This window comes from Rickettsia endosymbiont of Oedothorax gibbosus (assembly GCF_936269705.1).
GTDB lineage: Bacteria > Pseudomonadota > Alphaproteobacteria > Rickettsiales > Rickettsiaceae > Tisiphia.
Map to the genome: position 1 here is coordinate 2569433 of NZ_OW370493.1, position 54535 is coordinate 2623967.

Below are 54535 nucleotides of genomic sequence, written 5' to 3' on the forward strand. Positions count from 1 at the left end.
CGAAACGTCTCCTCTATTTGCATACGTTTGCTATATAACCTCACTATTTCCGCTCCCTTATATTCATCAGAACTTAAGTTAGTTACCAATATCCAAGGTTCTTTTGCAGCTTTGTTATATGAACCATTTGCTGTTTTACTGCTAGTACGATTCCTGCTAACCTTCTGCACTCGACCCTTAGGGACTTTGCAAGTTGTAACCATTTTGCAGGAATATTTATGAGCTTTGGTTAGCAGAATCGTACCACATTCCATCGTTTTTGAACCAATTGATGGCATGAAATTTTCAACTGATATCCAATCCTCATTCTTAGCTAATTTTAAATCTTTTCCTTGTCGTACCCGACACACCCAACTCCACCCTTGTTTTTCTATTTCCTTAAACCATTCAATATGAAAGCCAGCGTCCATAATCACAATAACCCTTTTTCCATCAGGTATTATACTCTTTAATTTATTTAGAAATTCTACCGTTCTGCCCTTTAATTCACCTTCTTCAAACACATCTTGATACAAAGGTAAACTCATCCCTCTTGTACAAAATTGAGCACTTAGCATTTGTACCATGCGATCATCTTTAAGATAACATAAATCAATCACAACACTGTCATCATTAGAATGCTTGATAAACTCAAATATGAAATATGATAAAGCACTATAGAGATTATCAACCTCGTTATATAAATGTTTGTTACCTATACATCTATCAACTTTTTTTATTTTATGTTTTACTTTACTATCACCACTCAAGTTCCTGCCAATTGCACTCAAAGACAAATTCTGACTATATCGCAAACCTTCTGCAACATCAAGTAACGCATTTAAACGATTATTATGTATAAAAGGACAATGTTCTTTTATTACTTCATTTAATACTGTTTTTACATCCATAACCTACTATCTCCATCATCATTAAATAATGAAGATATTCTATCAATTCTTGCTATTTTGCAACAATTTCGTGGGGATACATCAGATTGCGAGGAGGTGCGAAGCACAAACGAAGCAATCCATCCAGATATATCATATATCATCGCTAATCTCATCATTACTTTCTGATTCTTCATTTTTTTCAGCTCTATCATCCTCTTCTTGGGCTGAACCAAGAGCATACACACATAATTCTTCAAGTAATACATTATTCTTATTAGCCAGTTCTTGTAGTTTAGTGATTGCATCCATGACCTCTGCTGGTATTTTTCCACCACGTTGCTTTGATAACCAGTCATCCTGAAAATGCAAAGGATGATGTCCCGGCTCAGGTTGCCCTACATATATGGTAAACGGTGCCATTTGCCCACCAAAATCACAATTAACAGTAAATTTCTTCATAACATAATATCAAATTATTAAAAATTCCACTATGTGGTCTCGCAATGACGTTGGGTTAGCTATTTTTCTGCTAATAAATGTTCAAATTTCTTAGAAAGTTCATAATTAGTAGCAACAAACATTTCATCATTATTTATTATTGCTCCACCTGCTTCTCGGACGATTAGATCAAAGCCAGCTTTCAAAGTATAATTTAATGATGAACAATAAACAACATCAATCTTACCAGCTGCCAGTAGTAGCATTCCATAACAATGACAACCAAAAACCCTAGCATTTTTCAAAAAAACTGGGTTGATATTAAGATCATCGGTAGCGATTAGAAAATTATCAACACTACTACAACCAGAAACCCTTAATCTACTATTGTTACTAGTATTATTTTCTGACCATACCCCTCTTCCTTTTTCAACATAATAAATCTCATCAAAAGCTGGAAAATTTATCACCGTACATATCGTAGTTAAAATTTGATTAATCTTCTTTAAACACGTTATAGATACAGCAAAAAATGGTAGGCTCTTTTCTAAATTACTAAAACCATCCAGCGGATTTATTAGTAAAACCATCTCTTCGCTATTATCTAGTTTAAACTTATCCTCTGGAAAGAATAACGCACTTGTATATTTTTGCAACTCATTACGTAATAAATCTTGTGCTTTAACATAAGCTTTATTACAAAAATCATAATTTCCTTTACTAGACCTTTGAAGCATTCCTAGCTCCAAAAAATCTCTATGCAAAAATTTAACAGCTTTACGTGAAGCAGTAATAAGTAAACTGGTTATCGGTTGTTGCATAAGATATTACTTAGCTCTTTCAACAAAGCTAATATCTTCAATTTTCACCACTATTTTCTCACCTACCACTAAGTAAGGTGGAACCATTACCTTTACTCCATTAGTTAAAATTGCCGGTTTGTAAGAAGATGTGACCATAGCCCCTTTAATTACGGGATCAGTTTGCATAATTTCAGCAATAACGGTTTGTGGTAATTCAGCACTTAAAGCTTTTTCCTCATAAAACTGTACCTTTAATACCATATTATCTTCAAGAAATGGCAAACTTTCGCCAAGAATTGACTTATTAATTAAAATTTGCTCAAAGGTCTCATTATCCATTAATACTAGATTATCTTCCTCAAAATATAGGAATTGTAAATCTTTGGTATCAAGTTGTGCTTTTTCAACATAATCAGATGAATTAAACCGCTCATTAAGCTTTGTACCAGTTTTAAAATTTTTCATCTCTACTTGTACATAAGCCCCACCTTTACCTGGTTTAGTATGTTCAGGCGTCTTATGCACAACCCATAGCTCATTATTATACACTATAATGTTGCCAGCTCTAATAGCATTTGCTGAAATTTTCATATTATTATTACTTTATTATTATCACTTATCTAAAATCTAATCCCAAATTAACTATTAAGGACATGAATTTATTAGGAAGAATATACAATAACTGCTATAAAAACAAGTATATTTAAGTAATATAATTTCAGAGTAGTTTAGAAATCGTAGAAAAAAAAACAACCGGCGTCATTGCGAGACCACGTAGTGGTCGTGGCAATCTATTTCTAATCAATGTCTTGAATTATTTCGTCACTAATATACGATGTAATGCTAACCAGGTTAGTTATAATTGCAATTTCTCCTTTAATAAAACATTCACTAGGTTAGGATTTGCCTTTCCTTCAGTTTTTTTCATTACCTGTCCAACGAAAAAACCAAATAATTTATCTTTACCGCTTCTATAAGAATCAACAGAGTCAGGGTTTTCCAACAATATTCCGTCAATTATAGCAGTTAGTATACCACTATCTGACACTTGCACTAAGTCTTTTTCTTCAATAATTTTTTCCGGTTCTTGTCCAGTTTCAAACATAGTTTCAAAAACTACTTTGGCAATTTTGCCGGAAATCACCCCCTCTTCTATTAGCTTCACCATTTGAGCAAGCATTTTTGGGGTAATTTTACAGTCACTTAAGCTAATGGAATTTTTATTAAGCTGACCAAATAACTCACTAATAATCCAATTAGCAAGTATCTTTGGATTACATAAGCTAACTGCTGCTTCAAAATAACCTGCCACCTGTTCATCAATTACCAAAACTTCAGCATCATAAGCATTTAAACTATACTCTGTCATATATCTTTGAATTTTTGCATCCGGTAATTCTGGTAGTTCTTGAGCTAATTGTTCTATTAGCTCCTCAGATATAACTATTGGCAATAAATCTGGGTCATGGAAATATCGATAATCATGAGCTTCTTCTTTTAGACGCATCGTTCTAGTCTCCCCAGTATCTCCATCAAATAATCTAGTTTCCTGTATTATTGTCTGCCCATCTTCAATTAAATTTACTTGCCTATTTGCTTCAAACTCTATTGCTCGCATGATATTACGAATCGAATTGATATTCTTGATCTCACATCTTGTACCAAGTGGAGTCCCAGGAAGCCTAACCGAAATATTAGCATCACAACGTAATGAGCCTTTTTCCATATCACCATCACAACTTCCTATATATCTTAACAAAGTTCTGAGTTTACGAACAAATGCTGCTGCATCTTCCGGCGAATCAAGGTCTGGCTCAGTAACAATCTCTATTAATCCTACACCAGAACGGTTTAAATCAATGAAGCTATAATGAGCTGATTGATCATGAATGGACTTACCAGCATCTTGTTCTAAATGCAAACGATTAATTCTAATTCTTTTGGTTGTTCTCTGTTCAGTTACTATATCCAAATAGCCCTCTTGGACAATTGGATGATAAAATTGGGAAATTTGATAACCCTGCGGTAGATCAGGATAAAAGTAATTTTTACGATCAAATCTTGAATTAAGATTAATTTTCGCATTAAGTCCAAGACCAGTTTTAATTGCCTGATGAACACAATATTCATTTAACATTGGTAACATTCCAGGCATTGCTGCATCAATCAAAGATACTTGTGAATTAGGGGGAGCGGCAAATTCGTTAGAACTACCAGAGAAAAGTTTGGATTTTGAAGAAATTTGGGCATGTATCTCAACGCCTATCACATATTGCCATTTACCTGTATTACCAATAATATAAGCCATTTAAAATCTCTTTAAGTTTACTAATTAATATAACTTTTATGTAAGTTGTTACTCCCGCTTTCCATTGTCATTCTTAGCAACGGCGGGAATCTAAGTTCCCTGCCTTCGTAGGGATGACATTAAGGCAAGCAGGATGACAAAACAATTGCTTCGTCGCTACTATAATTGCCACAATGCTAATCGGATTAACTGCACATAAGTGTTTATCATATTTTCAATAAAAATTGTAGTTTTTTATAATTTTTTATTTTCTAAAGGATAATTAAGCAATACACGTCAGTTCGGGATAAGATATAGATGAAATAGTAATAGATAAAAGGATTGTCAAAAAGGAGTGCCTGCAGTATTTATATTTTTAAACAAAAAAACAAACTACAGGCATGAAAAAAGATATCACAGAATTATATAGTTTTATAGATGATTTTTGTAAAATTTATTTGGAGTATGAACAGAGAAAGTTATTACCATCAAATAAGCAAAGAAATCGCTGTTGTAGCATGAGTCTAAGTGAAATGTTAACAATAATAATTATGTTTCATACATCCTATGCTAAGAATTTTAAATTTTTCTATAAAAGTTATATAGAGTGCATGCATAAGGATGATTTTCCCAAAGCCTTGAATTATAATAGATTTGTTGAATTAATGGCACGATTATTCATACCGCTAAATATGTTGATTCATTTGTTGTTTGGTGAGGAAACAGGTATTTATTTTATTGACTCTACAACGATTAAAGCTTGTCACAATAAAAGGCGTTATAGCAATAAAGTTTTTAAAGGATTAGCCAAACATAGTAAATCCTCTATGGGGTATTTTTATGGTTTTAAATTACATGTAATAATCAATAATAAAGGGGAGTTTATGGCATTAAAAGTGACCAAAGGCAATGTAGATGATAGGGTTCCAGTACCGGAGTTAACAAAAAGATTAACTGGAATTATAGCAGCTGATAAAGGTTATATTAAGCAAAATTTGTTCTTAAATTTATATGAAAGAGGCTTAAAAATGATTCATGGAATTAAGAAGAATATGGAAAATAAATTAATGGATTTGAAAGAAAAAATCTTACTTCGAAAGCGTAACTTAATTGAAACAGTTTTTGATTATCTAAAAAATAAAATGAACCTTGAACATACTAGACATAGATCACCAATAAATGCCTTTGTCCATATATTATCTACTCTTGTTGCTTACTCATTAAAGAAAAATAAACCTTCAACAAAATTTGATTTTAATCTACATGTTCACAATATCCTTATCCCGAATTGACGTAATTCACAAAAATATTGAAAATTAATTACTTTTTTACTTAGTGAAAAAAAATTTTGATGTACACTATAGAAATATTAAGAAATTTTATAGTCAATTGATAAGAAGTTGGTAACGTTGTCGCTCAATGCTTGCCTATTACTTATAGGGGTTGCTCCATCGCTCCTAGCCTGGATATTGCATGAAGGTGGTATTTATAAAAATAAAATGGCAATATCGCTTATAAGTGGTAATGGATATGTTAATTTTCACTTAAATTATGTCTAGATATGCAATTCTTCCTGATTTAAGATAGAATCCCCCCTTACCCCCATTTTTTATTGTACCGGGGACAGTACCATATTAGCTTATTCTATAGCTAATTTTTTCATAACACTATCCCATATATGTTGGTAAGGATAAGATGAAGACAACAAGAATTTAATGCTCCTAGTATTTCTAATAATTACTGCTCCAATTTTGAACAATTTTAAACGCACCGTTCCTACCAAGGCTTTAGCTAATTCAGTACCTTGTAAAAACTTATCATACCAAGTGCAATAATTAACGCAGTGGTGTAAAATGGGTTTTTAACTGATAAAGGTACTCAAATGGCTAGGTTAATATTACCACAAGGTTTTCATGGTCATGATTTTATAAAAATGATGAAACATGAGCCGCATGGTCGAAATCGTATACGTTTATTGGCGATGTATCGTATACTTGCAGCAAAACTGCGTAACACTATCTAATTTTTTTGCTAGTACGAATTTATTGTATAAATTTGGGTTTCTACTATGCAAATATCACCGATTAATAAAAACTAGTTGAAAAAGTACCAGTTATATTATAACATTTGAAATATTAATAATAATGATAATTAATCAAATGAAAAAACCAAAAGTAGCGACCTTAAGTGCTGAAGAACGAGAAGAACTAATACAACACGTCAAGGAAAGTTCATTAACGGGAGATGAACAGCAAACGATAGTAGAACTTGTGAAATTTTGTAATGAGCTAATAGACAAGCTAGCATCATCAAATATCAGTATAAATAAGCTTAAGGAAATGCTGATTGGTTTTAAGGCAGATAACAAAAAAAAGATAGTTCAGATTCATTAAAAGAACCGCCAAGTGAATCTGATAACGGGAATGGTGGTAATGAAGAAGAGTGCGATAAGCCCAAAAAGATAGATCGTAGTAATTGGCAAGGTAAATATGGGTTTGATGATTATAAGGATGCGAATACCAGCTATTTAACTCCTGAGAATTTTTGTAGTGGTGATAGCTGTCCTCACTGTTGTAATGGCAAACTATATAATAGTGAAGCTAGAAAATTGCTACAATTTACAGGTAATGCTCCAATTACAGTCAACAGATATGTAAAGAAAACGCTACGTTGTAATGCTTGTGATTATATAGTTATGAACAATAAAAATATCAACAAATGGACAAATAGTAGCAGAAGTGCAATAGTGTTACAAAAGACCTATGGCACTCCTTTCTACCGTTTATCTAGGCTGCAAAGTTTAAGTGGTGTTCCTGTGGCATATAGCTCGCTCTGGCAACAATATTTAGATGTTTGGCAAGAAGGTGGTGGAGCTGAAATTTACGGGGTATTATTGGAAATGGCTGCTGAATGTAGTTCACTGAACCTTGATGATACTAGAGCTAGGATTTTAGAAATTACTATAGCCAATAAGAAATTACGTACTCAAAATAAGAAAGGACGCAGCTGTTATACTACTACAATATGTGCTAAGACTGCAAATAATGAGGTGATAGTTTTATATTTTACCGGTAATAGGCATGGTGGAGAAAATATAGGTAACGTACTAAAGAATCGTAAGAATAGAACAGATTCTATCCAATTAATGACTGACGCAAGTAACAATAATAACCCGGTATTATCAGAAGCAGATCAAGAATTACTGGCAATAATAGTGATGATCAATTGTTTGTCACATGGTCAGAGAAAATTTACAGAGAATGAACTATATTACCCTGAAGAATGCGGATATTTTCTCAAACAAACACGAGGGATTTACCACAATGAACATCAATGTAAAGAGATGAGTCCTGAAGAAAAACTTTGGTATCATCAGGAACATAGCGGTAAATATATAGAAAACATATATAACAAAATAGACGAATTATTTAACGACAAGAAAGTTGAGCCTAATAGTAGGCTTGGACAAGCTATGAAATATTGGATAAATAATAAAGAAGGTTTGACTCAAAATGCCAGTTAGCAATCTTGATAATAATTGGGCTGAGAGATCACTGCGTACCATTATTTTACAAAGGAAGAATTCATTATTCTTTAAAACAATCAATAGTGCTGAGATACATAGTGGTCTGTATAGTATAGTAAAGACTTGTAGTGAGAACGAGATCAATGCCTTTAAATATTTAAATTGGCTACAAGAGCAGAGTAGCAAAGCAAAGAAGAGTCCTGCGAATTATACGCCTTTTGCCTATGCAAGATATATGAATAATACGGAATTAATCGAGACAGCAGCTTAAACGACAGGAAGCCAATCATTAGAGAATTTGGCAGAACTAGGATTACCATTATGAATAAGAATGTGTAAGGTTCTATAACAAATTTGATAAGATGAATTATCAGATGGGAAAAGTTTTGCGGTAAATTTACCTTTGGATAGGCGTTTAGAGCATAGCCAAAAGCCTTGACCGTCAAAGGACAAAATTTTAATGGCAGTTCTGTTTTTATTATAGAATAAAAACAAGGAACCATTAAGAGGGTCAGAAGAAAGTTTTTGTCTACAAACAGCGATTAAGCCATCGATACCCTTGCGAAAATCGATGGCAATAGTGGTAACAAAAATAACTGACGCCGGGGTTAGTTGCAACATAAAAATGTCTGAATTATGGTTTTTGGTTCTAGTGTTTGGATAATAAGTTTGGTACCATTTGGTTTAATAATGTGACAAGTATAGTGATTTTGTTTGGGGGCAGCTACAGGATCGGTATCTATAGAATATAATAGTTGAAATGGGAGAAAATTAATATTTTGTTGTAGAGCTTGATTTGAAGTTGAGACAGGAGAAGTTTTGAGGGTAGGCTCATGGGCTTTTTTAATTGAACTGATTGTTGCTTTATTAATATTAAGATGTTTAGCTATCTCTTGGTAAGAATAATGATGGAGTAATTGGTAAACTAATTCCTTTAGATGGTTTGGTATAGGATCAAACTTATTAGTTTTAGTTTGACGCCAGGCTTTAAATTGCTGAGCTACTTGCTCAATAGTAATTGATGGTATTTGCATAGTATGGAATCCAAATGTATAAAAAATTCATACTAGCAAAAACATATAATGGTTCCAATATTTTGGACAGAAAAATAAGAAAAATGAGATAGAATTCTTTAGCAAACAAGGAGAGCTAGAGATGAAAAAACAAGTAAGGCAATATAGTGCTGAGGAGAAAGCCAAAATTGTCATAGAAGCAATTAAGGGAGAGCTAACAATAGCCCAGATAACCAGTAAGTATGGTGTTCATGCAACACAGATAAGTAACTGGAAAAAACAAGGTCTTGAGTTGTTAGTACAAGGTTTTAAGAATAAAACACAGAGTGCTGATCCAAATCAGCAGGGGTTAATCAAGAATCTATATGAGCAAATTGGTCAGTTAAGCGTTGAGTGTGACTGGCTCAAAAAAAAATCTGCATTGTTTGGAATTAAAGGTTAGGTGTAATATGATAGAGCCTAATCATAATAAGTTAACAATTGTACAACAGTGTAAGTTATTGGATATTAGCAGGTCAACCTATTACTATCAACCTACTGGTATTAGTGAACAAGATATCAAGATTATGGCAATAATTGATGAGACCTATACTATGCATCCATATTATGGTATGCGGCGGATGGCTAAATATTTACAAGCCCAAGGTTTTTCGGTAGGTCGTAAAGCTGTTAGACGTTACTACAAGATAATGGGTCTTGAAGCTGTTTATCCTAAAATAAATTTAAGCAAGAGGAATCAAGTGCATAAAATATATCCTTATTTACTAAAAGGATTAGAAATAGTATTGCCAAACCAGGTTTGGAGTGCAGATATAACGTATATAAGACTGAGCCAAGGGTTCGTATATTTAGTAGCTATTATTGACTGGTATAGTCGTTATATTCTAAGTTGGCGAATCTCCATTAGTTTGGAAAGTGAATTTTGTGTAACAGCCCTTGAAGACGCTATAGAAAAATATGGTATGCCAAAAATATTTAATACTGATCAAGGAGTACAATTTACCTCGGAGAATTTTATTAGTATGCTAAAGCTACATAATATCTTGATTAGTATGGATGGTAAGGGACGAGCCTTAGATAATATTTTTATTGAACGTTTTTGGCGATCATTAAAACAGGAAAAAATTTATCGGATTATTTTAACAACAGTAAAGGAGGCAAAGACAGCAATTAACGAATATATGGACTTTTATAATAGACAAAGGATGCATCAAGCTTTGGATTATAAAACTCCAGAATGTGTATATTTTGAAAAAAATATTGTATAAAAACAACAATTTAATTTTTGTGAATTATATCTCTATTTATCTAAATTTTTGTCTAGACAAAGGGGACCACCTTAGTTTGCCTATGTTTTTAAGCCTAATAAAATTTCTGTAGCTTTTGGAAAATTAAACAATCTCAACCTTCCTCTTACACCAAACTGAGGTTATCTAAGGCAGCACCTTTGCTATTATAAGCATCAGCAAAATCAGGCTTATGTTTAATTGCTAAATCAAAGGAGTCAATTGCCTCCTGCCATTTACCTAACTTTTCTAAAGCAAAACCTTTGTTATAATAAGCATTAGCAAAATCAGGCTTATGTTTGATTGCCAAATCATAAGCAACAATTTCTTCCTGTAATTTACCTAACTTGCCTAAAACTATACCTTTGCTATAATAAGCATTAGCAAAATCAGGCTTATATTTAATTGCTAAATTATAGGAGTCAATTGCCTCTTGCCATTTGCCTAACTCACCCAAAACAACACCTTTATTGTTGTAAGCATTAGCATAATCAGGCTTATATTTGATTGCTAAATCATATGAGTTAATTGCTTCCTGTAGTTTACCTAACTTACCTAAAGCTATACCTTTGTTATAGTAAGTTGAGGCATAATCAGGCTTATGTTTAATTGCCAAATCATAGGAGTCAATTGCTTCTTGCCATTTGCCCTCCATTGTTAAAGTATTTGCTTTCTCAAAATGTTGTTGACTATTGGCAACCACTTTGCTAAAGGGGAGTAACATTAAAGCCAGCAGAATCGTTAGTTGTTTTATGTTAATTATTTTCATAAACTACTTCTTTATTAACTATAGATTGTTATATTCCCAGATGGTCAAAAGCATTTTTGGTAATAACTCTGCCTCTCGGGGTACGTTGTAATAACCCTATTTGTATTAGATAGGGTTCGATAGTTTCTTCCACAGCATCGCGTTGTTCTGATAGAGCTGCGGCAATTGTTTCTATACCGACCGGACCCCCACCATAATTATCAGCGATAAACTTTAAATATCTATAATCATTACTGTCTAAACCTATTTTGTCAACTTCTAATCGATTCAGAGAGATATTGGCAATATTCCTATCAATTTCTAGCTGTTCATCGACAGAAGCGAAGTCTCTAACCCGTCTAATTAGCCTAAGGGCAATTCTTGGAGTTCCTCTACTACGCTTTGCTATTTCTTCTAACGCCTCATCGGTTACATTAATTGCCAGAAATTTACTAGCTCTACTCAAAACAAGTTTTAATTCAGCCACATTATAAAAATGTAAACGTAGTGGTATACCAAATCTATCTCTCAAAGGGTTACTCAATAGACCTAGTCTAGTAGTTGCTCCAACTAAAGTAAAATTGGGTAAATTGATTTTTACTGACCTTGCGGCTGGCCCTTCTCCAATAACTATGTCCAAAGCAAAATCTTCCATTGCTTGGTACAATACTTCTTCAATATTGGTGCTAAGACGGTGAATTTCATCAATAAATAACACATCATTATCTTGCAAATTGGTAAGTATAGCAGCTAGGTCAGCCGCTTTTGATATAGCAGGTCCTGAAGTGGATTTAAAATTTACTCCCATCTCCTTAGAAATAATTTGGGCAAGAGTGGTTTTACCAAGTCCAGGCGGCCCATAAAATAAGGTATGATCCAAATGTTCAGACCTATTTTTAGCTGCCTGGATAAAAATAGATAAATTCTCTTTGATCTGTTGTTGCCCAACAAATTCTTTTAAATAGCTAGGTCGTAGAGAGAATTCTTGATCGTTTGGCAGTATATCAGCTGATAAAACATTTTTAGAAACTGGGTTTTTAGACATTGGAACTACGTGCCTTTAGTGCGAGTTTAATTAGCTCATTAATAGAGAGATCAGGATCCTTTGCAATAATTTCCTGTACCAAATTATGGGCTTCAGTTCTATTAACCCCAAGTGAGGTTAAAACTAATGTAGCATCAGATGATATCTTAGATAAATCACTATCATTCTTATCGATGGGAAGATTGGTAGTAAGGTTAGTTAAGGCTTTATCCTTTAACTCTATGATAATTCGTTCAGCTAATTTTAGTCCAACACCGGAAACGGCTTTAAAAGCTTCTTTATCCCGCCTAGCTATCGCTGATTGAATTTGTTCAGGTGATAAATTTGATAAAATAGCTAAAGCCATCCTTGTCCCAATACCGTTTACTGATTGTAATAAATTAAAAACAAACTTTTCTTCGAGTGATAAAAAGCCGTAAAGATTAATATGATCTTCTCTTACATGCGTTTCGATAAATAATTGACAAAACTCATTAACGACTAATTTATTTAGAGTTTTACTACTACAATACACTAAATATCCAACACCATTAACATCAATAATAACATAATCATTAAAACATGCATCTATTGTGCCTTTCAGTTTACCAATCATAATTTTTTAGTATCAGATTTTGTTTTCAGCTTACAATTTTTCGTGCATATATACGTTATCACTGGTGCTGTAGTTACTATCAAAGCCAAAATATAATGCAATAATGTTGGAGTTTCGGAACAATGACATTGACCATCATCCGGGAATGTTGATATAAGTATAATTTTTGCGATAATCCAAGTGACCACCCCATATATAAGCAAGTATACTATATATTTAACTTTTTTACAGATATCTTTCATTATGGCGTCCTCTTCTATTTAATATAATAACAATAATAGAATATTTGAATAAATGATAGAGAAAGTAAACTCTAACCCAGCAATTCTAATTATTCAATTATAATGGTCCCAATATTTTGGACAGAAAAATAAGAAAAATGAGATAGAATTCTTTAGCAAACAAGGAGAGCTAGAGATGAAAAAACAAGTAAGGCAATATAGTGCTGAGGAGAAAGCCAAAATTGTCATAGAAGCAATTAAGGGAGAGCTAACAATAGCCCAGATAACTAGTAAGTATGGTGTTCATGCAACACAGATCAGTAACTGGAAAAAACAAGGTCTTGAGTTGTTAGTACAAGGTTTTAAGAATAAAACACAGAGTGCTGATCCAAATCAGCAGGGGTTAATCAAGAATCTATATGAGCAAATTGGTCAGTTAAGCGTTGAGTGTGACTGGCTCAAAAAAAAAATCTGCATTGTTTGGAATTAAAGGTTAGGTGTAATATGATAGAGCCTAATCATAATAAGTTAACAATTGTACAACAGTGTAAGTTATTGGATATTAGCAGGTCAACCTATTACTATCAACCTACTGGTATTAGTGAACAAGATATCAAGATTATGGCAATAATTGATGAGACCTATACTATGCATCCATATTATGGTATGCGGCGGATGGCTAAATATTTACAAGCCCAAGGTTTTTCGGTAGGTCGTAAAGCTGTTAGACGTTACTACAAGATAATGGGTCTTGAAGCTGTTTATCCTAAAATAAATTTAAGCAAGAGGAATCAAGTGCATAAAATATATCCTTATTTACTAAAAGGATTAGAAATAGTATTGCCAAACCAGGTTTGGAGTGCAGATATAACGTATATAAGACTGAGCCAAGGGTTCGTATATTTAGTAGCTATTATTGACTGGTATAGTCGTTATATTCTAAGTTGGCGAATCTCCATTAGTTTGGAAAGTGAATTTTGTGTAACAGCCCTTGAAGACGCTATAGAAAAATATGGTATGCCAAAAATATTTAATACTGATCAAGGAGTACAATTTACCTCGGAGAATTTTATTAGTATGCTAAAGCTACATAATATCTTGATTAGTATGGATGGTAAGGGACGAGCCTTAGATAATATTTTTATTGAACGTTTTTGGCGATCATTAAAACAGGAAAAAATTTATCGGATTATTTTAACAACAGTAAAGGAGGCAAAGACAGCAATTAACGAATATATGGACTTTTATAATAGACAAAGGATGCATCAAGCTTTGGATTATAAAACTCCAGAATGTGTATATTTTGAAAAAAATATTGTATAAAAACAACAATTTAATTTTTGTGAATTATATCTCTATTTATCTAAATTTTTGTCTAGACAAAGGGGACCACCTTAAATTGATGGGGATGGTCGTAAGCTGACAGTAGAAGTACCAAGAGATCGGGAAGGAGAGTATAATCCTCAATTAATACCAAAAGGGCTGAGGAGATTTAATGGATTTGATGAGAAAGTGATATCCCTTTATGGTCGCGGTATGACAGTCAGCGAGATCCGAGGGCATTTAGAAGAAATATATCAAACTGATGTATCTGGTGACTTGATATCCACCATAACAGATGGGGTAATAGAAGAAGTAACTAGGTGGCAAAATCGTTGTTTAGATAGGGTGTATCCAATATTATACTTGGACTGTATCTATGTAAAATCTAGAGACAATCACATAGTAATAAATAAAGCAGTATATTTAGCACTTGCTGTAAATATAGAAGGGAAAAAGGAGTTACTTGGCATTTGGATAGGCAAAAATGAAGGTGCTAAATTTTGGATGCAAGTAGTTACTGAGTTAAAGAATCGAGGAATTGAACAAATTTATGTTGCTTGTGTGGGGTTTAAAGGGCTTTCCAGAAGCTATAAGCAGTGTATTCCCGAGTACTATAGTACAATTATGTATTGTACATATGGTTCGCAATTCAGTAAAGTATGTGTCATATAAAGATTTAAAAGAGGTCACATCAGATCTAAAACAAATTTATACAGCTAATAATGACGAAATGGCACGTTTAAAACTTCAGCAATTTGGTGTAAAATGGGATAAAAAATATCCGGTAATTTCTGATATTTGGCAACGTAATTGGTCTGGGATAATACCGTTTTTTGCCTTTCCTGAAGAGAACAGAAAGGTAATTTATACTACTAACACTATAGAATCTGTAAATCGTCAAATTAGAAAAATTATCAAAAATAAGGGGGTGTTTCCAGATGATAAGTCAATTCAAAAAATAATATTTTTATCCCTACAAAATGCAGCCAAAAAATGGACCATGCCTATTAAAGATTGGTCTTTAGCTTTAAATCAATTTGAAATACTTTGTGGAGATTTTAAATATGATTTATTGGAAAATAAAAAATGAACTTTGTGAGTAGACCTAACCAATTGCTTGGTTAAGCCCCTCCTCAGAACCGGACATGCAGAGCTACCGCATCCGGCTCCCGAAAGGTAAGATAGGCTTGTACCCTATTTTTTTTTGTTGGTTTTAGAACATTGAAATGGTCTTCCACTTATTTGGAAAGTCGACCCTTTTGAGTATTTCAGCTAATCTTTGCCAATTCATCTTACGCTTCCCACCCATTCTATTAAACCACCCATATATTGCTCGCCTAGTTTGGTGAATAAATGAACTTACTCGTCTTTGATTATCTGATATACCATGATAATTGATCCACCCCTTTGTAGCTCTAATGACTTGCAATAATATCTGTTCTTTGCCCCTCTCATTAAGGTGACTTCGTAGATATTCTCTTAGCCCTTTAAGCTTCTCGGTAAATCGATCTTTCCTTGTGGTATATTTTAATCTCCATATGTTACCAAACCTTGATTTACCCCAATAGCAAGTAAAGCCAAGAAAATTATAACTCTTGATCTTCTTACCTTGCTTAGCTAAGTCCTCAGCATGGTATCTACCGGACTGAATCATCTGCGATTTAGCTTCATTGATGTTCAAGCCATACTTGTTTAATCTTTTGGGCAAAACCTCATAAAACTTCCTCGCGTCTTCTTCATTCTCAAAGACGAACACCATATCGTCACAATACCTCACCATTCCAGTTTGCCCTCTTATGTTTTCCTTGCTGATTTTAGCAAACCAACAGTCAATAACATAATGTAGGAAGACATTTGCCAAAATTGGTGATGTTTTAGACCCTTGGCGGCATCCTTCCTTGTTAGTAACTGTAATGCCGTTTTCTATAATTGGTGTTTCCATCAGTTTCATAACTAGTCTTAGGAATCTTTTGTCAGATATTCTCTTTCTTAGGAATCCCATCAACTCAGAATGTTTGATTGAATTGAAGCACTTAGTTATATCAATTTCAACTACAGCTCCTTTATTGAAGTTATACGTAAGTCTATTCAACTCCTTAAGTGCATCATGGGCGTTTAATTTAGGTCGAAACCCGTAAGAACATTTTAAGAATATTGGCTCGAACACTGAGTTTAATATCTTGCTTACTGCCGACTCGATTATCTTGTCTTCAAAGCATGATATTACCAAAGGTCTTTTGCCTCCATCTTCTTTTGGAATCAATGTAATTCGTGCAGGTTTAGCTTGATATTGCCCCTTGCGAATTTTAGTAAGGAGCGAGAGCAAATTTGCTTCCAACTTCTTACCATAAACCGCTTTGGTTATACCATCTATTCCTACAGCTTTCTTGCTATCAAGTTCCTTATATTGTTCTTCTAACATCTTTAAATCAATAATATGTCCAAGATTATTAAACTTTATGTCTTGATTTTGTGATGATAGCAACTTTATACGCTCAAGTTTCGTTGACCATGTATTTCCGTCTATGCTGTGTACGGTCATTGTTTCCCTCTTACGTTCTTACCTTTCTGTCAGCCCTTCGCTCCACTCCCATTACGAAGCTTCATCACTACTACAACTGACTCAGCCATCCTTAACACCATCTCCAAAGCCTTATGTTTCGGCACTTGTACTTTGAATACTTACTTAACTCAGTAAGAGTTATAAGGACTTCTCAAGTTGTGTCATTAATCTCTACAAACTCGCTGACGCCTGAGACCCCGATGGTTGAAAACTTTCGGATTTTCGCTAGTTTGACCTCTAGTTTTCTCTTGTCTACTGCGTTGTGTAGCACATCGACTTCCACTACCAATATCATTTCAGGGCTATCACGTTCACCATTTGGTTTCGGCTCGGATGTTTCGCTGTCTACGCTTTACTACTGTCGTTACCTTCAGCAGCACAAGACTCGCTATATGGTGGAGCTAGCTACTCCTTCCATAACAGGACTTTCACCCGTAAGATTAATGCACCTTATCTTGACGCACACACAAATTAAATGATTGACTCTTAGTTTGACTTGCAAACCAAGCTTAGCAATTTCCCGTGACCAATAATTAGCTCCTCCACATGCTTCCATAGCTACCAATGAACTTTTATCGAGATTGCTTAAATAGGCTATTAACTCATCTCTTGTAACTTTTTAATAACCTATTTTTTTGCCATTTTGATCGACTTACGTTAATTCGGGATAAGGATTAGTAAAAATAGCAGACATATATACACTACGAAGAGCAATTAATGTATGAATTCACAGAAATGCAATTTATACATATCCAAAATCTTGTATTAGTTATAGCTAAAGCATTTTTACTAATCCTTATCCCGAATTAACGTGACTTGCACCAAGTGCATACTATTTTTTGCTAAATCTATTCCTATTATAGTATTTTTTATGCTATTATTTATCATGGTATGGACCTATTAATTAAATTATTATTTAATTAATAGGTCCATACCAACATATATGGGATAGTGTTATGAAAAAATTAGCTATAGAATAAGCTAATATGGTACTGTCCCCGGTACAATAAAAAATGGGGGTAAGAGGGGATTCTATCTTAAATCAGGAAGAATTGCATATCCAGACATAATTTAAGTGAAAATTAACATATCCATGACCACTTATAAGCGATATTGCCATTTTATTTTTATAAATACCACCTTCATGCAATATCCAGGTTAGCACTCGAAATCTGAAATATATGCAACAATTTGCTAAGGAATATCCTGATCCTACATTTGTGCAAGAGGTGCTTGCACAATTAACATGGTATCATAATCTAACTCTTTTGGATAAGATTGCAGATAGCTAACCCAAAAAAGTTATATAGTCAATTGATGAACAATCGGCTTAGCTATAACTCCAAGGTGGAACAGCCAAAGAAACTGGTAAGTTTTTTACAGTAATAACTGTATCTGCTAATGAATAATAATCATCCACCCTAATTAAAGCTATTGCCATGTTCTGATAAGCTGAACATACTACGCCAATTTTTGTATTATTGGCGATAATTTCATCGTCTTTCGCGATATCTAAACTACCAGTATTACCGGAATCTATGTTAACGGATAATTTAAATATTTTTTTTCTTACAACTCCTTGGTATTTTGTTCTGGAAACAACTTCCTGCCCAATATAACACCCCTTACTGTAACTTATAGCATTTAACTCCTCAGCCCCATATTCGATGGGAATAGACCTATTGGCAATTAAATCATCATAGCCATCAACTATGGCAAAATTATATTTATCCTGCTGATATAAGCCTTCTATTCTGGTGGTTGTTAAAAAATCATCTTTATTAATAATTGAACGAAAACCAAGTTGGTTATAACGAGGGTCTTGGTAGCTATTAAGTGGCAATTGCTGCTTTGAGTAAATAACCTGATAGGCGGTAGTTAAGTCATTCACTTCAATTTTAGCACGTAACTTGTACTGCACTAAGTGATTTTTAAATAAATCTGATTGATTAATATTTATATCAATAAAAAACCTCGTTGCCGATAGTTTCAATACGAAAAAATCAAACAAATATCTCCCTTGGTTAGTTAGAGCATAACTATAACAATAATCGTTATTTTTTATATCATTAGTGATCAAATTATGCAAAAAATTTATCGCATCATCACCAGAAACTTCAATGATTGATCTATTTGTTAATATTTCATACATAACTACCAACTATTACATTTTAATTGACTTTGTAACTTTTATAACTACTATAGCATAATGAAGCAACAATTGTTTGCCATAAATTATTTATTATATGAGATGCACTTCCTACTGTACTACTTCTGAATACAAAATGAACTATTTAGTAATAAACCTCAATAAAATCGGTCTTGAACCTAAATATTTCGATGATGTACTATATATTCAAAAAGAACAAGGGGAAAATTTAAATCCTATCGATGTTTTCTTTTTCCCTTTCGGTTGCGTTACTATATGGGGAGCTGAAGAAAGCCAAGAAAAAATGCTCCTTGCAGAAATAGCAGCTCTTAAAACTAATCAAAATGACGAGCTAGTTTCCGACTTTATTTATTTTGATTATGATGAAATTACTGGTAAAACATTTATTGATGAAGAAAAAAACCAAATCATTCTTGCCGATAAATCAACTTTTATAAAATTATCTATCTCGCATGCTTTAGCTCAGTCAGTTAAGCTTAGTGTACTAGAAAAATCGGTAAGTAATCTAATTGTAAAAACCACTCCAATTCAACAAGAACTAGCCAGTACAGGTAGTGTATCACTTTCCAAAAAAGAAATATCTCAACAAATTGGGATATTATTTAACGAACGATATTCAATTAATTTACACAGCGATATATTGGATACTCCTGAATTTTTTTGGCGTCGTCCTAGTTACGAACCTTTATACTTAATGACTGCAGAGTTCCAAGATATTCAAATTCGTCAGAATATTCTTAATAATCGACTAAATATGATTCATGAACTTTACAATATTTTGTCAAATGACTTAAACTGTAAACACTCTACTAGACTTGAATGGATCATTATAATATTGATTACTATAGAAGTTGTGCTATCCCTTGCTCATGACAATCTCTTTTTCAAAATCATTTCCTATATTATAGGCAAGATTTGAGATACTGGAGGGAATAAAAAATAAATGGAATAATTATAGAATTAATTTAGTTATTTCCGACCGTCTCCTAGGAGCTATGAGTAACGACGTCACCAACTTCTTAATCGACTATATCTAAATCGGATGTTGTCTCTCCCAGCAAAGCGGTAGATGTCAATTGTAAAACATCAACATAGCTTTCATTACCATAGGGTTTGAAATATTCATGTCTTTCGCAATCATTATATTTTTGTACAATATTTGGGTTTTTATTAAATCCTAACTTATCCAATATCTTATACGAACCTGGATTATCAGTGCGTACTGTGGCACTTACCATTTTAAATGGTGCTACTGCTGACTTTTCCAAGCCGGCAATTTTTATTGTTATATCTGTTCCATTATCATGTAATCTTTGCCCATAATATAAGACAAGAGCTCCCACACATTCGTAACCAACATTTTGGTAAATTTCGCCACGATGATACTTTGGGGCAAATAGATAGGCCAATTCTCCAGTAGACACACTATTACTATTTCCTATTACCTGATATCCCTCTACTATATCACTCTCTTGATTTTCAGACTGTTCTTTATCTATTACCATAAAAGGGACCAGTGTTAAGAACAAGCTCTTTTGCCGCCACTTACAGTTCCTAAAAAAATAATGTTTACACTTTTTTATTGTTAGAGCAAAAAATATATTGCAAAATAATTGTAATATGAATAAAATCGAGTAAATCAATACCGACACTGTGATTTCTAGGAACAGATAAAAATGCAATATAATTTATCATTAGAGGATTTAAATTTATGCAAGAAAAAGAAAGGTCAATCAAATCAGTTAACTTTTGCAATAATGTTAGTGTATTTCAAAAAATACATACAATTTCCCTCTAATAAAGCTAACACAGTTTCGATGCAATTATTGTTACAGGTTGCCAAACATTTAGATATTGATCCAACACAAATTATTACATTTGACTGGGATACACGTACTGGAGAAAGGTATCGTCAGGATATCAGACAGTATTTAGGATATCGTGTAGCAAATGCCAAGGATATTACATTAATAATGAATTATCTTGTAGATGACTTGATACCGCGTCATTTCTCAGATTCAGTGCTACTTGAACAAATACGTACATATTTCATCAAAGATAGAATAGAAATTGTTAATACCAAACAATTAGAAAATTACATTTCGTTAGCTAAACAAAAATTTGAACAACAATTTTTTAGAAAAATATTTGATAATTTAAGTCAAGGAAATCTTCTTTTAATAGATCGCATTCTTAGTAAAAATAGTGATGAGGATAATAACATTATAGAATTATCAGAACTTAAAAAAGATATCTCTGGAGCTAAAATTAAGAATATTCAATGTGCCATAAATAAAATCAATTTACTAGGTCAAATCAAATTATCTGACTGCATAATAGAGTCAGTAGACAGAAAATTATTATTAAAATATTATGAACGTGTGATGGTTTTTGCACCTAGCAATATTCTAGATTTTGCCCCGACTATAAAATATGCCACCATGGCAATATTCTGTAGTGTAAGACTGGAGCTATTGTTGGATGCCTTAATAGATACCATGATTAAACTAATTAAAAAGATGCGAGCCGGAGCAGAGAAGCATGTAGACCGTCATATTCTTCAGGAAGTTAAGCGTGTTGACGGAAAGTTTGATATTCTAGAAAAGTTGGCTATACTAAATGCAAAAAATCCTAAAAGCATTATTGAGGACAAAGTTTATCCGGTAGTGCCTCAGGAGAAGCTGGAAGAAGTAATTGAAGATCTACAACATCGTGGTAGTAAGTGGTATCAGGCTCAGGTGCGAGAAAAAATGCATACCACCTATGCTTATGGCAATAGAGGTAGTCTACTTGCGATAATAAGAATATTACAAATTTCTGAAGATCATATTGATTATCAACCTATCTTAAAGGCAATTCGTTTTATCAACCAATACTGGAATGAATCAGATTTAGCTTACTATATTAATATCCCACCAATCAATAGAGCTATCCCACAGAACTGGTATAGCATGATCTTTAAAATAGAAAAAGGTCAATTGCGAATAAATAAATATAATTATGAACTAGCCATATTAGAACAGATTAAAGAACTTCTTGGTTTTAAAGCTATTTGGGTTAATAAAAGTTACCGTTATAGAGATCCGAATAAGGACTTACCGAAGGACTTTATTGAGAAACGAGAATCATATTATGAGTTACTTGGGTTACCGCTAAAATTCGAGGAGTTCGTAGAAAAATTAAAGACTTCACTTACTAACAGCTTAGATGCATTAAATGCAAATATTCCTAATAATCAGTTTGTAAAGATCCAACAAAGTAAAGTTGGTAACAATATAAAGCTTACTCCCTTAGACTCACAGGATGAACCTGATAATATTATTAAGTTACAGCAAGAAATCAATAATAAGTGGTCAAGTATACACTTAATTGATATTTTAAAAGAGTGCGATCTAAGAATCAATTTTACTAAGGAACTTGAAACTGTTGGTAAAAGCAGCAATATCAATAGTTCTGATCTACAAAGAAGACTATTACTATGTATATTTGGCATTGGTAGCAACACCGGATTAAAAAGAATCAGCATTGCTAATGATAATGTTAATTATAGTGATTTACGTTATGTAAAAAAACGCCATATTAATGCTACAAACATTAGAAATGCTATTCGTACAATGGTTAATAACGTTTTAAAAACACGAAATCCTGATGTTTGGGGAGAGGCTACTACAACAGTGGCCTGTGACTCAACTCATCTGTTTGCTTGGGATCAAAATCTAATGAGCGAATGGCATTTTCGTTATGGTAAGAAAGGAGTAATGATTTATTGGCATGTTGACAAGAAATCATTATGTATTTACTCGCAGTTAAAGGATTGCACCTCATCAGAGGTAGGTAGCATGATAAAAGGCATTATTGACCATGATACGGACATGGACATGAATCGTGTATTTGTCGATACCCATGGACAAAGTGTAATAGGTTTTGCCGTGAGTTATTTACTAGATTTCTCCTTATGCCCGAGACTAAAGGCAATCAATAAGCAAAAATTGTATTACGTTGATTCTAGAGATAGAAATAAATATAAAAATATTTCAGAGATCCTAAAGGGAAGTATAAATTGGGAGTTATTAGAAGATAATTACGATGAGACTGTCAAACATATGGTTGCCCTAAAACTAGGAATAGTTACACCATCCGTATTAATCAAAAGATTTAGTAATAATAATTACGCTCATCCGGTATATAAGGCACTGGTAGAACTAGGCAAAGCCAATAAAACCATATTTTTGTGTAAATATTTATCCTCGGAAGAATTACGTATTGAAGTCAGAACGCCCTCGCAAAGCGAGGGGCTTGACGGTTATGAGCAGCCCAAAGGGCTGCCATTGTTAATTAAAATTCTCCTGATTCGTCAGAGCCTAAACTATCAAGTTGCTCTTGATTCTTAATGTAGTGTTTGATCTGATTCTCTTCAAATCCTACAGTTGAGACCGCATAACCTCTAGCCCACAACTTTTCTCCATTAAAATTACGTTTTCGTCCACCAAACTGCCTAGCAACGGCTATAGCACTTTTCCCCTTGATATAGCCTATTACTTCAGCTACAGAATATTTAGGAGGAATCTTGATGAGCATATGCACATGATCTTGTACCATATGCCCCTCTATGATCTTGCTCCCACGTTGAAAAGCTAACTCATGGAATACGTTCCCAAGATATTTTCTAACCTTCCCGTACAATTCTTTTTTACGACACTTTGGAATAAACACAATATGATATTTGCAATCCCATTTAGAATGATTTAAACTTTCGTATGTTGTCATATATTTTCTCCTTTGACCGTCAAGCCAAAGAAGTTATATATGATAACTTTTTATTTTATACTAAATCTAAAGGCCAAGCCTTGATGGTCTCACTAGTCAAACTAGTGGCTTACCTATCATTGAGTTAATGAAGGACTAAATATTGTTGAACGCCTTAATAATGTAATGGATTTTATTTTTTACGGTAAACTAGGTCACATTGCAACGAACAATATTGAAGATCAGGAATTATCGGTATTATGTTTACATCTGTTGCAGGTATGTATGGTTTATATCAATACCTTGATTATTCAACAAATATTATCACAGCCACATTGGCAGAACAGGTTTATGCCTGAAGACTATAGAGCATTAACACCGTTATTCTCAGGTCATATAAATCCTTATGGTCTTTTTCCGTTAGATTTTAATAAACGCTTGTTAATCGGGATAACTATTTAATTGCTTATTATGATATTAGAACGTACGCCAGTTAGAGAAAAAGCTAAATATTTTTGCAAACATCTGAAAAAAGAAAAGCCTGATTATAATTACTTAAGAGAATTATTCAGGCATATAAGAAAAAATCTTGATGTAGAAGTAAAGAGTGGTAAGGAAAGGAAGTTGCCGTATGTGCCTACGGAAGAGGAAATAAATAAATATTACAACACGGTATGGAAATCTAGAAATATGAAGCATATAGTAATGATTAAAACATTGCTTTATACCGGGGTGAGAGTTTCTGAGTTAGTAAATATAAAAATATCTGACATAGATTTAGATAATTGTCAGATAAAAGTTGTGCAAGGTAAGGGAAAGAAGGACAGAATAGTTCCGTTTCCTGATAGTTTTAAGGAAATATTAGCTGTTCATCTAGAAAATATGAAAAGAAATGATTCAAAATATTTATTTGAATCAAGTTTGAAGATGGCATATTCTGATCGAGGCATTAGAAAAATATTAATGAACTATACAAAAGAAGCGGGTATTGAGCATTCAATATCTCCTCATACATTAAGACATTTTCTTTTTACTTGGATGAAGAAAAAAGGCGTAGATGACGCATTAATTCAGCCATATTCAGGACATGAGAGTCGTCAATCATTGGAGATGTATTCAAAATTATCACTCGGAGATTGCCAATCTGAGTATGAAAAAAGGATTAAAGATTTTCCAATTTAATTCTAAGTGGCGGCAAAAGAGCTTGTTCTTAACACTAGTCCCTATATTGCCTTACTTGTTTTTTCATCTCTAGCTCTCCTTGTTTGCTAAAGAATTCTATCTCATTTTTCTTATTTTTCTGTCCAAAATATTGGAACCATTATATTTGCATCTGATGTCATTATTAACGCATAGGGTTGTATATCATAAAAGCCTAGCCAATAATCAAAAATATCTTTCGTACCTTGCAAGTAATTCTGTAGGTTTTCCAATAGATCGCTACTATTGTCCCAATAATTTTTAATGTGTGGTTTATCAAGCCAAGATTTTATTAAATCTTCATCCCGTGATTGAGCTAGGCAAAAACTTATCTTAGCATCATTTAGTTCTGTATATTTACTCATATCAAACTATGTATTTATAGATTGCTTCGTCGGCTACGCCTTCTCGCTAATAGACGTCTTGTACTTTAACTCTTTTTCCGTGAACGCTCACATTTGTTATTTCATTTAAAAAATAAATGTCCCGCTGAATATTTATGAAGAATACTTGCAATAAGTGTCTGATAAGGTAGCCCTTCATAAGCTGCCTTTTGCTTGATACGGTTTAAATCACTGCTAGAAATACGAATATTGATACGTATGTCTTTTTGTAAATAGTTGGTTGCAGCCTTTATAGCCTTTTCTTTTTCTTCCTTAATGGTTTCGATTGTACGCCATTCATTATTTTCAAAAGAGCTTAATAATAATTTTTCCTCTTCATCAAGCAGTATTTTTGAAGAATTATGGTTTTTATTTCTCATTGTTTTTCGTCTCCTTTAAATATTTTTTAGTAGCTTTACGGCTTGGAATAATTGTCTTAAGAAAAATTGTTCCATCATCTTCAACGACAAAAGGAACAAGATAAACATAAAAATTAAACTCAATGAGATACATTTTTTGGTTAGGGTATTTTTGAGAATTATGATGCTCAATTATATCTAGCAAACAATTATTTTCAATAGCTGCAATTATTTCTTCAAAACTTATATCTCTTTCCTGTATGAGCTTATAATTTTTTTCAGATGAAAAATTATAGTTATATTTTTTTGTCATTTGTATAATATTAATGACAATGTATGCCTTATGTCAATATATAATTTTGTGAACGCTCACAACTATAGACTACTTCCCCGCCTTATTTGCCAATACCCAATTACTATCTAAGTAATCATTGCTATATTTAGCTAAATATTCCTGATATTTACCTTTAAAATCAGTAATAGTTTGGTGGGATAGTGCAATAATCCTTGTGGCTATACTGCTAGCAAAATCTCTATCATGAGTTACCAATATTAGAGTACCTGGGTAGTTAATTAGTGAATTTTTTAGCATATGCTTAGATTCAATATCTAAGTGATTGGTGGGTTCATCTAATACCAATATATTACTTTCTTCTAAGATAATTTTGGCTAATAATAAACGAGCTCCTTCCCCACCACTCAAATTTAAAATATTCTTAGTTACTTCATCTTTACGGAATAATAATTGACCTAATATACTACGCAACGTATTGTCATTCTCAGTAGGTATTTGGTTGGATAACCAATCAATAACGTTGATATTTTCATTGAGTAATTCATGATGATCCTGAGCAAAATAAGAAATTTGAGTTTCGTATCCCCATTCATAACTTCCCAAATCTGAGAATATTTTACCAAGAAGAATTTTTAGTAAAGTAGATTTACCAATACCATTTGGACCAATAATAACAATTTTTTCTCCTCTTGTTACAGTAAAACTTACATTATTTAATATTTTTTTATTCTCATAATTTTTAGAAATACCCTTAACTTGTAGCACTAATTTTCCAGATGGTCTTTTTTGCTTAAAATTAAAATACGGGCTAATACGTGAACTTTTTTGTATATCACGTCAATTCGGGATAAGGATATTGTGAACATGTAGATTAAAATCAAATTTTGTTGAAGGTTTATTTTTCTTTAATGAGTAAGCAACAAGAGTAGATAATATATGGACAAAGGCATTTATTGGTGATCTATGTCTAGTATGTTCAAGGTTCATTTTATTTTTTAGATAATCAAAAACTGTTTCAATTAAGTTACGCTTTCGAAGTAAGATTTTTTCTTTCAAATCCATTAATTTATTTTCCATATTCTTCTTAATTCCATGAATCATTTTTAAGCCTCTTTCATATAAATTTAAGAACAAATTTTGCTTAATATAACCTTTATCAGCTGCTATAATTCCAGTTAATCTTTTTGTTAACTCCGGTACTGGAACCCTATCATCTACATTGCCTTTGGTCACTTTTAATGCCATAAACTCCCCTTTATTATTGATTATTACATGTAATTTAAAACCATAAAAATACCCCATAGAGGATTTACTATGTTTGGCTAATCCTTTAAAAACTTTATTGCTATAACGCCTTTTATTGTGACAAGCTTTAATCGTTGTAGAGTCAATAAAATAAATACCTGTTTCCTCACCAAACAACAAATGAATCAACATATTTAGCGGTATGAATAATCGTGCCATTAATTCAACAAATCTATTATAACTCAAGGCTTTGGGAAAATCATCCTTATGCATGCACTCTATATAACTTTTATAGAAAAATTTAAAATTCTTAGCATAGGATGTATGAAACATAATTATTATTGTTAACATTTCACTTAGACTCATGCTACAACAGCGATTTCTTTGCTTATTTGATGGTAATAACTTTCTCTGTTCATACTCCAAATAAATTTTACAAAAATCATCTATAAAACTATATAATTCTGTGATATCTTTTTTCATGCCTGTAGTTTGTTTTTTTGTTTAAAAATATAAATACTGCAGGCACTCCTTTTTGACAATCCTTTTATCTATTACTATTTCATCTATATCTTATCCCGAACTGACGTATATCAGGTAATTCCATTTTCTCTATTTGCTTTTCTCGTGAGCTACTTTGCTTAGATCTGCTAGCGGAAGCCCGGAATTTATCGACAAAAACCTGCATAGTAGCAATTTTTTTCTCTATATTAGTAAGATCCTTAAGCTTTTGATCGGCAATTAGCTGTTTATCACGAATAAAAATATCATAATTACCAGTATAAGTTTTGATGGTACCGTAATCTATATCCAAAATATGGGTAGAAATATTATTAAGAAAAGCCAAATCGTGCGAAATAAATACCAAAGCACCTTTGAATTTTTGTTTTAGATAATTTTCTAGCCAATAAATCGATACTATATCAAGATGGTTGGTCGGCTCATCAAGTAATAATATATCAGGATTGTTGAATAAACTTTGGGCTAGTAATACTCTAAGTTTATAACCACCGGATAAAACGGATAATGGTTGATGATGATATTTTTCTTGTATCCCTAAACCTAGAAGTAACTCAATGGCAAAAATTTCTGAGATATATCCATCATTATCAGCAATAATTTGTTCCAACTCACCTAGCCGATAACCACTTTCCTCATCACATTGTTCACCCTCTAGTTGATGATGATATTTTTCTTGTATCCCTAAACCTAGAAGTAACTCAATGGCAAAAATTTCTGAGATATATCCATCATTATCAGCAATAATTTGTTCCAACTCACCTAGCCGATAACCACTTTCCTCATCACATTGTTCACCCTCTAGTTGATGATGATATTTTTCTTGTATCCCTAAACCTAGAAGTAACTCAATGGCAAAAATTTCTGAGATATATCCATCATTATCAGCAATAATTTGTTCCAACTCACCTAGCCGATAACCACTTTCCTCATCACATTGTTCACCCTCTAGCTGATCATTTTCTAATATTTTTTCCTTTTCTTGCAAAGCCTGCCATAATTCACTTCTACCAGCAATAACAGTATTAATAATTGAAGTATTTTCATAAATAAATTGATCTTGTTTCAAGCAACCAATACGAGCCTTCTTAACTATATTTACTTCACCAATGCTTGCTTCCTCTTCTTTAATTAGAACTTTAAAAAAAGTAGATTTACCAGCACCATTCGCTCCAACAAGCCCATATCTATTACCATTTTTGATATGAACATTTACGTCGGTAAATAATATTTTTGCACCATAACTCATGGCTAAATTAGTTGCGATAATCATAAAGTATAATTAGGTAATAATGTGCCATTTTTTAATTTTAATTTAACCTGCTTAAGTGATCTCGGATCTGCTTCGATTACTTCAAGTTCAACCTGTTCCTCAATATCAATTTGACTACCAACTGAAGGTACCTTACCTACTTTTGCTAAGACTAGACCACCAATTGTATCGAATTCATCATTTTCTGTTTTTAACTTCACTCCAAGAGCCAATTCAAGATCTTCAACTTTCACCCGAGCATTTGATAAAATGGTATTATTATTGATAATTTTGAAATTATCATTATCCGACTTTTTATCATGCTCATCATCTATTCTACCAACTATCTCTTCCATAATATCTTCAATGGTTACAATGCCATCAGTTCCACCATATTCGTCAACAACTATAGATATCTGTACACGATCTTTTCGCATTTTTGCTAGTAAATCTATCAATTTCATTGAAGGAGCAGAAATGATAGGTTTACGAATTATTCCTTTCAACGACATATCTTGCTTAGTAACAAGTATCTTAAACAAATCTTTTATATGAATAAAACCAATTATATTATCCAACGTTTCATCATAAACTAACGTTCTAGTATGAGGTATTTTGCTATTAAGTATTTTGCTTAACTCCTCCACGCTAGTGGTTAATTTTACTGCCTTAATGTCAGATCTAGGAATCATTACATCTTCTACAGTTTTATGACCAAATTTCAAAAGATTCATGAAAATCTTTTTTTCTTCTAATGCCATTTTCTTGCTGTGAGATTTTAGCTTTTTAATAGTATAATAAAAATTATCCTCTATCTTTTCTCCAAAAAACAGACGAAAGAACCAAGATTTAAGAATATCAAATTTTGAAGGATTTGTAAGCATAGCCTTTTTAGAGTTAATAGAGGGAATATCTTCTTTTTTCACATAACCTAGCATAATTGTTAATATGGAGAAACAATAGCAAAATCCTTTAATATTTCTATTTCTAAATTTTCCATAATAGTTGCTTCTTCGTCATTTTGGTGATCGAAGCCAAGTAAATGCAAAACACTATGTACCAAAAGATGTATAAAATGATCCCTAAAGCTTTTATTTTGACTTATCGCTTCACTCTGAATTATTTCATACCCAAAAGCTATGTCTCCTAAATACATATAATCTAAGTTAGGAGTAAATTCAAGTAGATGCCGAAAGTCTAATTCTATATCAGGAAATGATAGCACATTTGTAGGTTTCCCCCTACCACAAAATTGGCTATTCAAATTTAACATTTCATTATTATCAGCTAGTAATATCGCTAGCTCAAACCTTGCAACTCCTTTAAAATTCTTATATCTACTTAGTATAGCACACGCAACATTCTTCACTAATAGTTTATTGATAAATTTATGATTTTTCCAATCTTGATAAGTGCGAATAATTTCCACATTGATTTTCATAATATAATTTGTTGTTGAATATGGCTGAGCAAATATATCTTCTGCAGTTGATTTAAGTAGATTTAATTATATAGCTTTATAATAAATTTACACCAATTTTTTATAATGGTTCCAATATTTTGGACAGAAAAATAAGAAAAATGAGATAGAATTCTTTAGCAAACAAGGAGAGCTAGAGATGAAAAAACAAGTAAGGCAATATAGTGCTGAGGAGAAAGCCAAAATTGTCATAGAAGCAATTAAGGGAGAGCTAACAATAGCCCAGATAACCAGTAAGTATGGTGTTCATGCAACACAGATAAGTAACTGGAAAAAACAAGGTCTTGAGTTGTTAGTACAAGGTTTTAAGAATAAAACACAGAGTGCTGATCCAAATCAGCAGGGGTTAATCAAGAATCTATATGAGCAAATTGGTCAGTTAAGCGTTGAGTGTGACTGGCTCAAAAAAAAATCTGCATTGTTTGGAATTAAAGGTTAGGTGTAATATGATAGAGCCTAATCATAATAAGTTAACAATTGTACAACAGTGTAAGTTATTGGATATTAGCAGGTCAACCTATTACTATCAACCTACTGGTATTAGTGAACAAGATATCAAGATTATGGCAATAATTGATGAGACCTATACTATGCATCCATATTATGGTATGCGGCGGATGGCTAAATATTTACAAGCCCAAGGTTTTTCGGTAGGTCGTAAAGCTGTTAGACGTTACTACAAGATAATGGGTCTTGAAGCTGTTTATCCTAAAATAAATTTAAGCAAGAGGAATCAAGCGCATAAAATATATCCTTATTTACTAAAAGGATTAGAAATAGTATTGCCAAACCAGGTTTGGAGTGCAGATATAACGTATATAAGACTGAGCCAAGGGTTCGTATATTTAGTAGCTATTATTGACTGGTATAGTCGTTATATTCTAAGTTGGCGAATCTCCATTAGTTTGGAAAGTGAATTTTGTGTAACAGCCCTTGAAGACGCTATAGAAAAATATGGTATGCCAAAAATATTTAATACTGATCAAGGAGTACAATTTACCTCGGAGAATTTTATTAGTATGCTAAAGCTACATAATATCTTGATTAGTATGGATGGTAAGGGACGAGCCTTAGATAATATTTTTATTGAACGTTTTTGGCGATCATTAAAACAGGAAAAAATTTATCGGATTATTTTAACAACAGTAAAGGAGGCAAAGACAGCAATTAACGAATATATGGACTTTTATAATAGACAAAGGATGCATCAAGCTTTGGATTATAAAACTCCAGAATGTGTATATTTTGAAAAAAATATTGTATAAAAACAACAATTTAATTTTTGTGAATTATATCTCTATTTATCTAAATTTTTGTCTAGACAAAGGGGACCACCTTAATCCATCGGAGTTATTTGGTCGAGATGGTTTATTTCAACAGCTAAAGAAGCAAATAGTTGATAAAATATTAGCAAGTGAGTTGGATCATGAATTAGGATATTCAAAACATAGCAAGATGGCAAAAGTAGATAATAATAGTCGTAATGGTAGCTATGAGAAGACAGTAATTGATGGGGATGGTCGTAAGCTGACAGTAGAAGTACCAAGAGATCGGGAAGGAGAGTATAATCCTCAATTAATACCAAAAGGGCTGAGGAGATTTAATGGATTTGATGAGAAAGTGATATCCCTTTATGGTCGCGGTATGACAGTCAGCGAGATCCGAGGGCATTTAGAAGAAATATATCAAACTGATGTATCTGGTGACTTGATATCCACCATAACAGATGGGGTAATAGAAGAAGTAACTAGGTGGCAAAATCGTTGTTTAGATAGGGTGTATCCAATATTATACTTGGACTGTATCTATGTAAAATCTAGAGACAATCACATAGTAATAAATAAAGCAGTATATTTAGCACTTGCTGTAAATATAGAAGGGAAAAAGGAGTTACTTGGCATTTGGATAGGCAAAAATGAAGGTGCTAAATTTTGGATGCAAGTAGTTACTGAGTTAAAGAATCGAGGAATTGAACAAATTTATGTTGCTTGTGTGGATGGTTTAAAGGGCTTTCCAGAAGCTATAAGCAGTGTATTCCCGAGTACTATAGTACAATTATGTATTGTACATATGGTTCGCAATTCAGTAAAGTATGTGTCATACCAATTGCAATAATTAACACGGTGTGTTTATCCAGTCTCTATACATAATTGATTTTACTAAATCTACATTATGAGCAAATTGATTCCAAGCGTAACAAGCCATAGTGACGATATCTTCATATACACCATAACATTGGTTAGACAAGAAATGATTTTTGATCCATTCCCAAACTTGTTCCATTGCATTAAGTTCCGGTGCATAGGGCGGAAGCGGTATCAAAGTGATATTGCTTGGCACAGTTAGTTTTTTGGCTGTGTGCCAACCTGCATTATCCGTTAGTAAAGCTATATGTCGGTTGCCTTGAATACTGCGAGAAAGCTCTTCTAAGAATTTATTCATTGCCTGTGTGTTTGCATATGGTAAAATTAATGCAAAAGCTTCTCCTGTATCATGGCAAGCAGCTCCATAAATATATGTTGAAATGAATTGCTGTTGCCGAACTTTACGGGGTCTAGTGCCACGCTTAGCCCATATACGAGTTAAGCTACCTTGTTGCCCAACTCGAGTTTCATCCTGAGACCATATATCAACTTTACATCTATCGATATTTTTTGGTAATAATTTTGTTAACATGTCTGGGAAGTTTTTTTATATGTATTTTGAGTCTCTTGATTTGACTTTGGATGCATTGAACGAGAAGTAATCCAGCTAAAACCAAGGCGGTGCATAGTATTGTAGACTGTTTTTAAAGCGCATTTAGCACCATATTCCTCAAGTAACATGATATGTAGCTCCTTTCCAGTTATATACCCACCAGTTTTACTTTCACTGAGCGTATTGATTTTATCAAAAAGAGCAGACTCTTGTATAGTGTTAATCTTCCTAGGGGCACCGCTTCTTTGTGATTCAAATAATCCTTCAAAACCATGATTCCTAAATCTTCTGAGCCATGATTGCACAGTTTTCCAGTGTGACTTCACTATTTCAGATATGGCTTTTAAAGATTTGCCTAATTGAAGGTGATACATCGCCAATAAACGTATACGATTTCGACCATGCGGCTCATGTTTCATCATTTTTATAAAATCATGACCATGAAAACCTTGTGGTAATATTAACCTAGCCATTTGAGTACCTTTATCAGTTAAAAACCCATTTTACACCACTGCGTTAATTATTGCAATTGGTATCATATAAAGATTTAAAAGAGGTCACATCAGATCTAAAACAAATTTATACAGCTAATAATGACGAAATGGCACGTTTAAAACTTCAGCAATTTGGTGTAAAATGGGATAAAAAATATCCGGTAATTTCTGATATTTGGCAACGTAATTGGTCTGGGATAATACCGTTTTTTGCCTTTCCTGAAGAGAACAGAAAGGTAATTTATACTACTAACACTATAGAATCTGTAAATCGTCAAATTAGAAAAATTATCAAAAATAAGGGGGTGTTTCCAGATGATAAGTCAATTCAAAAAATAATATTTTTATCCCTACAAAATGCAGCCAAAAAATGGACCATGCCTATTAAAGATTGGTCTTTAGCTTTAAATCAATTTGAAATACTTTGTGGAGATTTTAAATATGATTTATTGGAAACTCAATAACTAACCAGCTGAAGCTGGTAGGTTGAAGTTGCGACTAGAAGTCACGGATTTACTCTAAAGAGATATTCATTACATTATTAGGCTGATGTGCATCTGAATGATTGTTAATGTAGTTATTGATTATATCATCAGTGACATTACCACTGGTTGAGCTAAAGAAGCCCCTAGCCCAAAAGTGGCGTCCCCAGTAAGTTTTTCTAATTTCAGGAAATTCTTGCTGAATTTTATATGATGAACGTCCTTTAGCTGCTTTAACAAACTGACTAATGGATATATGAGGTGGAATTTCAGCCATAATATGGACATGATCGGCAGATAATATTCCATTGATGATTTTGATACCAAGATATTCTGCTACCTGAGCAATAATTTCTCTAATTCTAATCCTGAGGTTACCTGTGAGTACTTTGTATCGATACTTAGTAATCCAAACGATATGGAAGCGGTGGTAAAATACGGTGTGGCTAGACTTACTATAATCAGTCATATATATTATTCTCTATTCAGAGAATAATATATATGATAACATTAGTAAATTGAAATATTTTAGAACAAGGACTGAAGTCTTTTCCGGCTGAAGCCGGAGGTTTTAACCAAATTTTGGGACAATAAAAAATGAACTTTGTGAGTAGACCTAACCAATTGCTTGGTTAAGCCCCTCCTCAGAACCGGACATGCAGAGCTACCGCATCCGGCTCCCGAAAGGTAAGATAGGCTTGTACCCTATTTTTTTTTGTTGGTTTTAGAACATTGAAATGGTCTTCCACTTATTTGGAAAGTCGACCCTTTTGAGTATTTCAGCTAATCTTTGCCAATTCATCTTACGCTTCCCACCCATTCTATTAAACCACCCATATATTGCTCGCCTAGTTTGGTGAATAAATGAACTTACTCGTCTTTGATTATCTGATATACCATGATAATTGATCCACCCCTTTGTAGCTCTAATGACTTGCAATAATATCTGTTCTTTGCCCCTCTCATTAAGGTGACTTCGTAGATATTCTCTTAGCCCTTTAAGCTTCTCGGTAAATCGATCTTTCCTTGTGGTATATTTTAATCTCCATATGTTACCAAACCTTGATTTACCCCAATAGCAAGTAAAGCCAAGAAAATTATAACTCTTGATCTTCTTACCTTGCTTAGCTAAGTCCTCAGCATGGTATCTACCGGACTGAATCATCTGCGATTTAGCTTCATTGATGTTCAAGCCATACTTGTTTAATCTTTTGGGCAAAACCTCATAAAACTTCCTCGCGTCTTCTTCATTCTCAAAGACGAACACCATATCGTCACAATACCTCACCATTCCAGTTTGCCCTCTTATGTTTTCCTTGCTGATTTTAGCAAACCAACAGTCAATAACATAATGTAGGAAGACATTTGCCAAAATTGGTGATGTTTTAGACCCTTGGCGGCATCCTTCCTTGTTAGTAACTGTAATGCCGTTTTCTATAATTGGTGTTTCCATCAGTTTCATAACTAGTCTTAGGAATCTTTTGTCAGATATTCTCTTTCTTAGGAATCCCATCAACTCAGAATGTTTGATTGAATTGAAGCACTTAGTTATATCAATTTCAACTACAGCTCCTTTATTGAAGTTATACGTAAGTCTATTCAACTCCTTAAGTGCATCATGGGCGTTTAATTTAGGTCGAAACCCGTAAGAACATTTTAAGAATATTGGCTCGAACACTGAGTTTAATATCTTGCTTACTGCCGACTCGATTATCTTGTCTTCAAAGCATGATATTACCAAAGGTCTTTTGCCTCCATCTTCTTTTGGAATCAATGTAATTCGTGCAGGTTTAGCTTGATATTGCCCCTTGCGAATTTTAGTAAGGAGCGAGAGCAAATTTGCTTCCAACTTCTTACCATAAACCGCTTTGGTTATACCATCTATTCCTACAGCTTTCTTGCTATCAAGTTCCTTATATTGTTCTTCTAACATCTTTAAATCAATAATATGTCCAAGATTATTAAACTTTATGTCTTGATTTTGTGATGATAGCAACTTTATACGCTCAAGTTTCGTTGACCATGTATTTCCGTCTATGCTGTGTACGGTCATTGTTTCCCTCTTACGTTCTTACCTTTCTGTCAGCCCTTCGCTCCACTCCCATTACGAAGCTTCATCACTACTACAACTGACTCAGCCATCCTTAACACCATCTCCAAAGCCTTATGTTTCGGCACTTGTACTTTGAATACTTACTTAACTCAGTAAGAGTTATAAGGACTTCTCAAGTTGTGTCATTAATCTCTACAAACTCGCTGACGCCTGAGACCCCGATGGTTGAAAACTTTCGGATTTTCGCTAGTTTGACCTCTAGTTTTCTCTTGTCTACTGCGTTGTGTAGCACATCGACTTCCACTACCAATATCATTTCAGGGCTATCACGTTCACCATTTGGTTTCGGCTCGGATGTTTCGCTGTCTACGCTTTACTACTGTCGTTACCTTCAGCAGCACAAGACTCGCTATATGGTGGAGCTAGCTACTCCTTCCATAACAGGACTTTCACCCGTAAGATTAATGCACCTTATCTTGACGCACACACAAATTAAATGATTGACTCGCCAAGGATGACAATTTATAACGTGGAAATTACAACTTTTTTGTTTATAGTCAATTAACCTGAATTAGTGCCGAATAAGCACCTATCATGCTGTCATTGCGAGACCACGCAAGTAGGTCGTGGCAATCCATTTTTGGTTACTCTTGTGGATTGCTTCGTCGACCTACGGCCTTCCTTGCAATGACGTAGTATTATTAGTCAGGTTAGCTATAAGAACCGTTTCAAGTATACATGTTTATTTGCTTATGTTGAATGTTGAGGTTAATTATGTTTAAGTGGGATCAATATCTGTTATATGTAATCAGGGAGACGTTGTATATGATTATCATGTTTCAAATGATACGATATCTAATTGAACACAATATACGTTAATTCGGGATAAGGATTAGTAAAAATGCTTTAGCTATAACTAATACAAGATTTTGGATATGTATAAATTGCATTTCTGTGAATTCATACATTAATTGCTCTTCGTAGTGTATATATGTCTGCTATTTTTACTAATCCTTATCCCGAATTAACGTAATATAGGTGTTTATGAAATCTTCTTTAGTAAGGATGCATTATGCTATAGCCTTCCATTACTATTTATTGGGTTTATTGGTTATACAATTAATTATCACTATAGGCATAAAAATAAAAAACTTTGACAACTATATTGGTAGCTTTATTTAGTAACCTAATCAATACCCAAAATCTTATGGATTTGTATAGAAAGGCGATAACCATACTTAAGTGCCAAATCAATAGCCAGTTGTTCATTCTCTTTATTTAGCAATGGGTTGTTTTGATCCATAGGCTGGATAAATACTGGTATATTATATTTACTTTGCCCAACTTCAGGTATGTTAGAATATTCTGGTATATTTTTAGCTACTAAGAATTTTATGGCATTAATGCGAGATAGTAAATCATTTCGCAATAGGGAATAACCATTTTTTGTAGCCCTATTTTTTCCAGCTTTGGGTGAGCAAACTATATGTACTTTATCTGGAATCTCACGATATAACGTGCCATTAGTTTCTATTTGCACTATATAATCCAAATCTATTAATTTATGACACAATAATTCTATAGGTTGACGAAAAGGCTCGCCACCAGTTATAACCACTAATTTAATAGACCTCTTCGGAAACTCTACTTTTGCTGGTAATTTGGACAATGATGCGGTACTCGAATCCTCACATACATTAGAGTACGCTGTGGTTCTGCGTTCCGCGTCTCCTTCAAATTCCTCAGCATAAGCGAGTTTCCGAAGAGGTCTAATATTAATCGTAAGTTTCTTGATTTCTTCGATAATATTATTAATAGTCAATATATTAAAATCTTCAAAATCAGTATCGCAAAAATTACAAGCTAGATTGCATCCACCAAGCCTAATAAAGACAGCAGGCATACCGACAAAAGGACCTTCTCCCTGAATAGTCTTAAAGATACTTTTAATCTCTAGGCTAGTCCCGTCATTAAATATTGCTGCCCTTTTGGGATTTTGTCCAAACATAAAATATAGTATAAAAGATTCATTGTGGAAGTAATATGCTGACAAACTTAGTTTTAGATAAGTCAACTATAGGTTTTACAAGAACATTTTCTGAATTTGCTTTGTTTACGTAACCAACTGTTATGCCATAAGGATAAATATTTCCATAACCAGAGGTTATAACTTTCTCGCCTTTTTGCACTAAGTGGTTTTTTGATAAATAGAGTATTTTACTACCGTTACCATAGCCACTCATTATACCTTTTTCTTTTGAAGAGGTTGTAGTGATCGGAATTCTAGAATTCACGTCATTAACTAAAATTATCTTAGAATAATTGTTGCTTACCTGTATTACTCGTCCAACTAATCCTTCACTGTTGGTAACTATTTGATCAATTGCCACACCATGTTTTGCCCCAGCTGACAGTAAAGCAGTTTTACTGAAGGGATTTAATGAGACGCTTAACAATTTAGCACTAACATAGCTATATTGCTCTTCTTCTATAACTGATAATAGTTGTTTTAGCTCTCTATTTTCAGATTGGATTAAATATATATCACTCTGCAAGCTTCTTAAGCTTGCCACCTCTAATTGTAATTCAATATTTTCTCTTGCTAAGTCCCGTAAATAAATAAAATTTTGGGTTATTAGGTTAATTTGTTTAAATACATTTTCATGAATTAGCAAGCCACTAAACATAACATGTCCAACGATTTCAAGAGACATAGAAGAGAGTCTTTTTGGAGTAGCAATAAATAAGTAAAGCGAAGCTATGGTAAAAAATAAAATCAAACCGCGTTTCGCGGTAACAAGTATAAATTTAGCTAACCCTGCTATTCTATTAGGATTCTTTATTCTATTTGCTAGTAATGCCATTTGTTAATCTTGTTTAAATAACACATGCTTTAATTTTTGAAAATCTTCCAATACTTTTCCTGTGCCAAGAGCTACGCATGATAAAGCCTGTTCAGCAACAATTACCGGTAATTTAGTTGCTTCTTTTAGAACATGATCTAGGTTTCGAAGTAATGCTCCACCACCAGTCATAACAATCCCCTTATCTACAATATCCGATGAAAGTTCAGGGGGGGTACATTCCAATGCTACTTTTACTGCGTCAACAATTTGGTTGACTGGTTCAATTAGACTATCAGCAATTTGTTTCTCGTTTAGTAGCATTTCTTTAGGGATGCCATGAATTAAATCCCGCCCTTTAATTTCCATTACTCTTGGCTCTAAACTATCATCTACATAAGCAGCCCCTATATGCTTTTTAATTTTTTCTGCTGTAGCTTCACCGATTAGCAAATTATAATGCCTTCTAATGTAAGAAATAATAGACTCATCCATTTTATCACCACCAACCCGCACTGATCTAGCATATACAATACCGCCTAATGATAGGACAGCTACTTCTGTTGTTCCACCGCCTACATCAACAATCATTGAACCAGTTGCTTCTGTTACTGGTAAGCCAGCACCGATTGCTGCTGCCATAGGTTCCTCTATAAGATACACATCTCTACCACCTGCACTCTCTGCTGCTTCTTGGATGGCTCTACGTTCAACGGGTGTAGAACCTGAGGGTACACAAATTATAATCATTGGACCAGTAAATGAGCGGCGACTATGTACTGTTCTGATAAAATGCTTTATCATCTCCTCAGCCCCCTTAAAATCAGCTATAACCCCATCTTTTAGTGGCCTCTTAGCTTCAATATCGGTTGGGGTACGTCCTAACATATTTTTTGCTTCATGACCAAATGCATATGGTTTAAATGCTCCATCCACTTTAATCAATGCAACTACAGATGGTTCGTTTAATACGATTCCCTTGCCTTTGACATACACTAAAGTATTAGCAGTACCAAGATCTATTGCCATATCACTTGCAAATCTACTGAAAAATTTTGTTAGCATTTTTATTTCTCCAAAGTCTTAAGTTCTAACCATCTTATATCAATTCTCAAGATTAAATACATTTGAATATATCAAATTTTCTTAGAATGCATAATAACAAAATTACTGAAAAATAATATACATATATTTGGTAATAAAATAGCTAAGAAAGGAGGAGTTGCATTATATGCAAGTATTTTAAACAACACCTCTAATAAAGAATAAATAATAAAACCTAAAAATAAACCAATTACTAAAATTTTTTCCTGAGAATTATCACGTTGCCTGAGGCTAAAAAAGCATGCTGCTAAAATTACGGTAGTAGCCATAATTATAGGTTTAAATAACTGTTTATAGAAATAAATTTGATAATTAGTTATGGGTAAGCCAAATTTTACTAATTGCTGAATTATATCTGGTAAATCCCAAATAGCAATCATTTCAGGGGTTATAAAACTATTTAGTAAGTTATTTATTGACAAATTTGTTGGAATGGTAAAATTCTCATATTGCTTGAAGTTATTAGCATCCGAAAGTTTTACAGAAGTTAATTCAAAATTATTATCGATTAAAATAGCATATTGAGCATCAATTCTTTTTAAGAAGCTATTTTCATCATCCAAGAATAATATAATAACCTTATTTAACTTATTATTCACTATATCAATAGACCCAGCCTGAACGATCCTTTTTTTGCCCTGATAATTCTCAAAAAATAATAGACCAGATTTTGATATTATAAGGTTAGTCGATGTATTTTTAAACAGCTTTGCTTTTAAAGATTCATATTTTTGTAGACCGAATGTACCAATAGGGTTGCATATAGTTATTAGTATTATACCAAGAATGATCGCGGCAAAAAATGGAACAGCAATAACCCGCCAAATATTGATACCATTGCATAAAATGGTTATTAATTCGTTATGTTTAGTTAATCTTCTTAGAAAAAGTAACATCGTAATAAAGCTGAGCAGAGAAGCCGCTTCATTAACCAAGTAAGGTATTTTATATAATACAAGTTTCCAAAAAGAATGCGTTGGGATATATACAGCTTTAGATTGCTGTAAAAGATCAAAGATATTTGAAAGAGTAAAAACCCCAATAAGCAGAACTAATATAACAATGAAATAGCTACAATATAGTCTGAACAGGTAAATTGAAAGTGTTTTAAAATTAATCATTTTAAAATAAACCTTTCACCTATTGATTTTTGGTGGGCCCGGCAGGACTTGAACCTGCGACAACACCGTTATGAGCGGTGGGTTCTAACCAACTGAACTACAGGCCCTTTTATGGTCAATTGATGAGAAGTTGGTGACATCGTCACTCATAGGTGTCAGTTTAAGAAAATAAAGTAGAAAAATCGTCTATTAGCGAGCCACCGTAGGTGGCGTGGCAATCCATTTCTAATCACTTTTTTGGATTGCTTCGTCGACCTTACGGTCTCCTCGCAATGACGGTTTTTCAATTATTGTTTTCTTAAACTGACGCTTATGCGTTGTCACTCACCTATTACTTATAGGCGTCGCTCCTAGCATCAACTTCTCCTGAATTGACTATATAACGATTATTAAGCTTTATATAATTATTAGCGTTCTAAGTCTAGTAAAATATTTCATAGTGTCAATAACATTCTAATGTCCAGTTTTTGTAACAAGGTAATTGTCTGTTTTATTACGAATCTTTTTCTAAATTAGACCTTTTGCCCAGTTCTACTTCTGTTGGTAATTTGGACAATGATGTGGTATAGTCAATTCAGGAGAATTAGGTATAGTGACGTTTTTAGGGCTGACATATGCAACAAAGTTTTAACAAAATACTAAAAGGCTATCAAATTTTTAGGAAAAAATATGCGGATGGTAATAAATCTGTCATGCACAGCCTATCCCGTGATGGTCAACAACCAAAGATTATGGTAGTTGCTTGTTGTGATTCACGAGTAGACCCAGCGTTAATATTACAGTGTGATCCAGGAGACTTATTTGTTGTTCGTAATGTGGCAAATATTGTTCCCCCTTATGAAAAAGATACATATCATCATGGTACGAGTGCTGCCTTAGAATTTGGAGTTTGTTTTTTAAGAGTCGAACACTTAATTATATTGGGACATAGTCAATGTGGAGGAATCCAGGAATTATTAACTAGTGATGATTCACAGCACAATGATTTCATAACCAACTGGGTTTCTCTAATAAAAACACCTAATTTTAGACAACATAATGCTGATGATTATACAAAATTAGCACTTAAACAATCATATCAAAATTGTATGATGTTTCCATGGATCAATGAACAAGTAAGCAGAAAAGAACTAATTATTCATCTATGGTTTTTTGATATAAAAACAGGGCAAATTTTTACTTATTCTGATAAACAACAGACATATCTACCCCTTGCTTAAGGTTATTCTACACAGAATATAGTGGTATTTTCTAATATTTAGCCTTATAAACTAGGCTCTTCACGATATCTTTCTTCTAATTTTTGCTTCATTTCTTCAGAAGTATAAAAATTCCTATCTGGATTTTTCATTCTGGCTAAAGCATCTTCAGCATCCTCTATATCTTGTAATTGTTCTTTAATGTAGCTTTAAATTGCTTTATGAACAATATAGCTTTTTGATCTTTCCATTGATTTAGCTATCAAAGATAAAGAGCTATTTAAATCATCTGGAATACGGGTAGTAATTGTCGTCATAATAATATTAATATATTGTTGAGTACATTATATTCTAATGTACTCATGTGTCGTTGTCAAGACTACTAGGAGGGTTGTCACCCCTACGAATGGTAAGGGTGACATTAGAACTTATAATATGAGAAGAAGCGGTTAGAAGTCCATACCGCCCATGCCACCGCCCATACCACCACGTGGCATAGCAGATTCATCTTTATCAGCTGGTTCATCAGTAATAAATGCTTCGGTAGTAATAATCAAAGAAGCAACTGATGCTGCATCTTGCAAAGCAGTACGTACGACCTTAGTTGGATCGATAATACCAGCTTTAATCATGTCAACATAAGTCATATCTTGAGCATTGAAGCCAAAGTTTTTATCTTTGCTATCAGTAAGTTTTCCAACTACAATAGCTCCATCCATACCAGCATTCTCTGCAATTTGTCTTACTGGAGCTTGCAAAGCCTTCTTAACGATATTAATACCAGCCTGTTGATCTTCATTAGCACTTTTTAGCGACTCTAAAGCTCTTGCCGCATAGAAAAGAGTAACACCGCCACCAGCAACAACGCCTTCTTCCACGGCAGCTCTAGTAGCATGCAAAGCATCTTCTACACGATCTTTTCTTTCTTTTACTTCAACTTCAGTAGCACCACCAACTTTTAAGACAGCTACGCCACCAGCAAGTTTAGCTAAACGCTCTTGTAATTTTTCTTTATCGTAATCTGAACTAGACTCATCAATTTGTGCTCGAATTTGAGAACAACGAGCCGCGATGTCTGCCTTACTACCAGCACCATCAATTATGACAGTATTTTCTTTGGAGATAGTAACTTTTTTAGCAGTACCTAGCATTTTGATATTAACATTTTCAAGCTTCATACCAAGATCTTCACTGATAAGCTGACCACCTGTTAAAATAGAGATATCTTCCATCATGAATTTTTTTCTATCGCCAAATCCAGGAGCTTTAACTGCAGCAACTTTTAACCCACCACGTAATTTATTCACTACCAGGGTAGCAAGTGCCTCTCCTTCTACATCTTCAGCAATTACTAATAAAGGACGTCCTGATTGCACTACGGCTTCAAGCACTGGTAACATTTGCTGTAAATTTGATAATTTCTTTTCAAATAATAAGATAAAAGGATTTTCCAATTCAGCTACCATTTTTTCGGAATTAGTAACAAAATATGGTGATAGATAACCTCTATCAAACATCATACCTTCAACTACATCTACTTCAAAACTAAAATTCTTAGCTTCTTCAACGGTAATTACCCCTTCTTTACCAACTTTTTCCATTGCTACGGCAATTTTTTCACCAATTTCTGTATCACCATTTGATGAAATAGTACCAACTTGAGCAATCTCCTCTTGGCTACTGATTTTTTTACTAGCTTTCTTAATTTCTTCAACTATTAAATTAACGGATGAATCTATACCACGTTTTATATCCATAGGATTAAAGCCAGCTGCTACCGCTTTGTTACCTTCCCTTGCTATTGCTTGAGTTAGAACAGTTGCGGTAGTTGTTCCATCACCAGCAACATCAGATGTTTTGCTTGCCACAGATTTTACTAATTGAGCTCCCAAATTTTGGGCTTTGTCTTTTAGTTCAATGGCTTTTGCCACTGTCACACCGTCTTTGGTTAATCTTGGTGATCCGAATGACTGTTCAATTGCAACATTTCTACCTTTTGGACCTAATGTTACTTTTACGGTATCAGCTAAAATATCAATACCTCTTAGCATTTGTTCACGTGCATTTGAGCCGTGTCTTATTAATTTTGTTGCCATATTATATTCTCCTTACAAATTAAATAATTCTTATAATAATTTAGATAAATTATTAACTAATTATGCCCATGACATCACTTTCTTTCATGATTATCAGATCTAAACCATCAACTTTAACTTCAGTACCAGCCCATTTGCCATATAGTACTTTATCGCCTACTTTAACTTCTAATGAGTGGATAGTACCATTTTCCCCTCTCACTCCTTTTCCTACAGCTATTACTTCCCCCTGCATAGGCTTTTCCTTAGCTGTATCAGGGATAAAGATTCCCCCGAGTGTTTTTTCTTCTTGTTGAATTGGTTTTACCGCAATTCTATCATGCAACGGTCTAAAAGACATTTTTACCTCCATAAAATTAATACTTACACATTGTGTATTCTATATATGCTTGGTTTTGTAACAGTTCAAGGGATAAAAGAAAAATTTTTAATTATTAATAAGTAATTTATGTAAATAACGAGTTCAAAGTATAGTTAATTAACCTGAATTAGTGTCAAATAAGCACCGGTCACCAGACCGACGACGCAATCCATTTCTATTCACTTTTTCTTGGATTGCCGCGTCGTCGCTTTTAGCGGCTCTTCGCAAGAGTGAAGAGTGGGGTTTAAAAAATTCTTCCCAACCCGTATATATATTATCGTTTCAACTACTTTATACATTCCTTCAAAAGTTGCTATATAACATTTATAGTGTTTTTTTGCCAAAATCCCCCAAACTTGACCTACAAAACAGTCTGTTTTTGACCGTTTTTCACGGGGAGGAAATATGACGGAATCGTTAATTTTTCCCGACGGTTTAGCTGAAAATTCCGATACTATCTTTTATAATATAGTCAGTAATTTCGTCCCACCTGAATGGCGAAACCTTACTAATAATTGTGGTAAGCAATTAAGTAAAACTTCTCGTCAACTTCTGTCTTTGATAGTTTCTCGCCTACAAATTTATCAAAAAGATAAACTATCAGAAGAATTACAAGAAGGCTATCATTTTTTCGAAAAAGAGCTAGGAGTTTGTCAAAAACGGGTTAAACAATGTCTAACAGAATTACAAACAAGTGGGTTCATTGATCACTCTTTAATTACTACGATCAAACATAACCTAAAATGTCGCAATATTTTATGTATCAGAATTCTTAAAAAATTTATAAGTTTTCGTAAAGCTAATGATAATTCTTATTACTCTGATTGTATAAATATTCAATATAGCCATAAAAATATTTCACTTCAACCGGAAAAAAATTACCACTCAACTGTAAAAAAATCAAAAAAAAACACATCTATATATATATCTATAATATCTAAATGCGGTAAAAAGGATTGTTTTTGTGGACAAAATTGTGGACAAAGTTTGCCAGACCTTGAATCAACTAAGGAGCCAAGCTTTAATTTGCCGCTTGAGATAACGATAAGCTCAGGTGGACAAAGTTCATCAGAGCTTAACCTGGATATTGCATGAAGGTGGTATTTATAAAAATAAAATGGCAATATCGCTTATAAGTGGTCATGGATATGTTAATTTTCACTTAAATTAACCTGAGTTTGACGTAAGCACCAAACAAAATGCTAAGCATTATGTAATAACATAAACAAACTGTTGGTGGTGAGCTATGGTAAAAATAAAACCTTCTTTCAAACTAGTGTGTTAGGAGAAAGAATATTTGAAAAGTAAGAAGGGAGGGATTATAAAGTTCTCGAATAATAACAACAAAATTGGAGAATATATTATGATCCCTCTTACGGAGATTTTCTGCTTAATTGATGATTTTTGCAAGCATTTTGATACGGAGCAAAATAAATATATATTACCAAATCCTAACCGTAAGCGTAAAGTAGTTTGCAGTATAGGACTATAGTACCCTACAATTTTGAGAAGATGAAGAAGAATGGTTGATTTAGAGTGGTGTGAAGTAGTATAAGGTAGGTATTTTTATAACAAAATGCATAATATAATACTTCAAGAATTGATTTTATATATAGACGGAAATAAATCAAGATTAAAATGTTTGGTTGGTATGGTAATTAGTTTGCTGACGGGCAGCTCAATTTATCAAAAAGGTTTAGCACTTGGTATTTTAGGTGATGCTAAAGCGACGTCAAAAACTCATAGAATTTATCGTTTTTTAAAAGATTTTAATTTTGATTATATGAAGGTTGGCTATTTGCTATTAAGCTTTTTTGCTTCAAAAAATTATGTCGTAGCAATGGATAGGACAAGTTGGAAATTTGGTAAATCCGATATTAATATTTTATTTTTAGTAATGGTAATTGGTAAAATATCGGTGCCAATATTCTGGAAGACTTTGTCGCATGGTGGCGGGTGTTCTGCAGAATTTATGAAGGAATTTTTACAGAAATTTATTAATAATTTTGGCGTTGAAAGAATAAAATATTTGCTTGCTGATAGAGAATTTATGAATAAAGAATGGTTAGACTTTCTGATAAATAACCATCTAAAGTTTGTTATTCCATTAAAAATGGATCATAAAATTCGTCTTACAAAAGGTTTAAGAACTTTAACCATTGAAAGAATATTTAGTGATGTTAAAGCCTTAGAGTATAGGGCTTGTAGTGGTATATTATGGAATAGAAAGGTTAATTTTACCGCATATAGAAATGATAAGAGCGAGCTGATGGTTCTGGTGTCTTCAATTGAAATAGAGCAAGATATTTTTGCTTTATATAAATTTCGTTGGAGTGTTGAACGACTATTTTTGCACCTAAAAAGCGGTGGTTTTGATATTGAAAAAAGTCACATTGTAAAATTGGATAGATTTGAAAAATTATTAGTGATAACTGCTATTGCTTCAGCTTTAATAGTCAAAAATGGAATAATACAAAATGCCTTAAATCCCATCCGAATAAAACGGTACAAAACCATTGAAAGACAATTGTTTTCATTATTTACCTATGGCTTTGATCATATCAAAAATGCTTTTTATCAATCTACAACAGCCATAACGCAGCTAATATCCACATTATTAATACCTCCCAAACAAAAACTTTTTTCTATCCTAATACCATCTTTACAAAAATTGTAGGGTACTTATATCTTTAAATTATGATATAAGTAATGGTAAGAGGGTGATTTGAGGGGTACTTGATTGAGATAATCGAGCATAGAATAAGTACCCTCTTACAAAGTTTGCTTTGAACAAATTGCAGAAGGTGTTGGAAGTAGCAGCCTTGCACAATAAGACGAAGGAGATTATATCATGAGTAAAATAATAGGTCTAGATGTAAGTAAACAATGGCTTGATATATGTGTATATAATACAAGCGATAAACCTAAATATCATCGTTTTGCCAATGATGCAGCTGGTCATGAAGAGGTGATTAAATTAGCAAAAGAGCAAGAGATTAAGCTAATAATATGTGAACCCACTGGAGGATACGAAGCTGAGATTTGTCAAAAGCTGTATAATAATAAGCAACAAATACATAAGGTCAATACATATAGTTTTAATTCTTTTAGTAAATCGGTAAATTTGTGCAAAACTGATAGGAAGGATGCATTTAAATTAGCATATTATGGTGATAAGATGCAGCTTTCAGCGAATTATATATATCAAGTTGAATCAGAGAATTTGAAGAGATATAAGCAAAGACGAGAAGATTTAGTATTAATGCTTAGCAATGAAAAGAAAAGACTACATCATAGTATTGATGGTATTGATAAAGATAGTATAGAAAAACACATTAAATTCTTACAAAATGAAATAGCTGAGCTTGATAAGAAGTTAAACAAAACAATAGATGAGTCAGAAGAGTTAAAAGAGAAGGTAAAAATATTAGAGACTGTACCTGGTATTGGTAAATGTTTGGCTACAAAACTAATTAGTTTTGTACCTGAATTAGGGGATAAAAATTATAGTAGTAATGAATTGTCAGCAATTGTGGGGATAGCTCCGTACGCCCGTGATAGTGGTAATAAGCAAGGACGAAGATTTATTAGGGGAGGCAGAAAAATACCACGGGATGCTTTATACATGGCGGTATTAACTGGCAAAAATGGTTTTCAATATTTAAAAACTTTATACAATAGGCTTGTTAATAATTTTAAACCTAAGAAAGTTGCGATAGTTGCTTGTATGCGTAAGCTACTTGAAGTTTGCCATAAACTTATTCAACAAAAACGTTGTTTTATTATTTAGATAAATATTTTTTTGAAAATTTAGATAAAAGATAATTGCTATGATAGTGGTCATGGCAATCCATTTTTGGTTACTTTTATGAATTGCTTCGCCGGCTTACACCACCTCGCAATGACTATTATCGATCAGCTTTCTACTCATCACAAGGAAATAACTCAATAACTAACCAGCTGAAGCTGGTAGGTTGAAGTTGCGACTAGAAGTCACGGATTTACTCTAAAGAGATATTCATTACATTATTAGGCTGATGTGCATCTGAATGATTGTTAATGTAGTTATTGATTATATCATCAGTGACATTACCACTGGTTGAGCTAAAGAAGCCCCTAGCCCAAAAGTGGCGTCCCCAGTAAGTTTTTCTAATTTCAGGAAATTCTTGCTGAATTTTATATGATGAACGTCCTTTAGCTGCTTTAACAAACTGACTAATGGATATATGAGGTGGAATTTCAGCCATAATATGGACATGATCGGCAGATAATATTCCATTGATGATTTTGATACCAAGATATTCTGCTACCTGAGCAATAATTTCTCTAATTCTAATCCTGAGGTTACCTGTGAGTACTTTGTATCGATACTTAGTAATCCAAACGATATGGAAGCGGTGGTAAAATACGGTGTGGCTAGACTTACTATAATCAGTCATATATATTATTCTCTATTCAGAGAATAATATATATGATAACATTAGTAAATTGAAATATTTTAGAACAAGGACTGAAGTCTTTTCCGGCTGAAGCCGGAGGTTTTAACCAAATTTTGGGACAATAAAAAATTGTATGATATATGGATATTGCCTGCGATAACTAATTAATGAAAACTCTTAGGATCAATGTCTATTTTCAAGTGACAAAAAGAGGGGATTTTGATTAAACTTAACCATATTTGCAAGAATTTCTGTAGATTAAATTTCCTATCTACTATGATTAAGATACGATAGCGAAATTTTCCTGCTAATTTAGACATTAAGGCACTAGATGGTCCAAGTATTCGTGCTGAACTTTTTGGAGCAATGGCAACTAAATTTCTGGATATTTCAAACACTTTATGTTCACTTTTTCCAGATAAAATTATCGATGCCATTTTGGTAAAAGGTGGCATATTTTCTGCTTGTCTTGTTTTAAGCTCATATTGCAAAAATTGATCTCCTCCATTTTTTATATAGCTAAATATAGCATTATCTGGATAATAACTTTGCATTAATACTACACCTTTTTTATCTTCTCTTCCTGCCCTACCTCCAACTTGATGAAGTAACTGATAGTTACGTTCACTTGATCGTAAATCTCCACTATTAACTGTTCCAAGATCAGCATCAATAACACCCACTAAGGTAAGATTGGGAAAATGATAACCTTTAGTAATCATCTGAGTACCAATTAAAATATCAATTTCCAAATGCTCCATTTTATATAGTAATTCTTGTATATCTTTAGATTTTTGAGAATGATCTTTACTAATTACAGCAATTTTACTATCAGGAAAAATACTCCTAGTTTCTTCTTCAATTCTCTCAATTCCAGGACCACAGATAGTTAAAGAATCTTTTTCTAAACAATCTGGACAAACAATATGAATCCTACTCTGATAACCACAATGGTGACATTCAAGTTTTTTACTAGATTTATGTACCACTAACCAAGCAGAACAAGAATTACAAGTAAAACGATAACCACAAAGTTTACACAACATTAACGGAGCATAACCTCTACGATTTAGAAATAATAATACTTGCTCTTTGCTTGCCAGCTTTTCACGAATTGACTCTATTAACTTTGTAGATAAATAAGAATTTTTTGGTAAATTCTCCTTCTTCATATCTATTATTTGAATTTCTGGTAAAGTTGCATCTTGGTAACGACTTGACAATTCAATTAATTGATATTTATCTGTATTTACATTATAAATTGTTTCAATAGATGGAGTAGCTGAGCATAATACTACTTTTGTTGCAGATAGGCTTCCTCGCAATATTGCTACGTCACGAGCATTATATAATATACCATCATCTTGCTTATAAGAACTATCATGCTCTTCATCAATAATAATTAATCCAAGACTAGGATACGGTAGAAATAAACTACTTCTAGCACCAATTATGACTTTAATTTCATTGTTCAGCAAACCTCTTAAAATCATCTTTTTCTGAGCTTTAGTAACTGCCGAATTCCATATTATCGGATTAAATCCAAATCTTTTTATAAAACGATTTATAATTTGTTGACTTAAAGCAATTTCTGGTAACATTATCAATATTTGCTTACCTTGTCTCAAATATTTAGCTAATAAATGAAAATAAACTTCTGTTTTACCTGATCCGGTTACTCCCTTAATAATTGATGGTTTATCTGATTGACTTAATAGAGAAAGTGCCTTTTGTTGATCTATTGAGAGGGGTGGTAAAATAAAATCTTTATTTAATTCTTGATGTTTTACTTTTATAGGTTTCTCAGCAATATCAATTGGTAAAACCAACTTTGCAATTGAACCAAGCTCTACCATGTAATAATTAGCAGCCCACTTAATTAGCGATAATATCTCTTGATTAAGTTTAAATTCAATTGGTACTTTCTGTTTAACAGATTTGATTTTGTTATATTTCTCTGAAACTTCAATATCTAACTGCCAGACTATACCAGTTAGTTCCTTATTTCTAAAAGGGACTATTACTAAATCCCCTATAGCTAATTCTAATTCATTTGGAATTGAATAATCCAATGGAAAAAGATTAGCCAATGGCAATAATATTTTAGCAATTTGCATTAAAATTCATTTTTATACTATTTTATCATACTTAATTATATACTAAAATGATTTGAATAAATGTCATTGCGAGGAGACCTTATGTCGACGAAGCAATCCAGAAAAGTGATTAGAAATGGATTGCCACGCCACCTAAGGTGGCTCGCAATGACGACTTTTCTACTTTATCTTCTTAAACTAATTCTTATGCACCTTCTCGCAATGACGTCTTGTACTTATAGCTTTTTTTCCGTGAACGCTCGCCTTTTTACGGAGCCAATTCTTTAAATCACTTTAGTATACATTATTTTTTCAATGCACTAATAGGTAATTGCATAAAATTAATCAAATGGTTTAACAATAACCATAATAACCGCTATGATCATCAATAATGCCGGCACTTCATTGACCATACGATAAAATTTCTCAGAATGATTATTTTTTCCATCAACAAAATTCTTTCGCCATCTAGATAATAAACCGTGAAAAATAGTTATGCATAAAACTGCTGTCATTTTTATATAAAACCATGTTCCTAAAGCTACTAACCCATATATATAACTATTGATTATACCTAAAGTATAGGTACTTATCATAGCAGGATTCATAATTATTCTGAGCAACTTACTTTCCATTAACTGAAATGTTTTATCAGATTCACTCCCTACCGCAACTCTAGAATGATATACATATAATCTTGGCAAGTATAATAAACCCACCATCCAAGAAATTGCCGATATAAGATGGAATGCTTTAAACCATAAATAATAACTAGCCATTAATATTATCTCCTGTTACTTAAATTTTTAAATTCATAGTCAATTAACCTAATTTAGTGCCAAATAAGCACCCATCGTGCTGTCTATTAGCTAGGAGGCATAAGCCTCCGAAGCAATCCATTTTAATCGTTTTTTTTGGATTGCTTTGTCGCCACTAAAGTGGCTTTTCGCAATGACGCTGAAGCTAAATACTAATCTGATTTATAACGCCACTAAATTCTCCTGAATTGACTATACAAGGACACATAGTAAAATTACCAGGACATATTTTCTTGTTAATTGAACTACATATTAAGTTTTTCGTTTCTTCTCCACAATCAATTAAATTTGATATCATCTTAGTTAAACTATTAATAAATAATTCATTTACCCCCATAGTGGGAGTTCTAATATATTCTATCCCATATTTGTCAGCTATTTTTCTATATTCAATATCTAATTCTACTAATGTTTCAACATGCTCTGATACAAATGCTATTGGAACTATTATAAGAGGTTTATTTTCTTTACCAGCTATTTCAATTTCATCCTCTGTGTTAGGTTTTAACCATTCCACCGGACCAACATGGCTTTGATAAGTTATTTTATAATCTAAATTATCTATGTTAAGATTAGACACTATATTTTCTACAGTTTTTTCAATTTGCCATTGATAAGGATCACCTGCTTTTATTATTTTTGTAGGCAGTCCATGAGCTGAAAATAATATACGAAAAATACCTTTGTTTTTCAACTTTTTTAACGATTTTTTTATTAACAGTAAGTGAGATTTAATAAATTGATCATCAATGGGATAACAACAAATAGTTTTAATTGGTATATCTAAATTTGAATATATATTTTTTTGGAAAGAAGATACAAAATCTTTAATCGAAGACCCAGTAGTAGTACTAGAAAAATGTGGGTATAATGGTAATAATATTATTTCTGAAGGATTATATTCATTTATTCTTCTTACGGCTTCTTCAGAATTAGGGAAAAAATGACGCATTGCTATAAAAACTCTAAAATCATCATTTATAGTATTTTTTAACTTTTCTATAATGGCACCTTTCTGAGATTCTGTTTCCTGTAAAATAGGTGACTTATTACCTATTAGAGAGTATATTTTTTGAGATTTTTTATTTCTGGTAATTGATATTATTTTAGCAATAATAAATCTTAGAGGATTTGGTAGATTAATAATCGCTCTGTCATAAAATAAATTAAATAAGAACTGCCTAACTGAGCTTAAACTCTCTGGTCCACCAAGATTAAAAAGTACAATAGCTATTTTTTTTTGAGAGATTTTAATATCTAAATTTTCTGACATAATTAACTAAAAATTCAACATTTTCAACTGGTGTATTTGGTAATATACCATGTCCAAGATTAAATATAAAGTTCTTTCTTTTAAAATTTAAAATTATTTTACTAACTTTTTCCTCAATAATCTCTTGATTAGTAAGTAATATAAAAGGATCCAGATTACCTTGTACAATAATTTTTTCGCTCCATAATTTCATAGAACTAACCGGTACAAATTGATCCACCCCAATAACATCTACGCCAGTATTATTAATATATTTTTCATATAAAAGTCCAGAACCTCTTGGAAAACCTATAATAGGTAAGTAAGGAAATTGTTTTTTTAAAGCTATTACTATTTTTTTTGTTGATTGTATAACAAACTGGTCATATTCTGTTTCTTCTAATATCCCTGCCCATGAATCGAATAATTGCACTAAGTCCGCTCCAGCTCTTACTTGTCCTATTAAGTGGATAATAGTCTTCTCAGTTATAAAGTCTAGAAGTTCTTGTGCTAAATTATTATTTTCATAAATAAATCTTTTACTTGTTTCAAAACTTTGCTTACCTTTTCCTTCAAGCATATAAGTCATTACCGTCCATGGACTACCGGCAAAGCCTATTAGTACAGTATTAGTTGGCAAATTTGCTTTAATTTTATTTATTATCTCATAAACTACATTTAATTTTTCACTAGAATTTTCTTTAAGATATTTAAAATCTTCTTTTGATTGAAATTTACGTAATATTGGTCCTATATTTTCTTCAAATTTAACATCCCAGCCTAGTGCATCAGGTAAAACAAGAATATCAGAAAAAACTATAGCCGCATCAAAATTATATCTTCTTATTGGTTGTAAGGTAACTTCTACAGCCTTATTAACATCATAACATAAATTTAGGAAACCACTAACAGTTTTTCTTATTTTTTGGTATTCAGGTAAATATCTACCAGCCTGACGCATTAGCCAAATTGGAGTATAATTATTATTTTTCTTAAAAGTTTGTAATATCTGGTTCATAAATATAGTCCATATTAATCTATATAGTTATATAGTATTTTTTTAGTTGTTGTAGAGATTGTTTATATGTAGATATATTATATATACACGTAG

At 32.8% G+C, this 54535-nt stretch carries 61 protein-coding genes, 1 tRNA gene and 2 pseudogenes (1 of these 64 only partly in view); 25 read left to right on the forward strand and 39 right to left on the reverse strand.

Features of this window, described 5'->3' with window-relative positions:
- From NBW66_RS14035 to gatB, 5 genes are all read right to left on the reverse strand, one after another.
- Positions 1-890 carry the 5' portion of an IS4 family transposase gene (locus tag NBW66_RS14035; RefSeq protein ID WP_250311332.1) on the reverse strand. The gene continues 301 nt to the left of window position 1, outside the view, so the window shows 890 of its 1191 coding nt (coding positions 1-890); it begins with the start codon at positions 888-890; its stop codon lies beyond the left edge, outside the window.
- 132 nt (positions 891-1022) lie between these two features.
- Entirely contained in the window at positions 1023-1331 is a 309-nt protein-coding gene (locus NBW66_RS14040) for a DUF2610 domain-containing protein (protein ID WP_250311333.1), read from the reverse strand.
- A gap of 59 nt (positions 1332-1390) precedes the next feature.
- Positions 1391-2131 carry an inositol monophosphatase family protein gene (locus NBW66_RS14045; RefSeq protein WP_250311334.1) on the reverse strand — a complete coding sequence of 247 codons (741 nt, stop codon included), beginning with the start codon at positions 2129-2131 and terminating at the stop codon, positions 1391-1393.
- A 6-nt stretch (positions 2132-2137) separates the two neighbouring features.
- Positions 2138-2704: an elongation factor P gene (efp, locus tag NBW66_RS14050; RefSeq protein WP_250311335.1), complete on the reverse strand. Its 567-nt coding sequence runs from the start codon at positions 2702-2704 to the stop codon at positions 2138-2140.
- A gap of 265 nt (positions 2705-2969) precedes the next feature.
- On the reverse strand, positions 2970-4421 hold the full coding sequence (gatB, locus tag NBW66_RS14055) for an Asp-tRNA(Asn)/Glu-tRNA(Gln) amidotransferase subunit GatB (RefSeq protein WP_250311336.1): 1452 nt from the start codon (positions 4419-4421) through the stop codon (positions 2970-2972).
- Between the two features lie 380 nt (positions 4422-4801).
- On the opposite strand from gatB, the gene NBW66_RS14060 reads away from it, so the two are divergent.
- A complete protein-coding gene (locus NBW66_RS14060) occupies positions 4802-5692 on the forward strand; it encodes an IS982 family transposase (RefSeq protein WP_250311337.1) in 891 nt (296 codons plus the stop codon).
- Between the two features lie 347 nt (positions 5693-6039).
- Here NBW66_RS14060 and NBW66_RS14735 read toward each other — a convergent pair whose 3' ends face one another.
- Positions 6040-6255: a transposase gene (locus tag NBW66_RS14735; RefSeq protein ID WP_284346759.1), complete on the reverse strand. Its 216-nt coding sequence runs from the start codon at positions 6253-6255 to the stop codon at positions 6040-6042.
- 27 nt (positions 6256-6282) lie between these two features.
- Between NBW66_RS14735 and NBW66_RS14070 the strand changes: the two genes are divergently transcribed.
- The 4 genes from NBW66_RS14070 (at position 6283) to NBW66_RS14740 (ending at position 8197) form a co-directional block, all read left to right on the forward strand.
- Complete coding sequence (locus NBW66_RS14070) at positions 6283-6423, forward strand: hypothetical protein (RefSeq protein WP_250310952.1); 141 nt, start codon at positions 6283-6285, stop codon at positions 6421-6423.
- 136 nt (positions 6424-6559) lie between these two features.
- The gene (locus NBW66_RS14075) at positions 6560-6793 is read left to right on the forward strand and encodes a hypothetical protein (RefSeq protein ID WP_250310741.1); all 234 of its coding nucleotides are present in this window, start codon (positions 6560-6562) and stop codon (positions 6791-6793) included.
- Positions 6794-7095: 302 nt separating this feature from the next.
- Positions 7096-7923, forward strand: coding sequence for an IS66 family transposase (locus NBW66_RS14080; protein ID WP_250311243.1), 828 nt, complete (start codon positions 7096-7098; stop codon positions 7921-7923).
- Positions 7913-8197: an IS66 family transposase gene (locus tag NBW66_RS14740; RefSeq protein WP_250311030.1), complete on the forward strand. Its 285-nt coding sequence runs from the start codon at positions 7913-7915 to the stop codon at positions 8195-8197. The genes NBW66_RS14080 and NBW66_RS14740 overlap by 11 nt, the downstream gene beginning before the upstream one ends.
- On the opposite strand, the gene tnpB is transcribed toward NBW66_RS14740, so the two are convergent.
- Positions 8194-8547: an IS66 family insertion sequence element accessory protein TnpB gene (gene tnpB, locus NBW66_RS14085; protein ID WP_250310638.1), complete on the reverse strand. Its 354-nt coding sequence runs from the start codon at positions 8545-8547 to the stop codon at positions 8194-8196. The two genes, NBW66_RS14740 and tnpB, sit on opposite strands and share 4 nt — an antisense overlap.
- Positions 8535-8960 carry a hypothetical protein gene (locus tag NBW66_RS14090; RefSeq protein WP_250310639.1) on the reverse strand — a complete coding sequence of 142 codons (426 nt, stop codon included), beginning with the start codon at positions 8958-8960 and terminating at the stop codon, positions 8535-8537. The genes tnpB and NBW66_RS14090 overlap by 13 nt, the downstream gene beginning before the upstream one ends.
- A gap of 121 nt (positions 8961-9081) precedes the next feature.
- Here NBW66_RS14090 and NBW66_RS14095 point away from each other — a divergent pair, with 121 nt between their 5' ends.
- Positions 9082-9381, forward strand: coding sequence for a transposase (locus NBW66_RS14095; protein ID WP_094649795.1), 300 nt, complete (start codon positions 9082-9084; stop codon positions 9379-9381).
- A 7-nt stretch (positions 9382-9388) separates the two neighbouring features.
- A complete protein-coding gene (locus NBW66_RS14100) occupies positions 9389-10207 on the forward strand; it encodes an IS3 family transposase (RefSeq protein WP_250310686.1) in 819 nt (272 codons plus the stop codon).
- A gap of 145 nt (positions 10208-10352) precedes the next feature.
- On the opposite strand, the gene NBW66_RS14105 is transcribed toward NBW66_RS14100, so the two are convergent.
- From NBW66_RS14105 to ruvA, 3 genes are read right to left on the reverse strand one after another with little or no spacing between them, the layout of a single operon-like run.
- Entirely contained in the window at positions 10353-10994 is a 642-nt protein-coding gene (locus NBW66_RS14105; protein WP_250311338.1) for a tetratricopeptide repeat protein, read from the reverse strand.
- Between the two features lie 28 nt (positions 10995-11022).
- Positions 11023-12018, reverse strand: coding sequence for a Holliday junction branch migration DNA helicase RuvB (gene ruvB, locus NBW66_RS14110; protein ID WP_250311339.1), 996 nt, complete (start codon positions 12016-12018; stop codon positions 11023-11025).
- Complete coding sequence (ruvA, locus tag NBW66_RS14115; protein WP_250311340.1) at positions 12011-12613, reverse strand: Holliday junction branch migration protein RuvA; 603 nt, start codon at positions 12611-12613, stop codon at positions 12011-12013. Before ruvA ends, ruvB begins: the two co-directional genes overlap by 8 nt.
- A 417-nt stretch (positions 12614-13030) precedes the next feature.
- On the opposite strand from ruvA, the gene NBW66_RS14120 reads away from it, so the two are divergent.
- The 4 genes from NBW66_RS14120 to NBW66_RS15405 all read left to right on the forward strand — a co-directional run bounded on the left by NBW66_RS14120 (position 13031) and on the right by NBW66_RS15405 (position 15247).
- The gene (locus NBW66_RS14120; protein WP_250311341.1) at positions 13031-13324 is read left to right on the forward strand and encodes a transposase; all 294 of its coding nucleotides are present in this window, start codon (positions 13031-13033) and stop codon (positions 13322-13324) included.
- A gap of 14 nt (positions 13325-13338) precedes the next feature.
- Positions 13339-14157: an IS3 family transposase gene (locus tag NBW66_RS14125; protein ID WP_250310686.1), complete on the forward strand. Its 819-nt coding sequence runs from the start codon at positions 13339-13341 to the stop codon at positions 14155-14157.
- Between the two features lie 96 nt (positions 14158-14253).
- On the forward strand, positions 14254-14829 hold the full coding sequence (locus NBW66_RS15400) for an IS256 family transposase (RefSeq protein ID WP_458693588.1): 576 nt from the start codon (positions 14254-14256) through the stop codon (positions 14827-14829).
- Entirely contained in the window at positions 14717-15247 is a 531-nt protein-coding gene (locus NBW66_RS15405) for an IS256 family transposase (protein WP_250312149.1), read from the forward strand. Before NBW66_RS15400 ends, NBW66_RS15405 begins: the two co-directional genes overlap by 113 nt.
- Positions 15248-15370: 123 nt before the next feature.
- Here NBW66_RS15405 and NBW66_RS14135 read toward each other — a convergent pair whose 3' ends face one another.
- The gene (locus tag NBW66_RS14135) at positions 15371-16699 is read right to left on the reverse strand and encodes a reverse transcriptase domain-containing protein (protein ID WP_250310618.1); all 1329 of its coding nucleotides are present in this window, start codon (positions 16697-16699) and stop codon (positions 15371-15373) included.
- Between the two features lie 1193 nt (positions 16700-17892).
- Between NBW66_RS14135 and NBW66_RS14140 the strand changes: the two genes are divergently transcribed.
- Positions 17893-18012 carry a DUF1016 N-terminal domain-containing protein gene (locus tag NBW66_RS14140; RefSeq protein ID WP_284346781.1) on the forward strand — a complete coding sequence of 40 codons (120 nt, stop codon included), beginning with the start codon at positions 17893-17895 and terminating at the stop codon, positions 18010-18012.
- A gap of 38 nt (positions 18013-18050) precedes the next feature.
- Here the strand turns inward: NBW66_RS14140 and ygfZ are convergent, their stop codons facing one another.
- Positions 18051-18872, reverse strand: a complete 822-nt coding sequence (ygfZ, locus tag NBW66_RS14145) for a CAF17-like 4Fe-4S cluster assembly/insertion protein YgfZ (RefSeq protein ID WP_250311343.1) — start codon at positions 18870-18872, stop codon at positions 18051-18053.
- Between the two features lie 133 nt (positions 18873-19005).
- Here ygfZ and NBW66_RS14150 point away from each other — a divergent pair, with 133 nt between their 5' ends.
- A complete protein-coding gene (locus NBW66_RS14150; protein ID WP_250311344.1) occupies positions 19006-19809 on the forward strand; it encodes an RMD1 family protein in 804 nt (267 codons plus the stop codon).
- 100 nt (positions 19810-19909) lie between these two features.
- Here the strand turns inward: NBW66_RS14150 and NBW66_RS14155 are convergent, their stop codons facing one another.
- Positions 19910-20395 carry a GNAT family N-acetyltransferase gene (locus NBW66_RS14155; RefSeq protein WP_250311345.1) on the reverse strand — a complete coding sequence of 162 codons (486 nt, stop codon included), beginning with the start codon at positions 20393-20395 and terminating at the stop codon, positions 19910-19912.
- Between the two features lie 171 nt (positions 20396-20566).
- Here NBW66_RS14155 and NBW66_RS14160 point away from each other — a divergent pair, with 171 nt between their 5' ends.
- Complete coding sequence (locus NBW66_RS14160; RefSeq protein ID WP_250310728.1) at positions 20567-23281, forward strand: Tn3 family transposase; 2715 nt, start codon at positions 20567-20569, stop codon at positions 23279-23281.
- Here NBW66_RS14160 and tnpA (NBW66_RS14165) read toward each other — a convergent pair.
- The gene (gene tnpA / locus NBW66_RS14165) at positions 23226-23657 is read right to left on the reverse strand and encodes an IS200/IS605 family transposase (protein WP_250310729.1); all 432 of its coding nucleotides are present in this window, start codon (positions 23655-23657) and stop codon (positions 23226-23228) included. The genes NBW66_RS14160 and tnpA (NBW66_RS14165) overlap by 56 nt on opposite strands.
- Before the next feature lie 123 nt (positions 23658-23780).
- Here tnpA (NBW66_RS14165) and NBW66_RS14170 point away from each other — a divergent pair.
- A pseudogene (locus NBW66_RS14170) lies at positions 23781-24098 on the forward strand (Tn3 family transposase); the annotation flags it as partial.
- Positions 24099-24107: 9 nt separating this feature from the next.
- The gene (locus NBW66_RS14175) at positions 24108-24818 is read left to right on the forward strand and encodes a tyrosine-type recombinase/integrase (RefSeq protein ID WP_250310731.1); all 711 of its coding nucleotides are present in this window, start codon (positions 24108-24110) and stop codon (positions 24816-24818) included.
- Positions 24819-24928: 110 nt separating this feature from the next.
- On the opposite strand, the gene NBW66_RS14180 is transcribed toward NBW66_RS14175, so the two are convergent.
- The 8 genes from NBW66_RS14180 to ybeY all read right to left on the reverse strand — a co-directional run bounded on the left by NBW66_RS14180 (position 24929) and on the right by ybeY (position 30330).
- A complete protein-coding gene (locus NBW66_RS14180; RefSeq protein WP_250311346.1) occupies positions 24929-25201 on the reverse strand; it encodes a hypothetical protein in 273 nt (90 codons plus the stop codon).
- Positions 25202-25302: 101 nt separating this feature from the next.
- Entirely contained in the window at positions 25303-25599 is a 297-nt protein-coding gene (locus NBW66_RS14185; RefSeq protein WP_250311347.1) for a hypothetical protein, read from the reverse strand.
- Positions 25589-25891, reverse strand: a complete 303-nt coding sequence (locus tag NBW66_RS14190) for a BrnT family toxin (RefSeq protein ID WP_250311348.1) — start codon at positions 25889-25891, stop codon at positions 25589-25591. Before NBW66_RS14190 ends, NBW66_RS14185 begins: the two co-directional genes overlap by 11 nt.
- A gap of 69 nt (positions 25892-25960) precedes the next feature.
- Complete coding sequence (locus tag NBW66_RS14195; protein ID WP_250311349.1) at positions 25961-26638, reverse strand: ATP-binding cassette domain-containing protein; 678 nt, start codon at positions 26636-26638, stop codon at positions 25961-25963.
- A 72-nt stretch (positions 26639-26710) separates the two neighbouring features.
- Positions 26711-27601, reverse strand: coding sequence for an IS982 family transposase (locus NBW66_RS14200; protein WP_250310582.1), 891 nt, complete (start codon positions 27599-27601; stop codon positions 26711-26713).
- Between the two features lie 79 nt (positions 27602-27680).
- A complete protein-coding gene (locus tag NBW66_RS14205) occupies positions 27681-28910 on the reverse strand; it encodes an ATP-binding cassette domain-containing protein (RefSeq protein ID WP_250311350.1) in 1230 nt (409 codons plus the stop codon).
- On the reverse strand, positions 28907-29827 hold the full coding sequence (locus tag NBW66_RS14210) for a hemolysin family protein (RefSeq protein ID WP_250311351.1): 921 nt from the start codon (positions 29825-29827) through the stop codon (positions 28907-28909). The genes NBW66_RS14205 and NBW66_RS14210 overlap by 4 nt, the downstream gene beginning before the upstream one ends.
- Positions 29828-29832: 5 nt before the next feature.
- Positions 29833-30330, reverse strand: a complete 498-nt coding sequence (gene ybeY, locus NBW66_RS14215) for an rRNA maturation RNase YbeY (RefSeq protein WP_250311352.1) — start codon at positions 30328-30330, stop codon at positions 29833-29835.
- Between the two features lie 178 nt (positions 30331-30508).
- On the opposite strand from ybeY, the gene NBW66_RS14220 reads away from it, so the two are divergent.
- Genes NBW66_RS14220 through NBW66_RS14230 form a run of 3 tightly spaced genes read left to right on the forward strand, consistent with a single transcriptional unit; the run spans position 30509 to position 32484 of the window.
- Entirely contained in the window at positions 30509-30808 is a 300-nt protein-coding gene (locus NBW66_RS14220) for a transposase (protein ID WP_094649795.1), read from the forward strand.
- A gap of 7 nt (positions 30809-30815) precedes the next feature.
- Complete coding sequence (locus tag NBW66_RS14225; protein WP_250310664.1) at positions 30816-31634, forward strand: IS3 family transposase; 819 nt, start codon at positions 30816-30818, stop codon at positions 31632-31634.
- A 19-nt stretch (positions 31635-31653) separates the two neighbouring features.
- Positions 31654-32484, forward strand: coding sequence for an IS256 family transposase (locus tag NBW66_RS14230; RefSeq protein ID WP_250311353.1), 831 nt, complete (start codon positions 31654-31656; stop codon positions 32482-32484).
- Here NBW66_RS14230 and NBW66_RS14235 read toward each other — a convergent pair whose 3' ends face one another.
- Entirely contained in the window at positions 32485-33045 is a 561-nt protein-coding gene (locus tag NBW66_RS14235) for an IS630 family transposase (protein WP_250310543.1), read from the reverse strand.
- Positions 33039-33539 carry a helix-turn-helix domain-containing protein gene (locus NBW66_RS14240; protein WP_250310542.1) on the reverse strand — a complete coding sequence of 167 codons (501 nt, stop codon included), beginning with the start codon at positions 33537-33539 and terminating at the stop codon, positions 33039-33041. The genes NBW66_RS14235 and NBW66_RS14240 overlap by 7 nt, the downstream gene beginning before the upstream one ends.
- 50 nt (positions 33540-33589) lie before the next feature.
- Here NBW66_RS14240 and NBW66_RS14245 point away from each other — a divergent pair, with 50 nt between their 5' ends.
- Positions 33590-34024 (forward strand): transposase, encoded by a 435-nt coding sequence (locus NBW66_RS14245; RefSeq protein ID WP_250310696.1) that lies wholly within the window; start codon positions 33590-33592, stop codon positions 34022-34024.
- 49 nt (positions 34025-34073) lie between these two features.
- Here NBW66_RS14245 and tnpA (NBW66_RS14250) read toward each other — a convergent pair whose 3' ends face one another.
- From tnpA (NBW66_RS14250) to NBW66_RS14280, 7 genes are all read right to left on the reverse strand, one after another.
- The gene (gene tnpA, locus NBW66_RS14250) at positions 34074-34511 is read right to left on the reverse strand and encodes an IS200/IS605 family transposase (RefSeq protein ID WP_250310592.1); all 438 of its coding nucleotides are present in this window, start codon (positions 34509-34511) and stop codon (positions 34074-34076) included.
- Between the two features lie 255 nt (positions 34512-34766).
- Positions 34767-36095, reverse strand: a complete 1329-nt coding sequence (locus NBW66_RS14255; protein WP_250310618.1) for a reverse transcriptase domain-containing protein — start codon at positions 36093-36095, stop codon at positions 34767-34769.
- A gap of 1186 nt (positions 36096-37281) precedes the next feature.
- Complete coding sequence (locus NBW66_RS14260) at positions 37282-38103, reverse strand: palindromic element RPE1 domain-containing protein (protein ID WP_250311354.1); 822 nt, start codon at positions 38101-38103, stop codon at positions 37282-37284.
- A gap of 19 nt (positions 38104-38122) precedes the next feature.
- Positions 38123-38959 (reverse strand): rod shape-determining protein MreC, encoded by an 837-nt coding sequence (gene mreC, locus NBW66_RS14265; RefSeq protein ID WP_250311355.1) that lies wholly within the window; start codon positions 38957-38959, stop codon positions 38123-38125.
- Between the two features lie 3 nt (positions 38960-38962).
- On the reverse strand, positions 38963-40003 hold the full coding sequence (locus NBW66_RS14270) for a rod shape-determining protein (protein WP_250311356.1): 1041 nt from the start codon (positions 40001-40003) through the stop codon (positions 38963-38965).
- Between the two features lie 71 nt (positions 40004-40074).
- Complete coding sequence (locus NBW66_RS14275; RefSeq protein ID WP_250311357.1) at positions 40075-41163, reverse strand: LptF/LptG family permease; 1089 nt, start codon at positions 41161-41163, stop codon at positions 40075-40077.
- A 30-nt stretch (positions 41164-41193) separates the two neighbouring features.
- Positions 41194-41270: transfer RNA gene (locus NBW66_RS14280), tRNA-Ile, on the reverse strand.
- Between the two features lie 507 nt (positions 41271-41777).
- Here NBW66_RS14280 and NBW66_RS14285 point away from each other — a divergent pair.
- Positions 41778-42383, forward strand: coding sequence for a carbonic anhydrase (locus tag NBW66_RS14285; protein WP_250311358.1), 606 nt, complete (start codon positions 41778-41780; stop codon positions 42381-42383).
- 428 nt (positions 42384-42811) lie between these two features.
- On the opposite strand, the gene groL is transcribed toward NBW66_RS14285, so the two are convergent.
- The gene (gene groL / locus NBW66_RS14290; RefSeq protein WP_250311359.1) at positions 42812-44458 is read right to left on the reverse strand and encodes a chaperonin GroEL; all 1647 of its coding nucleotides are present in this window, start codon (positions 44456-44458) and stop codon (positions 42812-42814) included.
- Positions 44459-44510: 52 nt separating this feature from the next.
- The gene (locus tag NBW66_RS14295; protein WP_250312214.1) at positions 44511-44798 is read right to left on the reverse strand and encodes a co-chaperone GroES; all 288 of its coding nucleotides are present in this window, start codon (positions 44796-44798) and stop codon (positions 44511-44513) included.
- Positions 44799-45224: 426 nt separating this feature from the next.
- Here NBW66_RS14295 and NBW66_RS14300 point away from each other — a divergent pair, with 426 nt between their 5' ends.
- The 4 genes and pseudogenes from NBW66_RS14300 (at position 45225) to NBW66_RS14310 (ending at position 48609) form a co-directional block, all read left to right on the forward strand.
- On the forward strand, positions 45225-45914 hold the full coding sequence (locus tag NBW66_RS14300) for a hypothetical protein (protein ID WP_250311360.1): 690 nt from the start codon (positions 45225-45227) through the stop codon (positions 45912-45914).
- 268 nt (positions 45915-46182) lie between these two features.
- Positions 46183-46308: pseudogene (locus NBW66_RS14755) on the forward strand (IS982 family transposase); the annotation flags it as partial.
- Positions 46309-46395: 87 nt separating this feature from the next.
- On the forward strand, positions 46396-47496 hold the full coding sequence (locus NBW66_RS14305; protein WP_250310546.1) for a transposase: 1101 nt from the start codon (positions 46396-46398) through the stop codon (positions 47494-47496).
- Between the two features lie 174 nt (positions 47497-47670).
- The gene (locus NBW66_RS14310; protein ID WP_250310767.1) at positions 47671-48609 is read left to right on the forward strand and encodes an IS110 family RNA-guided transposase; all 939 of its coding nucleotides are present in this window, start codon (positions 47671-47673) and stop codon (positions 48607-48609) included.
- 211 nt (positions 48610-48820) lie between these two features.
- Here the strand turns inward: NBW66_RS14310 and tnpA (NBW66_RS14315) are convergent, their stop codons facing one another.
- The 5 genes from tnpA (NBW66_RS14315) to hemE all read right to left on the reverse strand — a co-directional run bounded on the left by tnpA (NBW66_RS14315) (position 48821) and on the right by hemE (position 54442).
- Complete coding sequence (gene tnpA / locus NBW66_RS14315; RefSeq protein WP_250310592.1) at positions 48821-49258, reverse strand: IS200/IS605 family transposase; 438 nt, start codon at positions 49256-49258, stop codon at positions 48821-48823.
- Positions 49259-49422: 164 nt separating this feature from the next.
- On the reverse strand, positions 49423-51375 hold the full coding sequence (locus NBW66_RS14320) for a primosomal protein N' (RefSeq protein WP_250311361.1): 1953 nt from the start codon (positions 51373-51375) through the stop codon (positions 49423-49425).
- A 320-nt stretch (positions 51376-51695) separates the two neighbouring features.
- Positions 51696-52133, reverse strand: coding sequence for a protoporphyrinogen oxidase HemJ (gene hemJ, locus NBW66_RS14325; RefSeq protein WP_250311362.1), 438 nt, complete (start codon positions 52131-52133; stop codon positions 51696-51698).
- Positions 52134-52317: 184 nt separating this feature from the next.
- A complete protein-coding gene (gene hemH, locus NBW66_RS14330) occupies positions 52318-53445 on the reverse strand; it encodes a ferrochelatase (protein WP_250311363.1) in 1128 nt (375 codons plus the stop codon).
- Positions 53423-54442: a uroporphyrinogen decarboxylase gene (gene hemE, locus NBW66_RS14335; RefSeq protein WP_250311364.1), complete on the reverse strand. Its 1020-nt coding sequence runs from the start codon at positions 54440-54442 to the stop codon at positions 53423-53425. Before hemE ends, hemH begins: the two co-directional genes overlap by 23 nt.
- Positions 54443-54535: the final 93 nt, after the last annotated feature.

Bases quoted from the DNA above. Each gene is read 5' to 3' on its own strand.
- NBW66_RS14070 (WP_250310952.1), top strand. From the start codon at position 6,283: ATGGCTAGGTTAATATTACCACAAGGTTTTCATGGTCATGATTTTATA.
- tnpA (WP_250310592.1), bottom strand. From the start codon at position 34,511: ATGACTGATTATAGTAAGTCTAGCCACACCGTATTTTACCACCGCTTC.
- NBW66_RS14155 (WP_250311345.1), bottom strand. From the start codon at position 20,395: ATGGTAATAGATAAAGAACAGTCTGAAAATCAAGAGAGTGATATAGTA.
- NBW66_RS14040 (WP_250311333.1), bottom strand. From the start codon at position 1,331: ATGAAGAAATTTACTGTTAATTGTGATTTTGGTGGGCAAATGGCACCG.
- NBW66_RS14225 (WP_250310664.1), top strand. From the start codon at position 30,816: ATGATAGAGCCTAATCATAATAAGTTAACAATTGTACAACAGTGTAAG.
- NBW66_RS14105 (WP_250311338.1), bottom strand. From the start codon at position 10,994: ATGAAAATAATTAACATAAAACAACTAACGATTCTGCTGGCTTTAATG.
- NBW66_RS14255 (WP_250310618.1), bottom strand. From the start codon at position 36,095: ATGACCGTACACAGCATAGACGGAAATACATGGTCAACGAAACTTGAG.
- NBW66_RS14310 (WP_250310767.1), top strand. From the start codon at position 47,671: ATGAGTAAAATAATAGGTCTAGATGTAAGTAAACAATGGCTTGATATA.
- NBW66_RS14260 (WP_250311354.1), bottom strand. From the start codon at position 38,103: ATGTTTGGACAAAATCCCAAAAGGGCAGCAATATTTAATGACGGGACT.
- groL (WP_250311359.1), bottom strand. From the start codon at position 44,458: ATGGCAACAAAATTAATAAGACACGGCTCAAATGCACGTGAACAAATG.
- efp (WP_250311335.1), bottom strand. From the start codon at position 2,704: ATGAAAATTTCAGCAAATGCTATTAGAGCTGGCAACATTATAGTGTAT.
- NBW66_RS14080 (WP_250311243.1), top strand. From the start codon at position 7,096: ATGAACAATAAAAATATCAACAAATGGACAAATAGTAGCAGAAGTGCA.
- NBW66_RS14235 (WP_250310543.1), bottom strand. From the start codon at position 33,045: ATGTTAACAAAATTATTACCAAAAAATATCGATAGATGTAAAGTTGAT.
- tnpA (WP_250310729.1), bottom strand. From the start codon at position 23,657: ATGACAACATACGAAAGTTTAAATCATTCTAAATGGGATTGCAAATAT.
- NBW66_RS14270 (WP_250311356.1), bottom strand. From the start codon at position 40,003: ATGCTAACAAAATTTTTCAGTAGATTTGCAAGTGATATGGCAATAGAT.
- NBW66_RS14180 (WP_250311346.1), bottom strand. From the start codon at position 25,201: ATGAGTAAATATACAGAACTAAATGATGCTAAGATAAGTTTTTGCCTA.
- NBW66_RS14285 (WP_250311358.1), top strand. From the start codon at position 41,778: ATGCAACAAAGTTTTAACAAAATACTAAAAGGCTATCAAATTTTTAGG.
- NBW66_RS14060 (WP_250311337.1), top strand. From the start codon at position 4,802: ATGAAAAAAGATATCACAGAATTATATAGTTTTATAGATGATTTTTGT.
- ruvB (WP_250311339.1), bottom strand. From the start codon at position 12,018: ATGTCTAAAAACCCAGTTTCTAAAAATGTTTTATCAGCTGATATACTG.
- tnpA (WP_250310592.1), bottom strand. From the start codon at position 49,258: ATGACTGATTATAGTAAGTCTAGCCACACCGTATTTTACCACCGCTTC.
- NBW66_RS14185 (WP_250311347.1), bottom strand. From the start codon at position 25,599: ATGAGAAATAAAAACCATAATTCTTCAAAAATACTGCTTGATGAAGAG.
- NBW66_RS14135 (WP_250310618.1), bottom strand. From the start codon at position 16,699: ATGACCGTACACAGCATAGACGGAAATACATGGTCAACGAAACTTGAG.
- NBW66_RS14100 (WP_250310686.1), top strand. From the start codon at position 9,389: ATGATAGAGCCTAATCATAATAAGTTAACAATTGTACAACAGTGTAAG.
- NBW66_RS14205 (WP_250311350.1), bottom strand. From the start codon at position 28,910: ATGATTATCGCAACTAATTTAGCCATGAGTTATGGTGCAAAAATATTA.
- NBW66_RS14320 (WP_250311361.1), bottom strand. From the start codon at position 51,375: ATGCAAATTGCTAAAATATTATTGCCATTGGCTAATCTTTTTCCATTG.
- NBW66_RS14210 (WP_250311351.1), bottom strand. From the start codon at position 29,827: ATGCTAGGTTATGTGAAAAAAGAAGATATTCCCTCTATTAACTCTAAA.
- hemH (WP_250311363.1), bottom strand. From the start codon at position 53,445: ATGTCAGAAAATTTAGATATTAAAATCTCTCAAAAAAAAATAGCTATT.
- ygfZ (WP_250311343.1), bottom strand. From the start codon at position 18,872: ATGTATGAAATATTAACAAATAGATCAATCATTGAAGTTTCTGGTGAT.
- NBW66_RS14295 (WP_250312214.1), bottom strand. From the start codon at position 44,798: ATGTCTTTTAGACCGTTGCATGATAGAATTGCGGTAAAACCAATTCAA.
- tnpB (WP_250310638.1), bottom strand. From the start codon at position 8,547: ATGTTGCAACTAACCCCGGCGTCAGTTATTTTTGTTACCACTATTGCC.
- NBW66_RS14075 (WP_250310741.1), top strand. From the start codon at position 6,560: ATGAAAAAACCAAAAGTAGCGACCTTAAGTGCTGAAGAACGAGAAGAA.
- NBW66_RS14190 (WP_250311348.1), bottom strand. From the start codon at position 25,891: ATGACAAAAAAATATAACTATAATTTTTCATCTGAAAAAAATTATAAG.
- ybeY (WP_250311352.1), bottom strand. From the start codon at position 30,330: ATGAAAATCAATGTGGAAATTATTCGCACTTATCAAGATTGGAAAAAT.
- NBW66_RS14220 (WP_094649795.1), top strand. From the start codon at position 30,509: ATGAAAAAACAAGTAAGGCAATATAGTGCTGAGGAGAAAGCCAAAATT.
- NBW66_RS14740 (WP_250311030.1), top strand. From the start codon at position 7,913: ATGCCAGTTAGCAATCTTGATAATAATTGGGCTGAGAGATCACTGCGT.
- NBW66_RS14150 (WP_250311344.1), top strand. From the start codon at position 19,006: ATGAACTATTTAGTAATAAACCTCAATAAAATCGGTCTTGAACCTAAA.
- NBW66_RS14305 (WP_250310546.1), top strand. From the start codon at position 46,396: ATGCATAATATAATACTTCAAGAATTGATTTTATATATAGACGGAAAT.
- gatB (WP_250311336.1), bottom strand. From the start codon at position 4,421: ATGGCTTATATTATTGGTAATACAGGTAAATGGCAATATGTGATAGGC.
- NBW66_RS14125 (WP_250310686.1), top strand. From the start codon at position 13,339: ATGATAGAGCCTAATCATAATAAGTTAACAATTGTACAACAGTGTAAG.
- hemE (WP_250311364.1), bottom strand. From the start codon at position 54,442: ATGAACCAGATATTACAAACTTTTAAGAAAAATAATAATTATACTCCA.
- ruvA (WP_250311340.1), bottom strand. From the start codon at position 12,613: ATGATTGGTAAACTGAAAGGCACAATAGATGCATGTTTTAATGATTAT.
- NBW66_RS14175 (WP_250310731.1), top strand. From the start codon at position 24,108: ATGATATTAGAACGTACGCCAGTTAGAGAAAAAGCTAAATATTTTTGC.
- NBW66_RS14120 (WP_250311341.1), top strand. From the start codon at position 13,031: ATGAAAAAACAAGTAAGGCAATATAGTGCTGAGGAGAAAGCCAAAATT.
- NBW66_RS14300 (WP_250311360.1), top strand. From the start codon at position 45,225: ATGACGGAATCGTTAATTTTTCCCGACGGTTTAGCTGAAAATTCCGAT.
- NBW66_RS14275 (WP_250311357.1), bottom strand. From the start codon at position 41,163: ATGATTAATTTTAAAACACTTTCAATTTACCTGTTCAGACTATATTGT.
- NBW66_RS14160 (WP_250310728.1), top strand. From the start codon at position 20,567: ATGCAATATAATTTATCATTAGAGGATTTAAATTTATGCAAGAAAAAG.
- NBW66_RS14090 (WP_250310639.1), bottom strand. From the start codon at position 8,960: ATGCAAATACCATCAATTACTATTGAGCAAGTAGCTCAGCAATTTAAA.
- NBW66_RS14200 (WP_250310582.1), bottom strand. From the start codon at position 27,601: ATGAAAAAAGATATCACAGAATTATATAGTTTTATAGATGATTTTTGT.
- NBW66_RS14045 (WP_250311334.1), bottom strand. From the start codon at position 2,131: ATGCAACAACCGATAACCAGTTTACTTATTACTGCTTCACGTAAAGCT.
- hemJ (WP_250311362.1), bottom strand. From the start codon at position 52,133: ATGGCTAGTTATTATTTATGGTTTAAAGCATTCCATCTTATATCGGCA.
- mreC (WP_250311355.1), bottom strand. From the start codon at position 38,959: ATGGCATTACTAGCAAATAGAATAAAGAATCCTAATAGAATAGCAGGG.
- NBW66_RS14095 (WP_094649795.1), top strand. From the start codon at position 9,082: ATGAAAAAACAAGTAAGGCAATATAGTGCTGAGGAGAAAGCCAAAATT.
- NBW66_RS14240 (WP_250310542.1), bottom strand. From the start codon at position 33,539: ATGGCTAGGTTAATATTACCACAAGGTTTTCATGGTCATGATTTTATA.